General features: G+C 46.6%; 46 protein-coding genes, 1 tRNA gene and 1 pseudogene (1 of these 48 running past the window's edge). 20 read left to right on the top strand and 28 right to left on the bottom strand.

The window, feature by feature from the left end; genetic code table 11:
• A protein-coding gene (asnB, locus tag ABJ081_06845) for an asparagine synthase (glutamine-hydrolyzing) (GenBank protein MEP6356380.1) crosses the window boundary here: on the bottom strand, positions 1-1,843 show its 5' portion. Its footprint begins 98 nt before the window's first position; 1,843 of the gene's 1,941 nt are visible here — the first part of the coding sequence; its start codon is at positions 1,841-1,843; its stop codon lies off the left edge, out of view.
• Between the two features lie 367 nt (positions 1,844-2,210).
• On the opposite strand from asnB, the gene ABJ081_06840 reads away from it, so the two are divergent.
• The 4 genes from ABJ081_06840 (at position 2,211) to ABJ081_06825 (ending at position 5,653) form a co-directional block, all read left to right on the top strand.
• Positions 2,211-2,687 carry a helix-turn-helix domain-containing protein gene (locus ABJ081_06840; GenBank protein MEP6356379.1) on the top strand — a complete coding sequence of 159 codons (477 nt, stop codon included), beginning with the start codon at positions 2,211-2,213 and terminating at the stop codon, positions 2,685-2,687.
• A gap of 231 nt (positions 2,688-2,918) precedes the next feature.
• Complete coding sequence (groES, locus tag ABJ081_06835) at positions 2,919-3,206, top strand: co-chaperone GroES (GenBank protein MEP6356378.1); 288 nt, start codon at positions 2,919-2,921, stop codon at positions 3,204-3,206.
• A gap of 50 nt (positions 3,207-3,256) precedes the next feature.
• Positions 3,257-4,900 carry a chaperonin GroEL gene (gene groL / locus ABJ081_06830; GenBank protein ID MEP6356377.1) on the top strand — a complete coding sequence of 548 codons (1,644 nt, stop codon included), beginning with the start codon at positions 3,257-3,259 and terminating at the stop codon, positions 4,898-4,900.
• Between the two features lie 102 nt (positions 4,901-5,002).
• On the top strand, positions 5,003-5,653 hold the full coding sequence (locus ABJ081_06825) for a hypothetical protein (GenBank protein MEP6356376.1): 651 nt from the start codon (positions 5,003-5,005) through the stop codon (positions 5,651-5,653).
• A gap of 153 nt (positions 5,654-5,806) precedes the next feature.
• Here ABJ081_06825 and hisG read toward each other — a convergent pair.
• From hisG to ABJ081_06800, 5 genes and pseudogenes are all read right to left on the bottom strand, one after another.
• Positions 5,807-6,460, bottom strand: a pseudogene (gene hisG, locus ABJ081_06820) (ATP phosphoribosyltransferase).
• The gene (locus ABJ081_06815) at positions 6,457-7,539 is read right to left on the bottom strand and encodes an ATP phosphoribosyltransferase regulatory subunit (protein ID MEP6356375.1); all 1,083 of its coding nucleotides are present in this window, start codon (positions 7,537-7,539) and stop codon (positions 6,457-6,459) included. Before ABJ081_06815 ends, hisG begins: the two are co-directional and overlap by 4 nt.
• 2 nt (positions 7,540-7,541) lie before the next feature.
• The gene (gene hisS, locus ABJ081_06810; GenBank protein ID MEP6356374.1) at positions 7,542-9,095 is read right to left on the bottom strand and encodes a histidine--tRNA ligase; all 1,554 of its coding nucleotides are present in this window, start codon (positions 9,093-9,095) and stop codon (positions 7,542-7,544) included.
• Positions 9,096-9,171: 76 nt separating this feature from the next.
• A complete protein-coding gene (locus tag ABJ081_06805; protein MEP6356373.1) occupies positions 9,172-9,789 on the bottom strand; it encodes a DNA-3-methyladenine glycosylase I in 618 nt (205 codons plus the stop codon).
• A gap of 58 nt (positions 9,790-9,847) precedes the next feature.
• Complete coding sequence (locus ABJ081_06800; GenBank protein ID MEP6356372.1) at positions 9,848-10,585, bottom strand: protein phosphatase CheZ; 738 nt, start codon at positions 10,583-10,585, stop codon at positions 9,848-9,850.
• A 234-nt stretch (positions 10,586-10,819) separates the two neighbouring features.
• Between ABJ081_06800 and ABJ081_06795 the strand changes: the two genes are divergently transcribed.
• Positions 10,820-11,608, top strand: a complete 789-nt coding sequence (locus ABJ081_06795) for a DUF2927 domain-containing protein (protein ID MEP6356371.1) — start codon at positions 10,820-10,822, stop codon at positions 11,606-11,608.
• Between the two features lie 207 nt (positions 11,609-11,815).
• A complete protein-coding gene (locus ABJ081_06790) occupies positions 11,816-12,598 on the top strand; it encodes a L,D-transpeptidase (protein MEP6356370.1) in 783 nt (260 codons plus the stop codon).
• Positions 12,599-12,668: 70 nt separating this feature from the next.
• Here ABJ081_06790 and glcF read toward each other — a convergent pair whose 3' ends face one another.
• The 3 genes from glcF to ABJ081_06775 are packed head-to-tail and all read right to left on the bottom strand — an operon-like array spanning position 12,669 to position 16,687.
• A complete protein-coding gene (glcF, locus tag ABJ081_06785) occupies positions 12,669-14,033 on the bottom strand; it encodes a glycolate oxidase subunit GlcF (GenBank protein ID MEP6356369.1) in 1,365 nt (454 codons plus the stop codon).
• Between the two features lie 12 nt (positions 14,034-14,045).
• A complete protein-coding gene (locus tag ABJ081_06780; protein ID MEP6356368.1) occupies positions 14,046-15,233 on the bottom strand; it encodes an FAD-binding protein in 1,188 nt (395 codons plus the stop codon).
• Positions 15,230-16,687 carry an FAD-linked oxidase C-terminal domain-containing protein gene (locus ABJ081_06775; protein MEP6356367.1) on the bottom strand — a complete coding sequence of 486 codons (1,458 nt, stop codon included), beginning with the start codon at positions 16,685-16,687 and terminating at the stop codon, positions 15,230-15,232. The genes ABJ081_06780 and ABJ081_06775 overlap by 4 nt, the downstream gene beginning before the upstream one ends.
• Before the next feature lie 426 nt (positions 16,688-17,113).
• Between ABJ081_06775 and ABJ081_06770 the strand changes: the two genes are divergently transcribed.
• Positions 17,114-18,055 carry a LysR family transcriptional regulator gene (locus tag ABJ081_06770; protein MEP6356366.1) on the top strand — a complete coding sequence of 314 codons (942 nt, stop codon included), beginning with the start codon at positions 17,114-17,116 and terminating at the stop codon, positions 18,053-18,055.
• A 9-nt stretch (positions 18,056-18,064) separates the two neighbouring features.
• On the opposite strand, the gene ABJ081_06765 is transcribed toward ABJ081_06770, so the two are convergent.
• Positions 18,065-19,198 (bottom strand): alpha-hydroxy acid oxidase, encoded by a 1,134-nt coding sequence (locus tag ABJ081_06765; protein ID MEP6356365.1) that lies wholly within the window; start codon positions 19,196-19,198, stop codon positions 18,065-18,067.
• 221 nt (positions 19,199-19,419) lie between these two features.
• Between ABJ081_06765 and ABJ081_06760 the strand changes: the two genes are divergently transcribed.
• Entirely contained in the window at positions 19,420-20,043 is a 624-nt protein-coding gene (locus tag ABJ081_06760) for a hypothetical protein (GenBank protein ID MEP6356364.1), read from the top strand.
• 7 nt (positions 20,044-20,050) lie between these two features.
• Here ABJ081_06760 and ABJ081_06755 read toward each other — a convergent pair whose 3' ends face one another.
• Positions 20,051-20,332: a hypothetical protein gene (locus ABJ081_06755; GenBank protein ID MEP6356363.1), complete on the bottom strand. Its 282-nt coding sequence runs from the start codon at positions 20,330-20,332 to the stop codon at positions 20,051-20,053.
• A gap of 132 nt (positions 20,333-20,464) precedes the next feature.
• On the opposite strand from ABJ081_06755, the gene ABJ081_06750 reads away from it, so the two are divergent.
• From ABJ081_06750 to ABJ081_06740, 3 genes are all read left to right on the top strand, one after another.
• Positions 20,465-20,845, top strand: a complete 381-nt coding sequence (locus ABJ081_06750) for a SnoaL-like domain-containing protein (GenBank protein ID MEP6356362.1) — start codon at positions 20,465-20,467, stop codon at positions 20,843-20,845.
• Positions 20,846-20,923: 78 nt separating this feature from the next.
• Positions 20,924-21,856 (top strand): AEC family transporter, encoded by a 933-nt coding sequence (locus tag ABJ081_06745; protein ID MEP6356361.1) that lies wholly within the window; start codon positions 20,924-20,926, stop codon positions 21,854-21,856.
• Positions 21,857-21,949: 93 nt separating this feature from the next.
• Positions 21,950-22,282, top strand: coding sequence for a hypothetical protein (locus ABJ081_06740; protein MEP6356360.1), 333 nt, complete (start codon positions 21,950-21,952; stop codon positions 22,280-22,282).
• Positions 22,283-22,286: 4 nt separating this feature from the next.
• Here ABJ081_06740 and ABJ081_06735 read toward each other — a convergent pair whose 3' ends face one another.
• Positions 22,287-23,660, bottom strand: a complete 1,374-nt coding sequence (locus ABJ081_06735; GenBank protein MEP6356359.1) for a glutamate--cysteine ligase — start codon at positions 23,658-23,660, stop codon at positions 22,287-22,289.
• A gap of 118 nt (positions 23,661-23,778) precedes the next feature.
• On the bottom strand, positions 23,779-24,564 hold the full coding sequence (locus ABJ081_06730; protein MEP6356358.1) for a 16S rRNA (uracil(1498)-N(3))-methyltransferase: 786 nt from the start codon (positions 24,562-24,564) through the stop codon (positions 23,779-23,781).
• 39 nt (positions 24,565-24,603) lie between these two features.
• Here ABJ081_06730 and xseA point away from each other — a divergent pair, with 39 nt between their 5' ends.
• Positions 24,604-26,169, top strand: a complete 1,566-nt coding sequence (xseA, locus tag ABJ081_06725; protein MEP6356357.1) for an exodeoxyribonuclease VII large subunit — start codon at positions 24,604-24,606, stop codon at positions 26,167-26,169.
• 26 nt (positions 26,170-26,195) lie between these two features.
• On the opposite strand, the gene ABJ081_06720 is transcribed toward xseA, so the two are convergent.
• A tRNA-His gene (locus ABJ081_06720) sits at positions 26,196-26,272 on the bottom strand.
• 187 nt (positions 26,273-26,459) lie between these two features.
• The gene (locus ABJ081_06715) at positions 26,460-26,933 is read right to left on the bottom strand and encodes a phasin family protein (GenBank protein MEP6356356.1); all 474 of its coding nucleotides are present in this window, start codon (positions 26,931-26,933) and stop codon (positions 26,460-26,462) included.
• A 357-nt stretch (positions 26,934-27,290) separates the two neighbouring features.
• On the opposite strand from ABJ081_06715, the gene ABJ081_06710 reads away from it, so the two are divergent.
• Positions 27,291-30,845 (top strand): PAS domain-containing sensor histidine kinase, encoded by a 3,555-nt coding sequence (locus ABJ081_06710; protein MEP6356355.1) that lies wholly within the window; start codon positions 27,291-27,293, stop codon positions 30,843-30,845.
• Between the two features lie 74 nt (positions 30,846-30,919).
• On the opposite strand, the gene ABJ081_06705 is transcribed toward ABJ081_06710, so the two are convergent.
• Positions 30,920-31,150 carry a hypothetical protein gene (locus tag ABJ081_06705; GenBank protein ID MEP6356354.1) on the bottom strand — a complete coding sequence of 77 codons (231 nt, stop codon included), beginning with the start codon at positions 31,148-31,150 and terminating at the stop codon, positions 30,920-30,922.
• A 256-nt stretch (positions 31,151-31,406) separates the two neighbouring features.
• Here ABJ081_06705 and ABJ081_06700 point away from each other — a divergent pair, with 256 nt between their 5' ends.
• Entirely contained in the window at positions 31,407-32,825 is a 1,419-nt protein-coding gene (locus ABJ081_06700; protein ID MEP6356353.1) for a short-chain fatty acyl-CoA regulator family protein, read from the top strand.
• A gap of 23 nt (positions 32,826-32,848) precedes the next feature.
• On the opposite strand, the gene ABJ081_06695 is transcribed toward ABJ081_06700, so the two are convergent.
• Positions 32,849-34,675: an AsmA family protein gene (locus ABJ081_06695; GenBank protein ID MEP6356352.1), complete on the bottom strand. Its 1,827-nt coding sequence runs from the start codon at positions 34,673-34,675 to the stop codon at positions 32,849-32,851.
• A 292-nt stretch (positions 34,676-34,967) separates the two neighbouring features.
• Between ABJ081_06695 and ABJ081_06690 the strand changes: the two genes are divergently transcribed.
• Entirely contained in the window at positions 34,968-35,663 is a 696-nt protein-coding gene (locus ABJ081_06690; protein ID MEP6356351.1) for a CoA transferase subunit A, read from the top strand.
• A gap of 27 nt (positions 35,664-35,690) precedes the next feature.
• Complete coding sequence (locus ABJ081_06685) at positions 35,691-36,320, top strand: CoA transferase subunit B (protein MEP6356350.1); 630 nt, start codon at positions 35,691-35,693, stop codon at positions 36,318-36,320.
• Between the two features lie 4 nt (positions 36,321-36,324).
• On the opposite strand, the gene ABJ081_06680 is transcribed toward ABJ081_06685, so the two are convergent.
• From ABJ081_06680 to argE, 6 genes are all read right to left on the bottom strand, one after another.
• Positions 36,325-38,031 (bottom strand): iron ABC transporter permease, encoded by a 1,707-nt coding sequence (locus ABJ081_06680; GenBank protein MEP6356349.1) that lies wholly within the window; start codon positions 38,029-38,031, stop codon positions 36,325-36,327.
• Positions 38,032-38,244: 213 nt separating this feature from the next.
• Positions 38,245-38,799 (bottom strand): DUF934 domain-containing protein, encoded by a 555-nt coding sequence (locus tag ABJ081_06675; protein MEP6356348.1) that lies wholly within the window; start codon positions 38,797-38,799, stop codon positions 38,245-38,247.
• 40 nt (positions 38,800-38,839) lie between these two features.
• Positions 38,840-40,492, bottom strand: a complete 1,653-nt coding sequence (locus ABJ081_06670; GenBank protein ID MEP6356347.1) for a nitrite/sulfite reductase — start codon at positions 40,490-40,492, stop codon at positions 38,840-38,842.
• A gap of 44 nt (positions 40,493-40,536) precedes the next feature.
• Positions 40,537-40,839 (bottom strand): DUF2849 domain-containing protein, encoded by a 303-nt coding sequence (locus ABJ081_06665; protein MEP6356346.1) that lies wholly within the window; start codon positions 40,837-40,839, stop codon positions 40,537-40,539.
• A 674-nt stretch (positions 40,840-41,513) separates the two neighbouring features.
• Positions 41,514-42,005, bottom strand: coding sequence for a hypothetical protein (locus tag ABJ081_06660; protein ID MEP6356345.1), 492 nt, complete (start codon positions 42,003-42,005; stop codon positions 41,514-41,516).
• Positions 42,006-42,192: 187 nt separating this feature from the next.
• Complete coding sequence (gene argE / locus ABJ081_06655; protein ID MEP6356344.1) at positions 42,193-43,362, bottom strand: acetylornithine deacetylase; 1,170 nt, start codon at positions 43,360-43,362, stop codon at positions 42,193-42,195.
• Positions 43,363-43,544: 182 nt separating this feature from the next.
• Between argE and ABJ081_06650 the strand changes: the two genes are divergently transcribed.
• The gene (locus tag ABJ081_06650) at positions 43,545-44,984 is read left to right on the top strand and encodes a methylmalonyl-CoA mutase family protein (GenBank protein MEP6356343.1); all 1,440 of its coding nucleotides are present in this window, start codon (positions 43,545-43,547) and stop codon (positions 44,982-44,984) included.
• On the top strand, positions 44,981-47,134 hold the full coding sequence (scpA, locus tag ABJ081_06645; GenBank protein MEP6356342.1) for a methylmalonyl-CoA mutase: 2,154 nt from the start codon (positions 44,981-44,983) through the stop codon (positions 47,132-47,134). The genes ABJ081_06650 and scpA overlap by 4 nt, the downstream gene beginning before the upstream one ends.
• 48 nt (positions 47,135-47,182) lie before the next feature.
• On the opposite strand, the gene ABJ081_06640 is transcribed toward scpA, so the two are convergent.
• Both ABJ081_06640 and ABJ081_06635 read right to left on the bottom strand, forming a co-directional pair.
• Positions 47,183-48,088, bottom strand: coding sequence for a D-Ala-D-Ala carboxypeptidase family metallohydrolase (locus ABJ081_06640; protein ID MEP6356341.1), 906 nt, complete (start codon positions 48,086-48,088; stop codon positions 47,183-47,185).
• A 137-nt stretch (positions 48,089-48,225) separates the two neighbouring features.
• Positions 48,226-48,903 (bottom strand): D-Ala-D-Ala carboxypeptidase family metallohydrolase, encoded by a 678-nt coding sequence (locus tag ABJ081_06635; GenBank protein MEP6356340.1) that lies wholly within the window; start codon positions 48,901-48,903, stop codon positions 48,226-48,228.
• A 598-nt stretch (positions 48,904-49,501) separates the two neighbouring features.
• On the opposite strand from ABJ081_06635, the gene ABJ081_06630 reads away from it, so the two are divergent.
• Positions 49,502-50,515 (top strand): DUF2336 domain-containing protein, encoded by a 1,014-nt coding sequence (locus ABJ081_06630; protein MEP6356339.1) that lies wholly within the window; start codon positions 49,502-49,504, stop codon positions 50,513-50,515.
• A 107-nt stretch (positions 50,516-50,622) separates the two neighbouring features.
• Here the strand turns inward: ABJ081_06630 and ABJ081_06625 are convergent, their stop codons facing one another.
• The 3 genes from ABJ081_06625 to ABJ081_06615 all read right to left on the bottom strand — a co-directional run bounded on the left by ABJ081_06625 (position 50,623) and on the right by ABJ081_06615 (position 56,364).
• Positions 50,623-51,948: an HlyD family type I secretion periplasmic adaptor subunit gene (locus tag ABJ081_06625; GenBank protein ID MEP6356338.1), complete on the bottom strand. Its 1,326-nt coding sequence runs from the start codon at positions 51,946-51,948 to the stop codon at positions 50,623-50,625.
• A gap of 160 nt (positions 51,949-52,108) precedes the next feature.
• Complete coding sequence (locus tag ABJ081_06620; protein ID MEP6356337.1) at positions 52,109-54,415, bottom strand: ABC transporter transmembrane domain-containing protein; 2,307 nt, start codon at positions 54,413-54,415, stop codon at positions 52,109-52,111.
• Positions 54,415-56,364 carry an ABC transporter transmembrane domain-containing protein gene (locus ABJ081_06615; protein MEP6356336.1) on the bottom strand — a complete coding sequence of 650 codons (1,950 nt, stop codon included), beginning with the start codon at positions 56,362-56,364 and terminating at the stop codon, positions 54,415-54,417. Before ABJ081_06615 ends, ABJ081_06620 begins: the two co-directional genes overlap by 1 nt.
• A 311-nt stretch (positions 56,365-56,675) precedes the next feature.
• Between ABJ081_06615 and ABJ081_06610 the strand changes: the two genes are divergently transcribed.
• The coding region (locus ABJ081_06610) for a cadherin repeat domain-containing protein (protein ID MEP6356335.1) at positions 56,676-57,671 on the top strand (996 nt) is incomplete at its 3' end.

The raw sequence follows: 57,671 nt of genomic DNA, 5'->3' as shown, positions 1-57,671 counted from the left end.
TCATCGAGTCCAGTAAGTTACGAGCCTTGGCTGGATCAAAAAAAGGTTGATCAGCAAAGGCCACTGAACGGATGGTATCCTCACAATGCTGCATCAAAGGATCATTGACTTTATTTTTATCTGATTTGCGCATAGGCGGTGCGATAAAAGGATGCTTTTGGCGAGCATAAAGCTCAGGTGTGATCACATCACGGGTTGCTTCTCTTAATACATACTTCTCAGTTGTTTCCCGAATTTTGTAATCAATCGGCAGACCAGCAGCATATTGTGCAACATGATGGTCCAAGAACGGAACGCGACCCTCAATGGAATGAGCCATTTCCATGCGATCAGACAAGACGCTCAAAATGGCATTGATCAGCGCTGTTTTCTGCCACATATAAAGCGATATATTGACAGCATCACGACCAAGAATACGGCCCGGCAAATCAATCTCCGACAACATGGTCTGATAAGGAGCTTTGAGGTCCACACCTGCGAGAGCACCCGCTGTCATCAGGTCTGCTAGGGGGTCCAACTGCTTTGAGGCACTTTCAACCCAGGTCGGGCAAAACCCAATTGCTTGTCTTATCAGTTCACAACCATCAGCACTTGCACCATCCGGAAGCATGATGGATTTGGACAAGGGATTTTCTTTGACCAAGGCTTCAATGGCCGCTTGCCGCTCCTGCTCATTTTTATAGCCACTGCCATAAAGCATCATATCACGCCGGTCGAAAACATAACCGGCCAACATTTCATCTGACCCTTCCCCTGTGAACACCACTTTGATGCCCGCATCACGAACGGCGCGCGATAACAAAAATTTAGCAACTGAATTCGCATTAAAAATAGGCTTTTCACAATGCCATATTGTATCGCTCAAGGCATCGCCAAGATCTTGTGACGAAACCGGTATTGGTTCGTAATTAGATCCTGTGAAATTAGCCGTTCGCTCAGCAAGAGGCGATTCATCAAACTCGCCTTCAAACGCAATGGTAAAGGCGCGTATAGGCCGATCGAGTTTTGCCTGCGCTAATCCTAAAATTGCTGAAGAGTCCAATCCTCCACTGAGATAGCAAGCAACTTCAACATCAGCAATCAGGCGCTCACCAATGGAATCATCAAGGGCGCTGCGAAACCCTGAAATTATTTCAGCCTCACTGCGTGTATCTTGGGCTAACTCGCTTTCAGTCGGATAGACATTGTCCCAATATTGTTTGATCTCGACACGCCCGCCTTTCGTGATCAGCATGCATCCTGGTGGAACTTGGCGGATATTCTCAAACATGGTTGCATGGCCCTGTACGGTGGCAAACTCTGCCATCACGCCAGCAGGGTCCCATCGCGATGGAAGGCCAAGGGCTAGCAATGCTTTTACCTCTGAGGCAAAGAAAACTTCGCCATTCACCTCAGCATAGAAAAGCGGCTTAATTCCAAATCGGTCGCGCACCGCGATCAACTCGCCACTACGTCGGTCAGAAATCACTAAGGCATATTCACCGCGCAGATAATCGACAAAACCAAGACCATGTTCATCGTAAAGATGCAGCGCGATCTCACTGTCCGATTCTGTCTTGAAGCGATAACCCTGCTCACGCAGCTTCTCACGAATAGCCTGATAGCCATAAAATTCGCCATTCACCACAGCATTGAGATCGCCGCGATCATGGCTCAATGGTTGAGTGCCATTATTTAATCCGATGATGCTTAGGCGAACATGGCCCATAAGGGTCAATCTATCTTCAGAAAACCAACTCGAATTACCATCGGGACCACGGTGATAAATTGTTTTTAATGCGGTATCTAACTGTTCAGGTTGTACCCATGGCCGTGCAAGTTGAGCTGCTATAAAACCACACATACTTCCTCCAATAGTAAATTACCAACAGTAGCCGTTGGCCATGAAATTATAATACCTTATTTGCGACTGCATGCTAGTCACATGATTGTATCATGCGCTTTTTTTAAAAACCCAAATATAAACATCAAAAATATCAATGAATTTACAAGACAAAAACACTTTATTTACCATGTTGGTAGAGAATGGATCACATATTACTATTATCGACCGTTGCCATTAGTCACGCGTTCAACGACAAAACAAAAGAAAAGTGTTGCTCTTGTTGAATTCAAGCTCTCAAAACATATTGCCAGCCCAACTATATTTGATCGAAAACGATACAACCGCCGATCCTCAATTCAATGATAAATTAAGGGCCGTGACAAAGTTGAATCTTGTTAGATTTAATAATCTAAAAGACACGCTAAGTGCTGATGCACCTTATGTTATCCTTGCCGATTTCAAAACTATCGGTGATGCTGATGCCATCACTACACTCACAGCCCGGTTTACAGCCCCCGTGATTATTCTGTCTGACAGACCATCCATGGCCTCAGCCGTCACTGCCATGCGGGCGGGTGCATGTGACTTCTTTCCAAAACCCGCAAGCATCAGCGCTATTGCCGAACGCATAAGCGGACTTCTCAATCAACAAGCTATGGCGACAAATCAAATGAGCAACTCACAAAACCGCTCAAGTGTTATCATGCCATTTTGGGAACAAGAACGAGACATTATTGAGACCGCGCTTAATGTGTGTAACGGCAATATTTCACGTGCCGCAGCCGCTCTCCAAATCAGCCCCTCTACCATTCATCGTAAGAAACAAACTTGGGAAATGGCTGGGACAAAAGATACCCGCTAGTTAGCTATTAGACCAATGCCGACGCCAAGAATACGCTCTCTCCTGCATTAAGCATGGCGGCGTAAAGTGCTTGCGCGAGGATAAAACATCGCTAAATACTCCTTGACATCTATCTGCTTAATCAATACTTCAATGCAACGTTAGCACTCATGGTTCTTGAGTGCTAACTGATTAGTACCTGCCCACGAGTAAGTTCAAGTGGGCCATATTCAACAAAGAGGAAATGCGAACATGAAGTTTCGTCCCCTACACGATCGTGTCGTTGTTCGTCGCGTCGATTCTGAAGAGAAAACGGCTGGCGGCATTATCATTCCAGACACAGCCCAAGAAAAACCAATGGAAGGCGAAGTAATCGCCGCAGGCAATGGCGCACGTGACGATAGCGGCAATGTTGTTGCGCTAGACGTTAAAGCTGGCGACCGTATTTTGTTCGGCAAATGGTCCGGTACAGAAGTAAAAATCGACGGCGAAGACCTGCTGATCATGAAAGAAAGCGACATTATGGGCGTGGTCGGTTAATTCCGGACACCTTATTCAACGCTTTTCATAACTAATTTTGGAGTAGCCCAATGGCTAAAGAAGTAAAATTCAGTTCAGACGCACGCGACGCTATGCTGCGCGGCGTGGACGTTCTTGCAAATGCTGTAAAAGTAACACTCGGCCCTAAAGGTCGTAACGTAATTCTCGATAAATCTTTCGGCGCACCACGCATCACAAAAGATGGTGTTTCTGTTGCTAAAGAAATCGATCTTGAAGATAAATTTGAAAACATGGGCGCACAAATGGTGCGTGCAGTGGCTTCAAAAACAAACGACACAGCTGGCGATGGCACAACAACTGCTACCGTTCTTGCTCAAGCAATCGTTAAAGAAGGCGTAAAAGCCGTTGCCGCTGGCATGAACCCAATGGACCTCAAGCGCGGCGTTGATATGGCTGTGTCTGATGTTGTTGCGTCATTGGTTTCCACATCAAAAACCATCACAACATCTGAAGAAGTTGCACAAGTGGGCACAATTTCAGCAAACGGCGACACACAAATCGGCCAAGACATTGCTGAAGCAATGCAAAAAGTCGGCAACGAAGGTGTCATCACTGTTGAAGAAGCAAAATCACTTGAGTCAGAACTCGAAGTTGTTGAAGGCATGCAGTTCGACCGTGGTTACCTGTCTCCTTATTTTGTAACAAACTCTGAGAAAATGCTCACAGATTTGGAAGACCCATACATTCTCTTGCACGAGAAAAAACTTTCAAACCTACAAGCAATGCTTCCAATTCTTGAAGCAACTGTTCAATCTTCACGTCCACTTCTCATCATCGCTGAAGATGTTGAAGGTGAAGCTCTTGCAACACTCGTTGTGAACAAACTACGCGGCGGCCTTAAAGTTGCTGCTGTTAAAGCCCCTGGTTTTGGTGATCGTCGTAAAGCAATGCTTGAAGACATCGCAATTCTAACAGGCGGTACAGTGATCTCTGAAGAAGTTGGTGTGAAACTGGAATCAGTAACACTCGACATGCTTGGCACAGCCAAGAAAGTCTCCATCTCTAAAGAAAACACAATCATCGTTGATGGTGCTGGCGCTAAAGAAGAAATTCAAGGACGCGTTGCGCAGATCAAATCTCAGATTGAAGACACAACATCTGATTATGATCGTGAAAAACTTCAAGAGCGTCTTGCTAAACTCGCAGGCGGCGTAGCCGTTCTTCGTGTTGGCGGCTCATCTGAAGTTGAAGTGAAAGAGAAAAAAGACCGTGTTGATGATGCATTGAACGCAACTCGTGCGGCCGTTGAAGAAGGTATCGTACCTGGTGGTGGCGTTGCTCTTATGCGTGCTTCACTCGATATCAAAGCTGAAGGCTCAAATGCTGACCAAGTAGCTGGTATCAACATTGTACGCCGTGCGCTTCAAGCTCCGATCCGTCAAATTTCTGAAAATGCAGGCGACGAAGGCTCTATCGTTGTTGGAAAAATCACCGACAGCAAGTCTGCAACATTTGGTTATAACGCCCAATCAGGCGAATATGGCGATATGATCGAAATGGGCATCGTTGACCCAATGAAAGTTGTCCGTTCAGCTCTTCAAGATGCGGCTTCTGTTGCATCACTTCTCATCACAACCGAAGCCATGGTTGCTGATGCCCCAGAACAAGGCGGCGCTGGCGCACCTGCAATGCCTGACATGGGCGGTATGGGTGGCATGGGCGGCATGATGTAGCCCCAAGCACTATGATTGAATTTAAGGGGCGCTTTTGCGCCCCTTTTTTATTGCACCGTTTTTATTTATAACGAAGCAATTACTCCTTTTTGGGATTCCCACATGTTGGTACTTGCCGTCACGCTAAGTTTGATCTGGATGTTATTATTCTGGCGCGTAACGCGCTATCCATCTCAGTCTTTCGGTAAATTGCTGTTTGGGGTTGCGGCCTGCTTTATCGCCGTCATTCTCAGCAGCCCCGAACTATGGCAGAGCTTTTATAACGCCGATCGATACGATGGTTTTTATGACCTCAACACAATGGGCCGCGCCGGCGTCATTCTCATCAGCACAGCGTCAATCATTCTCTTTTTTGTTTTGCTCGCCTTTAAAACGCGGTGGATTTTACAGCACACACAATCCAATTTAACCGCCCGCATTTTCGCCCTGATAGCCGATTGCATCATCAGCTTAGCGCTCTTCGGTTTTCTCTTTTCTCTCACGCCACAGCTTTATTACACGCTCTATCAATTTGTATTTGATGGCCTACCAAATCAAGTTGTTATCAAGTCTGTTTTCAATTGGGAGAAACTTCTTACTATTGCCCAGCTCAAAGCAGATGATACCTTCTCTCACCAATTATCTGGCATCGCGCTTTTGGCAATCATTCCCTTCACAACATGGCTACATGGTATGCACCGAACATGGCAGAAGGAAAGTATAGCGCTCACGATTGTCGCGGTTTTAACGCTTCAATATGCAACTATTTTTTGAGCAAGCCATTACTCAAAACCAGTCTTAGAATTAAATGCTGGCCTTAAACCGCGCGGCGCTATCTCTCGCAGCATCCAAAGCAGCCTCATCAGATGTCGCTTTGCTCAGGCTCTCAGAAATCGCCTCAACCATGCTTGCTGCAAGGCCGATTTTATCATTGCTCCATGCGGCTGTGCGCGAGGAGAAAAGATTAGCTTGTGAACGCAAAATGACGCCATCATCGAGCATCTTTAGATTATTGGCCGTGAGCGTGGACCCTGTGGAGGTGATATCCACGATGACATCGGCAAGACCAGCCGCCGGTGCGCCTTCGGTCGCGCCCAGACTTTCGACAATGCGATAGGTGGCAATGCCGTGTCCTGCAAAAAAGCGTTGTGTCAGGTTCCAGTATTTTGTCGCAATGCGCAAACGCCGCCCATAGCGCGCGCGAAAGCCTGCTGCCACATCATCGAGATCTTCCATGGAGGTGACATCGATCCAGCTCTCTGGCAAGGCCACCACAACATCAGCATGGCCAAAGCCAAGCGGCTGAAGCTGGCAGGTGACCGCATCATATTGAGCGATATTTTCCTTCACCAAATCCTCGCCCGTCACCCCAAGGTGAACCTTGCCACGGGCAAGCTCGCGCGCGATCTCGGAGGCTGAAAGAAAAGCAACCTCGATATTCTCTTGACCTTCAACTATGCCGCGATAATTACGCGCACCAAAGGGCGATGCGACAGTGAAACCAGCAGCCCCCAATATCTCTTCGGTCTTTTCCTTCAGTCGCCCTTTTGAAGGAATGGCGATGATAAGCTTATCACTCATGATGCACCCCCTTCGCGGCAACGCTCAAGCCATAGCGAAAAGCCGACCGCTGGCATGGCTTTATCGCCCAGCATTTCGGTCAAGCCATCATAACGCCCACCGCCTGCAAGCGGTCCTTTGGCGCGATTGTTGGCGTCATAAATTTCAAAAACGAAGCCCGTATAATAATCAAGCCTGCGGCCAAAGCTCGCACTAAAGGTGATCTCAGCATCAAGGCCTTGCAGTCCTTTTGCACGCGCATCATAGCCCGCGATTGCACCGGCAAAATCAATGCCGTTTTCTTCGCCAAACCGCGTCATCGTGTCGCCCACCTTTTCGCTCGCGCATTCAAGGGCGAGAAAATGCCGACAAATCTCAGTGACCGTTGTCGAGACAGAAACCTGCTCGTTACGCTTTTTCAAAAACCGCTGCGCGATCTCATCAGCCGTGCGCCCACCAGCGCCCATCATGCCGTGGGCCTGCATCATGGCACTGACTTCTTCGGTTAGAGCGGCGCTATCGTCTGTTTTGAAATCATTGCTTGCGACCACGGGGGCGCTCACCATGCGCTTTAACATCGCCTCCACAAGATCCGCATCACCAAAGGCGCGGGTTAGGCGTTCGCGCCAAATTTCTGGCAAGCCAACAGGCGTGACCAGCGCATTGAAAAAAGCCGGATCACCCATTTGCACAACCGGTTTAATGTCGCCACCACCACTGGCACCAAGCGCGCGCACGGCGTCTAACGCAAGGCGCACCATATCAGCATCGGCTTTGGCAAAATCCGCCTCGCCTAAGGCTTCAACACCTGCCTGCTCAAATTCTTGTGGCTTATCATCGCGTCCTTCTGTCGCCTGACGAAACACGCTGCCTGAATAGTGATAACGCGCCGCCTCGCCTTTGTGCTCCAGACAAACCGGAATGGTGAATTCAGGGCGAAGGCACAGGGTCTCTCCCTTCGCGCCTTGCGTCACGAATAAGCTCTTGCGAAACGCTTCACCGGCCGCGTTTAAAAACGGGTCTGCCGGTTGCAGCACAGATGGCTCAATGCCTGTGCAGCCAGCGCTTTCAAATAAAGTGGTGAGAGCCTCGGTTTTCATGCCTAAGCCGCACCTTGCGCTTTAAGCAGCTCGCGGACTTTTGCGACAAGATCAGCTTCATCAATTGCAAACTGGCCGGGGCGGGTCTCGCGCCATTCTTCATTTGATTCAATCGCCTCAGCTTGCTTGCGACCCTCGATCAAATCTTTGATCTGTAGCTTGCCGTTCGCACGCTCTTCCGAGCCTTGAATGATAGCAATCGGACAACCGCGCTTATCGGCATATTTCAGCTGATTGCCAAGTTTATGATTAGCATTGCCTTGATACATCTCGGCACGAATGCCTTCGGCGCGTAATTGCTGCACCATTTTTTGATATTGGCCGAGGCTTTCCGTGTCGCCGTCCATAACGGTGACGAGCACAGGGGCGATGACATGTGAGGTATTGAGCTTCCCGAGATTTTTCAGCGCCGTCATCAAGCGTGACACACCGATGGAAAAACCAGTGGCCGGCACATCGCGGCCCGTGAAGCGTTTGATAAGACCATCATAACGCCCACCACCGCCGACAGAACCAAACTGAACCTTCTCGCCTTTTTCATTTGTCACATCGAAAAGAAGCTCAGCCTCATAGACCATGCCTGTGTAATATTCGAGACCACGGACGACGGAGGGATCGATTTTAATGCGGTCAGAAGCGTAGCCGCTATTTCGGCATAGTTTTTGTAGCGTGCTAAGTTCTTGGAAACCTGTTGAGTATAAATCAGATTCTCCTGTTTTCTGACCTTCAATTTTTTTAGCCATCAATCTGACACCAACGTCAGCACCATATGATGCTGCCAACCGGCCATCATCAGTTTCTTCAAAATCTACTGTGATAAGCTTTATCAACTCTAATATAGATTCTTCATCCAGCTTCGCGCCCTCAGTAAAGTCCCCACTATCATCCTTGCGGCCTTCTCCGAGAAGCTGCTTCACGCCTTCAACACCAAACTTATCTAGCTTATCAATCGCACGAAGAACCGTCAGGCGATCTTCTGCATTCACATCACCGCCAAGGCCGATGGCTTCCATCACGCCATCAAGCACTTTGCGGTTGTTGACACGAATGACATATTGCCCCTTCAAGCCCAGCGCTTCCATGGTGTCGGCCATCATCATGCACATTTCGGCATCTGCCTGCACACCCGGTGCGCCGACACTATCGGCGTCAAATTGCATGAACTGGCGAAAACGACCCGGCCCCGGTTTTTCATTGCGGAAGACATAGCCAGAACGATAGGAGCGGAAAGGAAGCTGAATCTCATTGATGTTTTCTGCCACATGACGCGCAAGCGGCGCGGTCATATCATAGCGCAGGCTCATCCATTGCTCATCATCATCTTGCACCGAGAACACACCCGCATTCGGGCGGTCTGTGTCTGGCAGAAATTTGCCCAAACAATCAGTATATTCAAACATCGGCGTTTCCACCGGATCAAAGCCATAACGCTCATAAACCTCGCGAATTTTCGCGAGCATCTCATCGCTCGCGCGGATATCATCCGATGAACGATCAACAAAGCCACGCGGCAAGCGGGCTTTTGGCTTTTTCGGTTTTTTCTTTTTATCGGACATGATCAATCACGGGTGCTTTCAAGCGGTCATAATTCTTGGCGCTTTCCTAGCCGATCAGAGGAGTGGCGGCAAGCTTTCAAGTTTTTATTGGCCGTTTTAATTGAGCACGCTTTTCCTCAATGATCGCGCGGCAAAAACAATCGTCCACATGATCGTTGACCAGACCCATCGCCTGCATGAAGGCATAAACCGTGGTCGGGCCAACAAAAGACCAGCCGCGTTTTTTCAAATCTTTCGAAATCTTTGTCGATGTTTCCGTGTAAGCGGGAATATTATCCTTGGTGATTTTCATTGGGCGGCCAATTTGCGCCTCTTCTTCAAAACCCCAAAAATAGACAGCGAGCGAGCCAAACTCTTGTTGCAGCTCCAACGCCCGATTTGCATTGTTGATTGTCGATTTAATCTTGCCACGGTGGCGGATAATACCCGCATCCAAAACCAGCCGCTCAACGTCTGCATCCGTAAAGGCCGCGACCGTGGCAATATCAAAGCCTTTGAATGCAGCGCGGAAATTTTCGCGCTTGCGCAATATGGTCAGCCATGAGAGGCCCGATTGAAATCCCTCTAAACACACCTTCTCAAAAAGCCGCGTGTCATCAACAACCGGATGGCCCCATTCCTCATCATGATAGCGGATATAGTCAGCATCATCATTTGGCCACCAGCAGCGAATGGGGTTTTTATTATTATCCATAAAAAATGCCTCCGTCTTATCAACGGAGGCACACTAACTTATTTCAAATGATTTTGCTCTAACTAAACATATCGTCGATGTCGCCCTGTGAGGCTGTGTTATCATCTTCTTCCATGGCTGGGCCATTAAGAAGTTTTGAGTCTCCATCGCGACCAATCGCCTCGTCCGCATCAACTTCATCGAAGGAATCGCTGCCACCCCAGATTTCAATCATCTTATCTGTGCGTTCTGAAACGAAGCGCAGGACATTAACAACCTTATTGATACGCTGACCCGTGATATCTTGGAAGTTACACGCTTCATAAACCGTCAAAATTTGTTCTTGAATGTTTGAAGCAAGAAGCCCCTCGTCACCAGCGAGTGAATCGGCGAGCACAGTTGCATCTCGTTCAATGTGTTCGATCGCTGTCAAAATTTGGTTTGTTGCAGCCTCTGTTCCTTTAACCACAGCATCCAGCTCATCAACTGGGCGGGCGTGCTCTGTATCAAAACCAACAGAAGAAATTGTTGCAATTTCTTTTTTCGTTTTTGAAATCGCTCCATAAATTTCGTCTAATTCCGCTTTAAGGCTCAACGCTTCAGTCAAATTACTATTCTGTTTAATCACGGGCGCTGATTCAGATGCACCACCGTTAGGCTCTTCACCACCTTGCATGTCAGGACAAATATGGGCACGCAGAAGAGAAATCTCCGACATGATTTTCTCGTACATTTCCACGGTTATACCGTCCGCTGCCGCTGGCGTTGCCTCAGCAGGTGCATTCATTGTTTCAAATTTGTAAAGCTTAGCTTTCATCGTCAAACACCCTTTCTAGATTAAGTTTAAATTGCCACTTAAGCGTTAAACCGAGATTAACTACCAAAGGCCAAAGACACTTATTTTTCATGATCTTCTCATCAAAATGAGGATGGATAACGTACGGCTCTTGATTTGATCACACCTGTGTGAGATACTTCTCTCAGGCATAACATCAGGGTTTTGGCTGTTTTCGTAAGAAAGTAGCGGGTTTGTTATGAGCGGGATGTTAAAGTGAGCGATCAAAAATCCGACAAAGAACTCTCATTTATCACTAGCCATTTTTCTTACCGTATTCGTCTTTTTCTCTATAGCTTGGCTCTGTTTATCGCGGCAGCCTTCATGAGCCAGCCCTCGTTCGCTGGGTCAAATGATGTCGACGTTAAAATAGCCCAGCGCGATTTTATGCGCATCATGCTATCTGCAGAATTTGGCGGTAATACCAAGTTTGCCAACTCTATCAAAAAATATGATACGAGCGTTCGCTTTGCGATCATCAATCATGCAAAATTGGACCGTCGCCCAGCTGTTCGAAGTTTTATTTGGGAATTACCACAAAAAATCAAAGGCTTAAAAGCTTCGGTTGTTTCAAATCCTGATAAGGCCAATTTCCGAATTCATGTTGTTGATAAGAACCAATATGCTGCAGTTATGCGCAAAGATATCCTTAAAAATAAGAACGCAAAAGTTCACGGCCAATGCTTTGTCCGCGTCTCACCCGGAAAACAAAAGGGCATCAGTGCAACTGATGTTGTGATCGTGTCTGACAGAGACGAGCGAACATTTAATCGCTGCCTTGTTGAAGAAGTTTTACAAGGCCTTGGTCCACTCGCTGACAAAGGGCATAAAGGATATAGCGTTTTCAATTCAGCATCCAAGCATCACAGTTTTACGCTGCATGACCGCGTCTTGCTCAATGCCCTTTATGATCCACGCATTAAGGCAGGTATGTCTAAGAAGCAGGTCAAAAAAATCATATCAAATGTCATACGTGATTGTATTGCCCGTCTCCAGCCGTCTTGAGCCATATCAATGATGGCGGGCTTTTGCGCTAAGAATTCATTAACCCAATACGCAAACATATCAGTAACCTTAATCTATAATTTGCCGCTCACATGAGCGTGAGATAGCCTTTTGTTTACCCATTAAAACAGTATTTACCCTAGCCTCTTCTTAGTTGACACGGGTTACTGTGTCTTATTGTTCGACGATTAGTAGAGAGTACGTCATATGTTTGGAAAATGGTTTAGCCGGTCAGCTTTGGCTGGTATTGGTATTATAATCGCAGGTTCACTTTTATCAGCACCTGCAGCACAAGCAGGCAGCCGCTACGCGGAAGCCCCTCCAGTTGTTTTAAGCCCTGATCTCACAGAGCCATGGCAGTTGCAACTCACCACGCCAAAGCGCGCGAAGGTGGTAACTCGCTCAACAAGATCTTACACCCCCACTAAGAAGAAGAGAAAAGCAGCTAAAAAACGCTCCATTAAACGCAAGCTTGCCCTCAGTTCAGGGGCACAAAGCCAAAGACGCGCAACACAGCAACGCCGCCAAAGCCTTGCCCCGCGCTTTCTCCCCCAGCAGGTTGAATATAATACCAAGCACAAACCAGGCACCATCATTATTGATACGAAAAGCCGCTACCTCTATCTTGTGCAGGCGAATGGTGAAGCACGTCGTTATGGCGTGGGTGTTGGCAAACAAGGCTTTGGCTGGACAGGCACAGAGCGTGTAACACGCAAAGCTAAATGGCCATCATGGACGCCACCAAAATCAATGATTGCTCGTGAAAGAGCTAAAGGCCGCATCCTACCAAACTTCATGCCCGGCGGACCGGAAAATCCAATGGGTGCACGCGGCATCTATCTCGGTTCAACGCTTTACCGCATCCACGGTACAAATGCGCCATGGACAATCGGTCAAGCTGTATCATCAGGTTGTTTCAGAATGCGCAATCAAGATGTTCAAGATCTATATGATCGCGTGAGAGTTGGCGTAAAGGTTGTTGTAATTTAAACAACACAACTCATTATAAAATTCAAAAGGCGCCATTCGATACAAAGAGTGGCGCTTTTTTATTTGGCTTTTATTCTGCCGCCTCAGACATAACCAATTTTTTCTGATCCAATCCGCGTTCGACAAGCACAGCGGGAGCAGCGCCTCCATAAATCCAGTTCAACAGCTCAATCGTATGAACAATAGGAATGTCGGCACCATCTTCCTTCATGCCTGCAGATATCTGGGTAATGCAACCAATGTTGCCGGTTGCGATCGCGTCGGGCTTGGTGCTCTTGATGTTATTGACTTTACGCTCACGCAAGCCGCCCGCAATCTCGGGCTGCATGATGTTGTAGGTACCTGCAGAGCCGCAGCACAAATGCCCCTCAGGCACATCGGCGACGCGGAAGCCCGCCCCGCGCAAAAGATTCTTCGGCTGCATGGTGATTTTTTGACCATGCTGCATCGAACAGGCTGAATGATAAGCAACCTTTATGCTGGGAATGAATGATGGTTTAGGCAGTCTGATCTCATTCAGATATTCCGTGATGTCTTTGGCAAGCGCCACAACCTTGGCCGCCTTGGCAGCATAGGCTTTATCATCACGCAGCATGTGGGCGTAATCTTTGATCGTTGTGCCGCAGCCAGACGCGGTGATGATGATGGCATCAAGCCCCTCGCCCTCAATCTCAGCTGTCCATGCATCAATATTTTTGCGCGCCGCATCAAGAGCTGGGTCTTCTTTGCCCATGTGATGAACCAATGCACCGCAACAGCCCTCACCTTTTGGCAACACAACTTCAATCGCAAGCCGGTTTAAAAGCGAGATCGTGGCCTCATTAATGCTTGGTTGAAGCACCGGCTGCGCGCAGCCTGTGAGAATTGCCACACGCGCTTGTCTTTCCACGATCGGCGAATAGGTTTTAGGCCCCATGACCTTAGTCTTCATTGGTAGCGATGCCGGTGCAAGATCAAGCATGGCACCAAACCGCTTCAAAGGAGCTATGGATTTCATGATACCAGCAAATGGCTTGCCGAGTTTAGCAAGACTGGTCGCTGCCCTAAATCTCTCTGGATAAGGCAGCACAGCTGCCAATATGCCACGGATTAATCGATCCATCACAGGGCGTTTATATGTCTTTTCAATATGCGAACGCGCATGGTCGACCAAGTGCATATAATGTACACCTGAAGGACATGTGGTCATGCAGGAAAGGCAGGAAAGGCACCGGTCAATATGTTTCACCGTTTTCTCATCAGCTGCACGATCGTTTTCGAGCATATCCTTGATTAAATAAATCCGCCCGCGCGGACTGTCCAACTCATCGCCAAGGGTTACATATGTCGGGCATGTGGCAGTGCAAAATCCGCAATGTACACATGTGCGCAAGATTTTTTCGGAATGAGCAACATGACTATCCTCAAGCTGTTCCGACGTGAAGTTTGTTTGCATTTATCTTAACTCCTAAACGCCCGCGACCATAAGACCAGGGTTTAATAAATGATCCGGATCAAAGCTTTGTTTGATGCCACTAGAAAGCGTTGCGAGAGGTGTCGGTTGCGGTTCAAACACATCAATCTTCGCGCGCAGTTCTGGTGAGCCACGCACCAATGTTGCATAGCCATCAGCTGCATTAACCGCATTGCGAATGGTCTCTTCACCCGCATCATCTTCTTCATCAACCGCAAGCCAAACAAGGCCGCCGGACCAGTCGAAATAATAGGCGCAATCAACAGTCTGTTTAATCACCTCGACCGTGTTTGGTGCTGATGTTGGGCGCACGGATAGCTTCCAGATCGCCTTGTCGCGTGGCTGTGCTAAAAACTCAACATCACGAATTTCCGTCCATATGACGTCATGCTCATAGCCTTCAATTTTTGTAGTATTGCCAAAATCCGCGAGAGCTTTTTTTAACTCTGCCAAGCGGTAGTCCACCTGTTTTGAAAAACCTTCAACCCGTATCAAGGTTCTAGCCACGTCTGCCCCAACGCCTGCTGGCAGATGCGCGAGGGCCGTGGGCTCAAACGGTGTTCCTGCAGCGTGACATAACGCACTTACACCAAGCTCATCACTCAGGCCTTCTATCATCAAAGTTGCTTCTCGTTCAGGCGTGGGCAATAGCTTGAACGTTACCTCGGTCAATAATCCCAATGTACCCCAAGCGCCCGCTTGTAGTTTTACCAAGTCAAGCCCGGTGACATTTTTCATGACGCGACCACCGTTCTTGATGATCTCACCCTTGCCGTTGACAAAACGCACGCCAATGAGGCTATCACGGGCAGCACCGGCGAATATGCGGCGAGGCCCAGAAATATTACCAGCCACCACCGCGCCAATCGTCGGCTCTCCCTCAAGCCCCAAAAGATTTCGGTGGTCCATGGGCTCAAATGTGAGCATCTGATTATTATCTGCGAGCTTCTTCTTCACTTCAGACAACGGCGTACCTGCCTTTGCAGAAATCACCATTTCACTTGGCTCGTAAAGAGTGATGCCTGACAGAGCCGAGGTTGAAAGTGATGCATCAGCATTCATTGTTCGGCCAATGGTCGAGCGTGTTCCTCCGCCAAGGATGCGCAACGATGTCTTCGTGGATTTTGCCGCAAAGACAACCTTGGCTGCTTCTTCTTCACTCTTCGGGGTAAAGGTCGTCATGCCGCAGCCTTATCTTTTTTCTTGGCCCGCGATTCAAGCGGGAAAACTTTTGCAGGATTCATGAGCCATGATGAGTCAAAAACCGCGCGCACGGCCATTTGCTGATCAAGGTCTACCTGATCGAACTGATGTAACATCAAATCGCGTTTTTCAATGCCGACCCCATGCTCACCCGTGAGACAGCCACCCACATCAACACAAAGTTTCAAAACATCATCGCCAGCAAGATGCGCCTTGCGGCTTTCCTCAGGGTCATTGCAATTGTGCAAAATCAATGGATGCATGTTGCCATCGCCAGCATGAAAAACATTGGCGCAGCGAAGGCCATAATGATCGATAATCTCGCCTGTTTTTTTCAAAACATAATCAAGCTGTGACAAAGGCACAGTACCATCCATGCAGATGTAGTCAGCCACGCGACCAGTTGCGCCAAAGGCGGATTTGCGCCCTTTCCAAATCGCGGCAGCTTCCATGGCAGATTGGCTTTCCTTGACCGTTGTCACACTATGCTTGCGGGCAATCGCGATGATCTTTTCAAGCATCGCATTCATTTCATCTTCTGATCCTTCAACCTCAACGATAAGCAGTGCTTCAGCATCAAGAGGATAACCAGCATTGGCAAATTCTTCACAGATGTGGATCGCTTCCTTGTCCATATATTCAATGGCCACCGGTACGATGCCACCGCCAATAATATCGGCCACACATGCACCAGCCACAGTCGAGTCATCAAAGCCAAACAAAACAGGCCGCGCGCCTTCGGCTTTGCGCAAAATGCGCACGGTTGCTTCTGTGACAATACCAAGCTGCCCTTCGGAGCCGCATATTAAGCCCAAAAGATCATAACCCGACGCATCAAGGGCTTCACCGCCAATGTCTACGATTGAACCGTCGAGTAACACCATTTTGACGCCCATCAGATTGTTTGTCGTTACTCCGTATTTCAGGCAATGCGCTCCACCGGAGTTCATGCCGATATTGCCCGCGATCGTACAAGCAAGCTGAGATGAAGGGTCAGGGGCATAAAAGAACCCTTCAGGCCCCACATGATCAGAGACGCGCAAATTAGTGACGCCAGATTGAACCCGCGCAACACGATTTTGATAATCGACCGACAGAACTTGATTCATTTTAGAGACACCGATAACGACCGCATCTTCCTGCGGGATCGCGCCACCAGCAAGCGATGTGCCAGCACCACGAGGAATAACCGGGACACCTTCGCTTGAACAATATTTCATAACCGCGGCGGTCTGTGCTGTTGTCTCAGGCAAAACGACAGCCAATGGCACCCGACGATATGCAGTAAATGCATCTGTTTCATAGGGCACGAGTTCGCGCTCATCATAAATAAGGCTGTCTTCAGGCACCATCTGTGAAAGTGCGGATATAATTTTACCGCGCTTGGCCAAAATCAATGGGTCTGGTTCAAGGAGTTTTATCGTTGCCATAATATTCTCTTCATGTCGGATAAAAATGGATTGTCTTCGAATAGTAAGGAGACCACAAGGAGAAGCAGTAAAAAATACTGCTCATGCACGCTTCTTGCTATGATTATAGCTCATATTTTTAAATTGGTAAATTTATTTATCCAGTTGAGCCTGATCGCATAAATCAACTTTACAATCAATTAGTTGCCGTGATTCAACCGAAAATAGTTTCTAGTTGTATAGATTAAAACAAACGCTAAAGTACTTGTAACGATTGACAATAACTTAGGTATCTCTTTTTTTATTGCTCAAAAATAAGTTAAATTTCTCATTTTGATGGCAGATAGACAAAAATAAAAAAATACAATTCATAGATCTCCCATCTCTGATATCAATGTCTCATTAAGTCTCAAGAATCATTTCTATAACTATTTCTGTAAAAAGTAAGGTCTGATGGCGTCCTTTCACGATTTCGATATTTTTGCCCGTGTCATAGCGACAGGCAGCATGACAGCTGCAGGCCGTGAGCTCGGTTTTTCTCCTGCCTTGATTTCTAAGCGAATGAAGCGGCTTGAAGAAAGGTTAGGTGTACGCCTTATGCAGCGCACAACGCGCCAAATCGCGCTCACCGAGGTTGGCCAAGGGTTTTATGAGCGGGTTTTGGTCATTCTAGCCAACGTTGAAGAAGCTGAAAATTATGTCACCCGCCGGACAGAAACCGTTCGAGGCGGCCTTAAAGTCGCAGCACCAACAACTTTTGGGCGGCTACATATCGCTCCTTATTTGAACAAGCTCATGGAACAAAATCCAGACATAACCATCACACTTGATTTGTCTGATGACTTCGTTGATCTCGTCGCCGACGGCATTGACGTTGCAATCCGGATTGCGGAACTAAAAGATTCAAGTTACGTCGCCAAAAAACTGGCCCCGAACACACGTGTTTTATGTGCCACGCCAAAATATCTAGAATTACACGGCACACCCTCAAGCATCTCTGATCTGGGCAATCACCAATGTATTGCTGCAGCAAGCCAGGAAATATGGCATCTCATCGGCCCTGATGGGCACGTCAATATCAAGCCTGACGCTACGATTAAAACGAACTCCAGTGAAGTGGTGCGCGAAGCTGTGATTGCTGGGCTTGGTATTGCCTTTCGCTCAACATGGGATGTGGGGCCAGAACTCGCCAATGGCACTTTAAAAGTGATTTTGCCTGAGTATCGAGGCACTCCGAACGTTGGCGTTTATGCGATTTATCCAAGCCGTCAATATCTACCAACAAAAGTGCGCGTTTTTCTGGATTTTCTAAACTCACTCTATGGCGGTTCCACGCCTTATTGGGAAGCAGGACTTGGCGATATTTTAATGCCAAAAGATAGCGTCAGTTAAAGTGCTTTATTACACCAGATTATGACGGCCTACCTTCTTGATATCTCGCTCGCCACAAAGGCCCATGGTGGTATCCAATTCCTTGTGAATAATCTCAAGCGCTTTTGTAACGCCCGGTTTGCCCATTGCACCCAACCCATAGATATAAGCGCGCCCCAAGAATGTGCCTTTGACGCCCATAGCAATTGCCTTGAAAACATCTTGCCCTGAGCGGATACCACTATCAAAATGCACTTCTACTTTATCTCCAACTGCATCCACAATATCGCGCAACACATCGAAAGAGGCGACCGCGCCATCAAGCTGCCGCCCGCCATGGTTAGAAACAACAATCGCATCCGCCCCCAGCTCAGATGCAATTTTTGCATCCTCCACATCGTTGATGCCTTTAAGTATAAGCTTGCGATCCCAGTGCTGCCTGATCCACTCCACTGACGACCAGTCCAGCGATTGATCAAATTGTTCAGCTGTCCACTCCGACAGCGAAAGCATGTTATCCACGCCTGGCGCATGGCCAACAATATTCCCGAAGGTATGGCGCTTGGTTTTCAGCATCTGCATGCACCAAAACGGCTTGATCATCATCTCAGCGACAAAACGCGGTGTAATTTTCGGAGGCGTGGAAAGGCCGTTTTTCAAGTCGCGGTGACGCTGTCCAATCAACTGTAAATCAAGGGTCAAAACGAGGGCCGAACAATTGGCCGCTTTTGCGCGCGCAATCAGCGATTCTGTGAAGCCTCGATCCCGCATCACATATAGCTGAAACCAAAACGGCTTTTTTGTGTGCGCAGCTACATCTTCAATCGAACAGATCGCCATGGTGGTGAGCGTATAAGGCACGCCAAATTCTTCCGCCGCTTGTGCTGAAAGTATTTCACCATCAGCATGCTGCATGCCGGTCAACCCAATTGGGGCCAAGGCCACAGGCATCGATACGCTTTCGCCTATCATCTTGGTTGCGAGTGAGCGGTTTTCAATATTCACAGCCACTCGCTGGCGCAATTTTTGTCGCTGAAAGGCTGCCTCATTGTCCAAGTAGGTACCTTGCGACCATGAGCCTGTATCAACATACTCATAAAACATTTTAGGAACACGGCGTTTCGCAAGCGCCTTTAAATCTGCAATATCCGTGATCATTGTCATGATATTACAACTTTCTTTTTGTCGTTCATCGATTGCCAACTACCAACACTGAACCCTGTGCGCCGTCAATAATAGCTGATGGTATTAAGCGTTAAACTTTTGAATACATTGCCCACAAGAGCCTCTGCCTTGCCTACTTCTTCACTCGCTTTTAGAGTACTTTCTTATTTTGCCTGACCGTTCTACGATTTTTTCCAATCAAACAAAAGGCCGTAAGTAACATGCCCCTACAAAATAGAGTTGACCCTACTGGTGACATTTGTGCCGTTTCTTCGCGTGGGCTTTTCATGGGCAATCGGGGGCGACTTCATGACCCTCAAACAAAGTTGCTTTTAAAGCGGCGGTGGGCGCTCAAGGCATGGATTATTTGCCTCACCCAATTCAAAGGGCGCGAACGCAAATTAATGGGAGAATCCTATACTGAATTGTTTTTTCTGGATGAGGTGACTGCCCTCGCCGCAGGCCACAGACCGTGCTTTGAATGCCGGCGCAAAGCGGCCAAAGCCTATCAAGCTGCATGGCAAAAAGCGGCTCAACTCTGTGAGCTACCCAAGGTCGCGACAATGGATGCCCAGCTTCACAAAGAACGCCTTGATGGTCGCGAGAAGCAGAAGCATCAATTGGCTAAGAATACGCTGCCTGACGGTGCGATTATTGAGCATGATGGAACACACTATGCTTTAAAGAGCTCAGCCTTACTTCCGTGGAATTTTGAAGGCTACAAAGCTGCCAATATTGCTTTTGATGACCTACCCGAAAAGCTCACCTGCCTGACGCCGCCAGCAACACTTGACGTTCTAAGGGGTGGTTACATTCCTGACTGGCATCCAAGTGCTTGTTTGTGAGGGAATGTTAAAGCTTGCGCATGCCATCAAGATAATTGTCAAAGATGCTATCGACATTCTTCTTATAGTCATCTTGCACTTTGCGACCTGCTTCGAACATATCGCCGAAAATATCTTCGCCGCGCTCCGGAGCTTTTGGGTTTTCAGGTGCCGCCCTTACCGCCCCGCCCATCGCGCTTCCAAGAAAATTTTCCATCATTTTACCAAAGGGATTATCTGCCATTGGATTTTGCGATCCATCCCCTTGTGGCGTCATATCGGGCATGTCGCTGCCTGCCATATTTTTCATGATGTTGCCTTGCAGAGCTATGAGGTCAACAGCCAGTCGTCTATTTTTGTAAAGATCGATTTTATCTCATTCTTTACATAATTATATGCTTATGATTTGTTCCATAGACTGAATTCAGTTGAAAGAAATATCATGTCTGTCGAACAACTATCAGAAATTGCTCACAAGCTTGTCGCTTATTGCCGCGATCATAAAGAAGAAGAATGTCTCAACACCCTTTATAGCGAGAATGCGGTTTCTGTAGAGGCGGCTATCATGCCGGGTAAGGATAGCCCCGAGACCGTGGGTCTTGGTGGTATCAGGGGCAAGCATGAATGGTGGAATAATACGATGGAAGTGCATTCCCATTCAGCTGATGGGCCATTTCTTCATGGCACAGACCGCTTCGGCGTTATTTTTGAGTTTGACGCAACCAATAAGGAAAATCAGGAGCGCATGGCGATGAAGGAGCTTGCAATCTATACAGTTGAAAAGGGAAAAATCGTCCGTGAAGAATTTTTCTACACGATGTAAACATGCCGCTTTTTTAATATAAGCTCTTTCAGCTATTGCTGAAATTTCCATGAAAGCTTAGTTTTCTTTGGGGGCCTCATGGAAATTATTCTCGATCTCACACTGCCATTTTTCGCCGTCATTGGTCTGGGCATATTTGCTGTGCGCACCAATATGATTGATGCTTCTGCTGCAAAAATTATCAATGTTTTTGTTTTCAACTTCACAATGCCTGCCCTTGTCATCAGCGGCCTTGCACGTCAAGATTTTGATGCTCTGATCGATGGGCGCTTTCTTTTCGGTTGGGCGGTCGCGGGGCTGTTACTTTTTGCCATTGGCGGCATCATCAGTCGCCTTTTCTTTTCAGGCAAAATCGGCGAGTTCGCTGTTACCGGCCAAGCTTCATCAATCGGCAACAATGGCTTTCTTGGCTTTCCTCTATTGGCCGCAGCCTTTAGCGACGAGGGATTACGTATTGCCTCAACGGCGCTCTTAATTGATTTGATGCTCATTATCCCAATTTCAATCGCCATATTGGAAGCATCAGGCGGAGGCAACGCAAGAGATACCTTTAAACGCGTTGTTAAAGGCGCTCTTCTCAATCCGTTTATTTTTGCAATTTTTATCGGTTTTTTTCTATCCGCAACAGGTATCGGCTTACCCGGACCTAGCGAGCGGTTTGTCGAATTTTTAGCCGGTGCTGCTGGGCCTGCGGCTCTCTTCGCGCTTGGCATTTCACTTGCTAAACTAAGGTTTGAGGGCGATATCACATCGATTTTTGTAATTTCTTTTTTAAAACTTATTCTTCATCCACTGGCCGTATTTTTTGCCCTCACCTTCTTGGAAGTCGATGGTAAATCCATTGCTATTGGTGTTGTTTTGGCGTCCCTGCCTGTTGCCGGCAATGTCTTTGTTATTGCTCAACAATATGACGTGATGGTGCGGCGTGCATCTTCTGCCATACTCATATCCACGATCGCCGCCATCGCCACCACAGCTTATGCGCTCTCATGGGCGAATGTGGCCGGTTGAAAAGGTTAAAACTGGGGCCATTACATATACGTGATTAACTTTTTATTAGGATTTTTTAAAAAAATACCCACCTCTTTTTCTTAGGAGGTCGTTATGCAGACAGTTAATGTGATTATGTTGATTCTTGGTTGCGCCCACAATGCCCAACAGTGCGAACCTACAGAGCTTGACCAACCTTATTATACAACAATAGAACAATGCGAGAGTGATGTTCCCGCTCAAGAACATTTTGCCGAAGGCTTCCCTGTGACTATTGTTAAATGTCTGGAAGTTGAAAAACTGGCGGCAAACGAAGCTGTCAAAATTCAATGGCACTTCACAAATAATGGTGTTTTGATCGCCCATGCAGGACCGGCAAAAGGCGACAGTCCACTACTTACACCAGACATTCAGCTTGCTTCTTCCAACACAGTCCAACAACAGTAATGCTTTAGAACGCATAATCTTTAAAGATATGCGATAAATCCCCTGCCCAGCTGCCTTTGTACTTACTGAGCATTTTCTCCGCTGGTGTCATGCCGCTTGCCAATGTTTCCTGAATTGGCTCGAGATAATGGGTTTCATCTAAACCGGTATCACTCAAGCGTTGTCGACGGAATAATCCTTCACGCGACAAGGCCACCACATCTTTAGCCAATTCCAACATTGTTTGCTTGCGGAATTGTGAGCCTAGACCATGAATCGGCACTTCGTCCCTGAGCGTCTGCATTTCCTCGGTTGTCCAGCTGGATATCAAATCATAGGCCGCATCAAGCGATGTTTGATCGTATAAGAGCCCAACCCAAAATGCAGGTAGTGCGCAGATACCTCGCCACGGGCCACCATCTGCACCGCGCATTTCAAGGAACCGTTTCAAGCGCACTTCGGGGAAAATTGTCCCAAGATGGTTCACCCAATCGCCCATCATTGGATATCCGTTCGGAACGCTGTCTTTCAGCGCACCACCCATGAAATCGCGGAAAGTTGTGCCTGTTACATCGTGATAGATATCACCGCGTTTCAAGAAATACATTGGCACATCAAGAGCATAGTCAACGTAAGACTCGAAGCCAAAACCCTCATCAAAGGCAAAAGGCAACATGCCTGCGCGGTTATTATCCGTATCTTTCCAAATCTCCGAACGCTCGGACAAGCGACCGGTCAGGCCATTGTCCATAAAGGGCGAATTGGCAAAAAGGGCTGTTGCAACCGGCTGTAATGCCAGTGACACGCGCATCTTTTTCACCATGTCTGCTTCAGTTGAAAAATCGAGATTGACCTGAATGGTGCAGGTACGGTGCATCATATCAAGGCCACGTGTACCGACCTTTGGCATATAACCGCGCATGATATCATAACGCGACTTTGGCATTTTAGGCGTTTCATCAAACGACCAGACGGGTGACGATCCCGTTCCTAAAAAGCCAATACCCAATGGTTCAGCACAGCGCCGCGTTTTGGTGAGATGCACATTTGCCTCACGGCAAGTATCGTGAATGCTTTTGAGCGGTGCACCAGAAAGCTCAAATTGACCACCCGGCTCAATAGAGATCGCCCCACCGCCTTGTTTAGCAGCCAGCCCGATAATGCGTCCATCATCGGTAATGGCTTCCCAGTCTAGCAATGTTTCCATCGAACGCAACAAAGCCTCAATGCCATCTGGCCCGCCGTAAGGAATCGGTTCATTGGTTCCAAGTCGAAACCCGAATTTTTCATGCTCAGTGCCAATGCGGAAGTCCTTTTCAGGCTTGCAGCCTTCTGCAATCCAGCCGATCAGGACATCCAGATCTTCGATAGGTGTTTCATCTACAACGTCGCGCGCCATGGCGAGAACTCCAATAGTGATATCTCAAGCGCGGCGCACTTTAAGAAGACTTGTTTCGTGAAGCATATATGACTCTATTTGAAAAGCGTAAAAATACTGATTGAGCGTTCAATTATTTTTATTCATCATCCAACATCCAGTCACCACATGCTGCCTGCACCACGGCAAGCGCTGCTACGGCTGCTGTATCTGCACGTAAAATACGAGGACCAAGCGGAATAGACGTCACAAAATCATTCGCCTTCAGCAAATGCCGCTCCTCTTCGCTAAAACCACCCTCTGGCCCGATTATTACCGCTTGTTTTTTGGCCTTTCGCGATCGCAGTAGTCTAATTGGATCATCGCCCTCATCGCCTTCATCACAGAAAATCAGGGTGCGTTCAACGTCTTTTTCCAGCCATGAATCGATAAGAGCACCAAGTTTCACCGGCTCCAACACTTCAGGAATAGATAAAATGCCGCATTGTTCTGCTGCCTCAACAACATTAGCCCGCATGCGTTCAAGATTGAGACGTGTCACCTGCGTATGGGCCGTGATAACCGGTCGAAGCCGCCCTGCCCCCATTTCCACCGCCTTTTGAACCATATAATCGAGGCGCGCTTGCTTGAGGGGGGCAAAACAATAATCAAGCGTTGATGATCGAGGCTGAACGCGTAGTTGCTCATCAATCATAAGGACCACGGCTTTTTTGGAAGCATTCGTAAGCTTTGCACGCCACTCACCATCGCGACCGTTGAAAACCAAAACCGCATCACCAGCCTTCATTCGCAAAACATTGATCAGATAATTCGACTGATTTTTATCAAGCAACAGCTCCTTGCCGCTTTCCAGTGGATTATCCCCGTCACCATTTAGTGGATTGGCAATGAACAACCGTTGCATTTTAAAAGTATAGCGCGCCATACTGAATGTCATAGCGTGGACGAATAACAAGGACAATGCATGGCTGACGGTGACATCACAAATGCCACAGAATATTCTGTTTCAGAAGTCTCTCATGCGGTAAAGCGCACGGTGGAAGATGCTTTCGGCTATGTGCGGGTGCGCGGTGAAATATCGGGCTTTCGCGGCCAGCATGGTTCAGGACACGCTTATTTTTCAATGAAAGACGAAAAGGCACGACTGGAAGCCGTGATTTGGAAAGGTGTTTATAACCGCCTCAAAGTGAAACCAGAAGAAGGTCTTGAGGTGATCGCCACAGGCAAAATCACCACCTACCCCGGCTCTTCAAAATATCAAATTGTGATTGAATCGCTCGAACCTGCGGGCGTTGGTGCCTTGATGGCGCTTTTGGAAGAGCGCAAAAAGAAACTGGCAGCTGAGGGCCTGTTTGACCCAGCACGCAAGCAACTTTTGCCCTATTTGCCGCGCGTTATTGGCGTTATCACCTCGCCAACAGGCGCGGTTATCCGCGATATCATGCACCGGCTTGAGGATCGATTCCCGACCCATGTTTTACTATGGCCTGCACGGGTTCAGGGTGAGACATGTGGGCAAGAAGTGGCCAATGCGATACGCGGGTTCAATGCTTTTGACGGCACCAATGGGCTGGTTAAACCCGATGTGTTGATCGTCGCTCGTGGTGGCGGCTCGCTGGAGGATTTATGGGGCTTCAATGATGAGGAAGTGGTGCGGGCAGCTGCTGACAGCCACATTCCGCTGATTTCTGCCGTTGGCCATGAAACAGACTGGACATTGATTGATTACGCTGCCGATGTGCGCGCGCCCACGCCCACGGGCGCGGCTGAAATGGCGGTTCGTGTCCGTACCGATCTTCTCGCCACGCTTGATGATCTCAACCAACGCAACAAAGGTGCGATTGGGCGCCATTTAGAAAACCGTAAGAACCATTTGCGAGGCCTTGCTCGGGCACTACCGAAACCTGAAAATCTTCTCGCGCTCAACCGCCAACGCCTTGATGATGCCAGTGACCGATTGCCGCGCGCAGCGAACAACCGCCTGCGTGAGGCACAAGGGCGATTGGAGCGGATTGCGGCTAAACATTCAATTGATGCCTTTGCCCTTAAAATCAGCCAGCACCGACAAGGACTTAATAATCAAAGCCAGCAATTAGGCAATGCGTTGGAGCGTCGCGCTGCACGTGAGCAAAACAAATTATCCACCCTCACCGCACGCCTTTCGCCTTCCAGCCTGTCACGGCAGCTTAGCCAATATAAAACAGATGTCGCAAATCTAGATGAACGTGGAAAACGAGCAAGTACAATTCTCTTAAATAACAAACGCGCAGACTGGCAACGTCTCAGCCGGACGCTTTCTCTTGTTTCATACCAAAGCGTCCTCACCCGTGGCTTTGCCCTTGTGCGAGACGAGGCAGGCAAGCCAGTTCGCTCAGCGACAGCGATCAAAGCCGGCGCCTCTTATGCGGTGCAATTGGCCGACGGCCATGCTGATGTCATTGGCAAAGGGGGGACAACACCTCCTATGGGCGCAAAGCCAAAACAGACGACGGACAAAAAACCCAGCACGACGCAAGGCAGTCTGTTTTAAGGCTAGATAAATTTCAGGATGTAAAATGGTACAGTCGGGTGGGTTCGAACCACCGGCCTTCGGCGCCACAAGCCGACGCTCTAACCAGCTGAGCTACGACTGCACATCATTTGCGTATGGACTAAGCGCAATTGATGCGCATTTCAAGTCATTTTACAAATGAAATGGGGTTCACCCTTTAATTTCTTTCAAACAAAAACCCGGAACGCAATGTCCGGGTTTTAAATTCTGATTTAATTGAGGGACAAAATGTCCAACAGTCGGACCTCATAACGAGGCAATAGCGTTGGTTACGCTACTTTAAAAGATTGAGCTGTTTTTTCAAAAGCTTCTTTGTAAGGAGCTGTTGTATCTTCAGTCAATTTAGCTGTCATGTCTTGAAAAACTTTTGCTTGATCTTGAATAGCATCGATCTGTGTTTTCATGAATGCTGTTTGAAGCTCAAATACTTCTGCCAATGATGTTACAGCCATAACGTTTTTGGCATGAGAGAATGTGGCGTCTGTGTTTGTTTTTGCAACATCAATGGCTTTTTCATTGAATTGTGACAAACCATCGCGGGTTTTATCAGCTGTTTCGTTCAACAATGTTGTTGCTTCTTCAGCAGATGTTTTGATTTTTTCGAAAGCTTCTTTGCTTTGTGCAACTGTGTTTTCAGCGATATCACGGATTGCTGGTGGCACTTCCATAGCTGGTATTCCTGGAATTGCGAAGGCGTCTTGTGCTGCTGTTTTTGCTGTCTTTGTTTTTGCTGTCGTAGCCATTATATAGTCCCCAACTGGTAAAATCATGGAATGTGAATTTTGAGCGCATCACTTATCGCCCGATGTCTATGAAGCTTATATAATGATTTTATGCTGCAGCGCAACATTTATTTTGCATCGCAGCATTGCGCGCACCGCATAGCAAAATATCTCCACTGTTTACCAAAATCAGAAACCTTACTGGTTAACCAAATATTACTGTCATCGCCGTTTATGCCCTTAACTAACTAGACCTAGAGCCTTCATAAGGGCTATTCAAGAATACAACAGACTTCAAAAGGCGTTCAAAAGCCTTAATATAAAACAGTCTTGATAGAATGGAATTCATAAGCCGGCGGTTATTGGTAGGATATAAAAATGAGTAGTCCAAACGCAATCTATAGTCAGGCATTATCAAACCCTTTGGTGGCAGAAGCGCTTTTTATCGCTCAACCGGCTTGGGTATGGTCAACATCTGGTGAGAATATATTGTGGTCTAATGAGGCTGGATGCCGTTTCTTTGACACCAAGTCATTGCCGGACCTTCTCTCACGCACGTTTCGTCGGGTATCTCCTGCCACAGTACAAATCGCGCGTATGGCAACAAATACAGAAATAGGCACTCCCCTTAAAAGTACCTTGAAATTTTTTCAAGCCATGAAGCCCATCACGATTGACGCTACACTTGAGCGCATTCAGTTGACGAATGGACAAGATGCGATTTTTGTTCGCGCAGAACACACTATAGGCAAGGCAAAATCTTACTCTCCGCCTAAAGATCACCGGCGCTTGATGAAACTTTTTTCACGCGGCGACGCAGCCGCGGCCCTGCTTTCAATTAAAGGCAAAGTTAAAGAGGCCTCAAACGCCTTTCACGATGCAGATATTGATAAAGCTTTTCTTAGAAAGGCTGCACGCTCACTCAAAAACCACTATAGCACATCACTCACCCTGCCAGATGAAGATCACACCCTTCATCTCTCAGTTCTTCGTGACGCCGATGGAGCAGCGTCATATATCTTTGCAGCCTTAAGCGATGTAAAAAATGAGACGCCATTAGAAAAAGCCCCTCACGCAGTGGATATTTCGGATGAGGCCCCTGTGAAAACACAGGACACAATCTCCGACACAGCAATCAATGAGGCAGAAGAAGTCGTCTTTATTGATGATGAAATAGACAGTAAAACTGATCGTGAAACTGGCAGCGATGAAACACGAGAAGACGCACTTGTGGCTAACCTTGGCGCAGACGATAATGACGGTTCTCAAGAGGATAAATTTACATTCATCTCAAAAGAAACGCCGACACGCTTTCTCTTTACATTAAACGCACACCAAGACGTAACCACACTTTCACCTGAGATTGTGGAAACACTAGGGTCTGAAACCGGAGATATATTAGGTCAGAACTGGGCCGATGTCTCTAAACGGTTTAATATGGACCCCACGGGTACAATCGCACGCAAAATCAAACGGGAATCAATTTGGACTGAGACCATTTATTGGCCCATCAGCGGAACGGCATCATCTGATGGAGATGAGAAAATAGGCCCGCTGCGCGCTCCCGTCACCATGACCGCCATGCCGATCTTCAATTCAGGGCGTAAATTTGAAGGTTTCAGAGGTTTTGGATCAATTGAAACAACAAATGTTACAGTCCACGCTGATCTGGATATGGAGGTGGAAGTCGAAGCTGATGAGGCTGGCGAGACTGGCACTTCGAGTGAGGAATGGGAAAAGTTTATAGCAACAACACCATTGCCTGACGATGAAACAACCAATGAAGCCCAAAACGTGGATGACGAAGACCAACCCGAAGAAGATGAGCTGCGGTGGAGCGAAGATTACGAGACTGAAGAAAAAAATACCTTAGCAGAATTATTTGAGCGCAATCAAAGTAGTGACGATGAAAACAACAAAGTTGTTCCACTTCATCGCCGTCCCATCGGTGTTCCAACACAGCCAACAGAAGATGAAACAGCCTCGCTTAGCAAGCCAGAACGAACCGCATTCAAACAAATCGCAGATGCGTTGAGCGCACGGCTTGATGGCGACAAAGAAGAAAACCAAGATGAAAATATTGATTTGGATGCTGCCAGTATCATAGAGGGGCATACCAAGCCAGCAACAACTGAAAAGCCTAAAAAGCAAACCATCGACGAACGGGCAGCCGAAATATTGGATGACACCTTTATTGCCAAAAGCCCTGACCCACAAAGCACTCCATCCAAAAGCAATGTTGCCAAAGGTTTAGGCGCCGGTGCCGCAGCTATTCTAGGCTCTAATGCAGGCTCGGGCTCTAGCGAGCACCCAGATGACCCAGACGATAATGATAACGACTCGGATCTCGATGAAGATAAAATCAGTGCAAAGGCTGAAACAATCACCCCTGAAATGCGGCTTGAAAGAGATAGCATTTTAAACAGATTACCGCTTGGCCTGATAGTTTCGCGTCATCGTGATGTTCTTTTTGCCAATCAGTCCGTCCTCGACTTTCTCGGCTATGATGATGTTCAATCATTTGAGGATGCAGGGGGTATCAACACCCTGTTTCAAGCAGACACACAAACGGATCCAGGTTCTTTTGTTGGACGCGATATTTTGAAACATCTTGTCATTAAAGCAGATCATCAGGAAGGCCATATCCCGCAAGCTGTTCGAGCCAAAATGGCCGATGGAACAACAGCCGCCGTTGATTTGCGCCTCCAGTCCGGAGAATGGCAGGGCAGTGATGCCTTATTGATGGCGCTGACAGCAAAAACTGATACCACCTACACAGGCGCCAGTGATGGCGAACGCATGAGCGATCTTTTAGGTCAATCGACTGATGTGATGGACATCGCCTCAGATGGCATTTTAATTATCGATGAAACTGGCAAACTCATTCATGCGAACTCAAGCGCGGAAGCTCTTTTTGACCGTGATCGCTCAAAGATGCGCGGCTTGAAAATCACAACCTTGTTTGCCGAAGAAAGCCAAAAATCGATCCAAGATTATCTGGATGGCTTAACAAGCAACGGTGTTGCCAGCGTGTTGAATGATGGACGTGAGTTAATAGCCCAAGAGTCGAACGGTGGCCTTATACCGCTTTTCATTACGATTGGACGGCTTGAGAAGAATGAGCGATTTGCCGACGGGGTCTTTTGCGTTGTTCTGCGTGATATCACGCAGTGGAAACGAGCCGAAGAAGAACTGCTCGAAAGTCGACGTATTGCAGAAAATGCCAATGCTCAAAAATCAGATTTTCTTGCCGCCATCAGCCACGAAATACGCACGCCACTGAATGCTATTATCGGCTTTTCAGAAGTGATGATGGAACAGCACTATGGCCCGATGGAAAATCCGCGTTATCTGGAATATGCACGCGATATCAACGCATCGGGCAATCACCTGATGAGCTTGGTGAATGATCTGCTGGATCTTTCCAAGATTGAAGCAGGTAAGCTTGATCTAACTTTTTCATCCGTCATACTCAATACTGTTATTCAAGAGTGTGTGGCCTTGATGCAGCCTGATGCAAATAAGGACCGGATTATCATTCGCACCAGTTTAATGGAATCCCTTCCCCCTGTTGTTGCAGATATGCGCTCAATTCGGCAAATCGCGCTCAATCTTTTGTCCAATGCGGTGAAATTCACCAAAGCAGGTGGCCAAGTGATTATTTCCACCACTTTGGATGAAAATGGTGAAGTAGCCATTCGAGTGCGCGATACTGGCATTGGTATGAGTGAAGATGATCTTCAATACGCGTTGCAACCCTTCAGACAGGTTGAGGTCGACCAAAAGAACCGCAAACCAGGCACTGGCCTCGGCTTGCCCTTAACAAAAGCACTAGTGGAGGCGAACCGCGCGCGCTTTATAATCGACTCACGTGTTAATTACGGAACACTTATTCAAGTGGTTTTCCCAAATGAACGGGTTTTGGCGCGCTAAGCAACGCGGACGATCAAAAAGGGACGCCTCTTTGACGCGCCCCTAGTTAACTTTTGAATGGCACAACCATAAAATTAGCTCTGTTTGATAACCGGCACCACAAGGTCGCCCCAGTTGCCATTGCCAGAATGGTGACGAGCGGTGCGGACTAATTCAACGGAAACGCCAGCTTCAACAGCGCGCACAACTGTTTGATTAAGCCTGTGAATTTCATTGGCCAGCATGCGAATTGCAGTGGACTGCTCATCGTCGAGTAGTTCCACCTGCTCTTCAGCCCGCTCTTTAACACGTGCTTTGGCTTTCATATCTTGCTCAGGTTTCCTCTCAGCGCTCATTTCCGTTTCCTTTCAGCTTTAAGCATCTATCATTGATAGATACTTTCAATGTTCATCTAGAGTATCCTTGTCAATATTTACAATTATTCCAATAAAGTCTATTACCTATTGATATTAAAAGAGTTTTTTTGTAAAGTAATTTTCAGTTCACTGATAAATTTTTGTAAATCTTGTAATTATGAGAATTAACACAACCGCTCTAGACCCATGAAAGCGACAGCAAACGATGGCAGATCATAAGATTTTTGCAGGCCCCCGCATCCGCCGCGTGCGAACACAATTGGGCTTAACTCAAGCAAATATGGCCGAACAACTTGGCATCTCCCCAAGTTATCTCAATTTAATCGAACGCAATCAGCGACCGCTAACGGTTCAATTGCTTTTAAAATTATCGACCAAATATGAAATTGACTTGAAAGAGCTGCAAGGAGATGAAAGTGGCCAGACAAATGAGGCGCTGAAAGAAATATTTTCTGACCCCCTTCTGGCTGGTGAAGTGGCCTCGGATTCTGAACTCATTGAAGCCGCAGATAGTGTTCCCAATTTGGTCTCAGGCCTTATTCATCTTTATCGCGCCTATAAAGAAAGCAACGACAAACTTTCTACCCTTTCGCATCTCATGTCAGATGATGCAAAAGCACATATTGTCACCCAAAGCCGTTTACCGCTGGATGAAGTGCGCGACCACCTGCAAAGCCACCCTTATTATTTCCCTGAACTCGACGAAGCCGCGACCACGCTCAATGCGGCGCTTGCCCCAAATGATGATATGTTCACAAGCCTCAAAACCTATATTTTAAATGATCGCCAGATCAATGTGAAAGTTTTGCCCATCCATACAATGGCTGATCATTCTATACGGTATGACAGGCATTCTCAGCGCATCTTCCTCTCAGAACGCCTCACACCGGAAGAACGCTTGATGGCGCTTGCATCCCAGTTCGCTCTTTTAGCGTTTGGTGAGTTGATTGACGAAACCATTAAACAAGCTGGTTTCAACAATCATGAGACTGACAGGCTACTGCGTCTTGAATGTGCTCATTATTTTGCCCTATCCCTGCTCATGCCCTATGAGACATTTTACACAGCCGCCGCCCGCTCTCGTTATGATATTGGTCTACTTTCCAGACGTTTTCAGGTGCGGTGGCGCGATGTCGTACGACGCATCACCAGCCTGCATAAACCGGGGCGTACTGGCGTGCCGTTTTTTATGATCGAGCTTGACCCGGTCGGCAATGTTTGCACCTTTAACCCTGGCGCTAATTTCTCATTGGCGCGTGCGGGAAACCCCTGCCTCAAGCTTATTCCGCCAGGCGTCAACACCAACCATGGCCGTGTGGCTGTCGAGAGCGTTGCCCTAAGTGACGGGCCTGAATGGTTGGTTATTGCCCACGCAGAAAAAACCCGCGCCTTTGGCCATGGCGACAGACCACGCCGACGAACACTTATCATTGGATGCGATCTCATCCACGCCCGTGACATTGCCTATGGAGATGGTTTTTCTGGTGTCACCCCTAAACAAATTGGGGTTACCTGTCGTCTGTGCGAAGTCGCAAATTGCCGCGATCGCGCTTTTCCTCCCGTTATGAGACCGGGCACGCAAGATTTAAATATGCGATCTTTTTCGGATTACGATTTTAGCTAGAGATAAATTTGCGGCGCCTGCTGTTATTGAGGTCCTTGTGGCGTGGAAACTGGCACACCGTTTATGCTTGAGACACGCGGGGTAAAAATTGTTCCGCCTAGTGTAAATTGTGTATTTAAATTTTCAGGCGCTTGAGCTAAATTTATAGGCGATATACTGCCCAATATGGAAAGAAGATTGCCAGCAATGTCAACGCGACCGCTTGCACTCGCATTCATATTTTCTGCCTGAAGATTCATCTCTGAAATAGAAAAAATACCAGCAGAATTTATCGTTCCCCTGATTTGACCGCGCTTGAAAGGTGTTTTGAAGTTTTCATTATTTATTGCTGTACCATCAGGTGCTCGATCCGCGTTCAACACCTCAACAAGGTTGAAATTATTCAGCACCCCATCTTGTATATCGGCCACGACTTTTAACTCAAAAGCATCTTCCAGCTCTTGCGCATTTTCGCCACTAGCTGAAGCCTGCAAGGATATCGACGCATTGCCATCTAATGGGAGCGCGGTTCCCACAGTTTCTTCTAATGCGTCAATCGTCATATTATTGAGCGTTAAATTGGCACTCGCTATTTTCTGTTCATGAACAAATTTTATAGCAATTTCACCACGCAACTGGCTGAGTGGCACATCAGTATCACCAAGACCCATCATGCCAGCGGAACCGATATTTACGAGAAGAGATGGCTTATTGAGAATAATACCAACAGCCATATTTTGAATATCCTGCCCTGCAATGCGTGCCGTATCCGCAGATAAGCGCAGATCCAGTTTGGCACCCGATTGCCCTGTTTCAAGCAAGGCATCCAAGAATGATGGAGCATTGGTCTTTTCGGATACTTTGTCGCTAAAAACAAATTGATCAAAAGCTAAAGTTCCAGATAAGCCAAGGCCCGAACCAGTTAAATCAAGTTGCAGCCTACCGTCTGCCTTACTATCTTGGAAACGAATTCCGATCGGACGAAAATCAAAGGCCTCAGGCGTAAAAATACCATCCCCGATAAGTCGTATTGGCCCCTCGGGCAATATATTTCCGCTAGAAAGACCCAGCAATTTGGAAGCCTCTAAGGCAGAATGAATATTCGCCTCTAAAGTGCCATCACCACGTAATTGCTTCGCCCATTTGAGATCACCTTTAAATATGGCATCGACCGCATCCGAAGAAATTGATACTTTTGCTGAGCTTGTATCACCAACCATGAAAGCACCCGGCTTTTCGATGCTTACGGCACCTTTAACCAGCTCATTATGCCACATGAATGACCCTTTAACAGCGAAGTCAGCACTACGCGGCGGGCCTGTGATAGTCGCATTAAACTCAGTCAGTATATGAGATTCAACGAGGTCCGGATCTGCAATTACAAGCGTACTGTTCACGAATGATATGCGTTTCAATATTTTTGAAAATTTCAACTCGGGCACATCGGGCGCATCCAGCCCATCATTTTTATCTTTTGAGAAAAACCGCGATGCAGACCAATTTGATTCACCAGTCGCATCACGTATCAAAAAAATTTTGGCGTTCTCTAAATCAATGAAACGAAGCGCTGGCTTTCTTTCCCAAAGTGATGTTGTCGACAACCGACCACTGGCACGTTCAATATTCATCAAGGTCTTATTATCATCGCCGCTGACGGCAACTTTTACAGGACCAAAACTCACCTTTAAAAAAGGAACTAAACTAACAGTTGGTCGTCCGGCAAGGGTTACATTAGAGCCAAAAGCATCTGTTAGCTGGCGCGCAATAACAGCGTTCAAGCGATCGGTTGGCACAAGGTAGAAACTACCAACAAGCACGGCAGTCATAACCAATAAAATAATTGGCACAATATAGAGAAGTCTTTTCAACAAAAGCTTTTATCGCCTTTCATCAGCATGGCTGTGAGCCACCATATAATTTCAAATATCGGATTGAATAATCATATCCCAGAACAACTACACACGATATAACCATATTCATTCATGTTGTATGGAAAAACATTTAGCATAGCAGTAGCAATGCACATCATATCAAAAATGATGAAAATCACTATCTATAGTCAGCACCGTATCGACTGTTAAATTTATAGTATATATTGCACGACAGCAAATTATATGCACTGCACGTAAACGAGCAATAACAACACAAAATGGAAAGATGAGAATGGGAAAAGTCTATAATTCCGCAGAAGAAGCACTCGATGGCCTCCTGTTTGACAAGATGATGATTGCGGCAGGAGGCTTTGGCCTTTGTGGCATTCCTGAAAATCTTATATCCGCCATTAAAAAAGCTGGCACCAAAGGTCTCACCATCGCATCCAATAATGCGGGCGTGGATGATTTTGGTCTTGGGCTTTTGCTGCAAGACCGCCAAGTAGCAAAGATGATTTCATCATACGTGGGCGAAAATGATTTATTCATGCAGCAATATCTGGCCGGTGAACTTGAGATTGAATTCAATCCACAAGGCACGCTGGCAGAGCGGATGCGTGCAGGCGGCGCGGGCATTCCCGGTTTTTACACCAAAACAGGTGTTGGTACAGAAGTTGCCAAAGGCAAAGAGCACAAAGATTTTGATGGCCAGACCTTTATTATGGAGCGCGGCATTGTCTCGGATTTGTCGATTGTAAAAGCGTGGAAAGGTGATCGCTATGGCAATCTTGTCTATCGCAAAACGGCACAAAACTTTAATCCCATGGCCGCCATGTGCGGCAAGGTGACCGTCGCAGAAGTTGAAGAGATCGTGGAACCGCATGAACTTGATCCTGACCGTATCGATACACCGGGTGTTTTCGTGCAGCGCATTTTTAAAGGCACACACGAAAAACGCATCGAACAACGCACAATTCGCGCCGCTTAGGGCCACACAAATAAAGGAGGCACCCATATGGCTTGGGACCGCAATCAAATGGCCGCACGCGCCGCGCAGGAACTGCATGATGGCTTTTATGTCAATCTTGGTATTGGCATTCCAACTCTCGTTGCTAATTTCATACCTGAAGGCATCGATGTTACCCTGCAATCTGAAAATGGCATGCTCGGCATGGGACCTTTTCCCACCGAAGACGAAATTGACGCCGATCTTATTAATGCCGGCAAACAGACCATCACGGAACTTGATCGTTCCAGTTACTTTTCATCAGCCGACAGTTTTGCGATGATCCGTGGCGGGCATATTAATTTGTCCATACTGGGCGCTATGGAGGTTGCAGAAAATGGCGATTTAGCCAATTGGATGATACCTGGCAAGCTTGTCAAAGGTATGGGCGGGGCTATGGATCTAGTTGCTGGCGTCCAGCGCGTGGTGGTGACCATGGACCACGCCAACAAACGTGGTGAAAGCAAATTGTTGAAGTCATGCACCTTGCCACTCACAGGCACTGGCGTGGTTGATCGCATCATCACGAATTATGGTGTTTTTGATGTTGTCGAAGGTGGCTTAAAAATCATAGAGCTTGCACCCGATGTGACGCTTGACGAAGTCAAAGCCGTGACCGAGGCAACTCTTGTAGACTAAGTTGCTACTTATTCTGCCGGTCTTGCAGTGACAAAAGTAGGACCGGCAAAAGCCCCACGGCAATAATCGCCAAACTCGGTAAAGCGCCTTCTTCAAATAGCTCCAAAGACGCTGCCTCATAAATGCGTGTGGACAGGGTTTCATAATTGAAAGGCCGCAATAAAAGAGTGGCGGGCAATTCCTTCATACAATCCACAAAAACCAAGATGGCACCCGTGATAATCGCTGGGCGCAGCAGCGGAAAATACACCTCATACAAAACAGCTATTTGCGAACGACCCAACGTGCGACCGGCAAAACCGAAGTTTGGGGTAAGGCGCTGAAATCCATTATCGCAAGCACCATAAGCCATTGGCAAAAATCGGATGCAATAGGCATATATCAAGGCGAATGTTGTTCCTGATAAAACAAGACCGGTTTTGATATCAAATGTACCGCGCATGAAGCTATCAAAGGCATTATCGAAGGTCGCAAGAGGGATCAATATTCCGACCGCCAAAATCACACCAGGCACTGCATAACCAAGAGTTGTCAGGCGCACGAGTAAATCGCACATGGGCGTAGGCAAGCTGTTGGTCAAATATGCAAAAAAACAGCCTATTATGATAAGCACTACAGTTGCCACAATGGCGAGAAACAAAGAGTTTGCCATTGGGGTCAAAAGAGCGGTAAAGCCATCAATCGCCACATAAGCAATCGCGCTTTCTGCCAGCACCATTACAGGCACAACGAACCCTATTAAAACCGGTAAAGCGCAAATAATAATAGCCACAAAAGCACGAAGCCCCCGCAGTTGAAATGGTTTGAAGCTGGTTGTCTTACCGCAACTTTGAAAAAGCCTTTGAGCTTGGCGCGCATGGCGCTCTAACCAAAGAAGCAGAATGATTAAACTTAAGAATAAACAGGCAATCTGCGAGGCCGTGGCAAGGCTTGAGCGATTTAACCAAACATCATAAATCGTAGTGGTGAGTGTGCGCACACCGAAAAATTCCACCGCACCAATATCATTAGCGGTTTCCATGAGCGCCAGCGCAACACCGACGATTATAGCAGGCCGCGCCATGGGGAGCGCCACGCGGAAAAACAATTGAAACGGCCCTACCCCCAGTGTGCGACCAGCATCAAAGGCAGATTCCGTTTGCATAGCAAAAGACGCGCGGGTTGTGAGATAAACATAAGGATAGAGCACAGCACTCATCACAAAAATCGCGCCCGTTGATGTTCGATAATCAGGGAACCAATATTCACGTATGCTGGTATAGCCAAAAAGCGCACGGATGCCCGTTTGTATTGGTCCAGTAAAGCCAAGCGCTTCAATATAAGCAAAAGCCGACACATAGGTCGGCAATGCTAAAGGCAGCAAAAGAACAAAAGACAAAATACCTCGACCGGGGAAACGGCACACCGTCACAAGCCAAGCGGTTGAAACCCCTATTAATGTCACCACCACACCAACGCCCAGCATCAAATATAGCGTTGATCGAACTGCGGGCCACAAAATCGTATTGTTCAAATGCGACCATAAATCACTATCAAAGCCACCTAGAGACAAAACACCAAGCGCCACAAAGGGCATCGCAACGATTGCGAAAAGAACGCTTACGATGATGATAAAATTGCGATCCAGCTTTCTCAATCCCGCAAAGCGAATGCTATTTTGATGTGGAAGATTTGAGGTATCTTTTTTTAGAGGAAAATCGTCGCTCGCCAACACGCTACTCTCAGATTTATATATTACTTGAGCTGAATAGTCATGTTTCGTACTAGCCGGATGGGCGTCTGTCAATTGAAAGCCACCTAGAGTATGTACACGCTACATCCCTCTCCCTCTGTTTTTACCAGTGGCAGACTTCAAATGTTGGTGCGATTGGTGGGGCTTTGTTAGAGATGGGTGGCTGATATTCAGCCACCACATTATCAAAATTTATGCAGCGCTGCGTTCAGAGGCATCTTCTGCAACAATATTCACAGACAACCAAGGACGCTTGGTGTCTACAGGGCGCACACGCGCGCTATTTCCTTCACCATCAAGGGCAAACTGATAGTAACGCGGCACATCAGGCCAAGCGCCACGCTCAAGACCGGTTTTCAATGCTTCTGACGTGATTTCGAATGTTGACACACCACAGCGTTGCAACAACGGCATTTGGTCCAAAATATAGGCGCCCGTTGCACGTATCTCACCGGAAAATTCATATTTATCACGGATCAGGCGTGCGATTGAAAACGCGCGACCATCAGCGAAAGACGGGAAGTTCACAACGACCAGATCAAAAGCATCAAGCTTTGCAGCAATCGCTTCAATATCATCGCCTGCGTGAATGGAAAGACCAAGCCGTCCTTCATGAGACGACCAGTCATGCGCTTCAAAAGCAGCAAAATCAATAATCAAGTCACCAGCACGCGCTCCACCTTCTTCGAAGGCATTGAAGCTGTCTTTATAGAATGAACCACGTTCCCAAATTGTAGCATTTGTCATCGGTTTTATCCTTTATCTCGTTTACTTCCGGTCTCTTTGATTAGCCGTAGAGTGCTTCTTTAAACGGTGCGTCACCGACGCGCCGGTAGGTATCGATAAAGGCTTCATCAGCCTTTTCACGAACATCCATATAAGTGTCGACCACTGTCTCCACCGCATCCACGATCTCGTCTGATGTGAAACCGCGTCCGGCGATTTTGCCGATTGATGTATTCTCGTCGCCCGATCCGCCGAGCGTAATTTGATAAAGCTCTTCGCCTTTGCGATCCACACCCAAAATGCCAATGTGACCAACATGGTGATGACCGCAGGCGTTGATGCAACCTGAAATTTTTAACTTCAATTCGCCGATGTCTTTTTGGCGCTCAATGTCTTCAAACCGCTCGCTCAAACGCTGAGCGACAGGAATGGAGCGGGCATTTGCCAGAGCACAATAATCAAGGCCAGGGCAGACGATCATATCAGTGATAAGACCGGCATTAGCAGAATGAAGTTTTGCTTCAACCAATGCATCATAAACGGCAGGCAGATCATCCAGCTTCACATGCGGCAAAATCACATTTTGCTCGTGGCTGATGCGCAATTCATCAAAGCTGTATTTCTCACCAATATCAGCAATCGCCTCTAGCTGATCATCGGTCGCATCGCCTGGAGGCGAACCGGCAGGCTTCACAGATACGACCACTGATGTGTAGCCCATCTTTTTGTGCGGGTGCAGATTGCGCTCGGCGAAGATGGCAAAAGCACGATCACTTGCAAGTCGGTCTTCAAAGGCTTTGCTGGTCGATGGCAATTTTTCAAAATCTGGATCAGCAAAATACTCTTCAATCGCACGAATGCTTTCATCAGGCAGACGCAACACGCCGTCCTTGATGCGCTCAAACTCGGCCTCAATATCTTTGCGCAGCACATCAATGCCAGTTTCATGAACCAGTATTTTGATGCGGGCTTTATATTTGTTGTCGCGGCGACCATACATATTGTAGACGCGCAGAATAGCTTCGCAATAAGCGATGATATCATTTTCTGCGACGAAATCATTGACCCGCTTCGCAATCATCGGTGTGCGGCCTTGGCCACCACCAACAAAAACAGCAAAGCCGAGATCACCTGCCTCATTGCGCTTCACTTGGAGGCCAATGTCATGAGTCTTCATGGCTGCGCGATCTTTTTCTGCACCAATGACACAGATTTTAAACTTGCGCGGTAGGAAGGTAAATTCAGGGTGGATGGTCGACCACTGACGAATAATTTCAGCATAAACGCGTGGATCGGCTACTTCATCAGCGGCGGCGCCCGCAAAATGGTCGGCGCTTGTATTACGGATACAATTGCCCGACGTTTGGATGGCATGCATTTCAACACTTGCCAAATCATCGAGTATCGCTGGAATATCTTCCAACGCAGGCCAATTGAACTGAATATTCTGGCGCGTAGTAAAGTGGCCATAACCACGATCATATTTGCGTGCAATATGACCCAACATGCGCATTTGCTTGCTGCTCAATGTGCCGTAAGGAACAGCCACGCGCAGCATATAAGCATGAAGCTGTAGATAAAGGCCGTTCATCAAGCGCAAAGGCTTGAACTCGTCTTCTGTCAATTCGCCAGAAAGACGACGTGAAATTTGATCGCGGAACTGGTCAACGCGCTCTTTCACAAATTTTGCATCAAACTCATCGTAGCGATACATATATTCAAAACCTTCGTTGGTAACTGAAATAAAGCGACGGCCGTCTAAGCGGCGTAGAAGCCTTCGAGTTTCATTTCTGCGCCATAAGGAATGGTTGGTCCTTCAGCACGAATGCGCTCACGCAGCTTTTTCGGAACAGGAGCGTCGTCCTCAAATATGATGTCAATTTCATAAACTGCGACAATGTGACCCGCTTCTTCATCCTTCGAAGCAAGTGCTAAGGCGCTCGCAAGACTATCTGCATCGCTGTAAAGCGCTGCATCAGAAATATCTTTGCTCCAACCACCGCCGGTTGCAAAGAAAAGAACATGGCCACCTGTCAGATGATTAGCTGTGATCGCTTGCATGTTTTCTAGTCCTTATAACGTTCATGCCGCACGCGCGGCTATTGCACTAAATGTAAGCTTTCGGGGGGGTCTAAACGAAGATCAGCGTTTTAAAGTGTTGTACTTGATAGGAAAAAATATCTCACAAAGAGCGTTTTCTTGGAAAAAGTGCCGAAATCTCTTGGTATTACTGATGAATTTTATGAAGCTAAATACTTAACCAACCAGTATATTTAAAAGGGATATATACCCAATCGACCCAAAAAGATTTGAAATTTACTAAATAGTTAAATTTATAGCCCCCCAAAAACATGCGACAAAGTGGGATTTGTCTTGTATTCGGGAATTACCTGCCGTGGCTTTTCTTCGCTTTTGGAGTCTTGTGCGCCCTCCTTCCAATTAGTCAAACATTAGAAAAACAAGCGCTTATCTGGTTTTTACTGGTGTTTTATTGCTTACTGGAAGCGCCGCCCTTAAAAAATAACGCTTACAATGCGGCGCCATTAATCATCCACAAAAACAAAAGAACCGCATGGCGATCACCATGCCGAACTTTTTATTGCGTGTTTACCCTGTATCTAATCAAAAATTTACATACCGCGCCTTACTAAATCCTCGTGAATTTCAATGTCACGATACCGCGTTGCACCTGATTTGATCTTATATAATGCGCAACTATGCGCCATGTTTAATGCTTAACTGCTTGGCTTTTTCTTAGTGGTTTTTTTCTTTGTTGTGGTCTTTTTCTTGCTTGAAGGCTTCTTCTTAGATGTGGTCTTTTTTGAAGACGTACTATTTTTTTTGCTTGTCGTCTTTTTAGTTGTTTTCTTCGTATCTTTTTTACTTGAGCTGCTCGATTTTTTGCTGGTTTTATTGTCTGAGTTGCTCGATTTTTTGCTTGTTGTTTTTTTAGAGCTATCTTTTTTGGCCGTCGATTTCTTCGTGGTTGACTTCTTTTTTGCAGTTGAAGAACCATTGCCATTAGTTTTACGACAGAAGGCAGAAACCTTTGAACCGTTCGAACGAGTATGTGCTTTCACATGCGCACAGCCGCCTTTAGCCTCACAGGCTGATTTTGAAAGCCCTTTACAGGCAGATTGTGCGCGCGCTTCATAGGGTGCAAAAACAAGAGCGGAAAGCATCAAGCCGAGAGCGGCAAAAAATGCAGGGATATAGGAGAATTTCATGAAAATTACCTTTGGTTTGCGATTCGTAGATACATAGTAGTAATTATTATCAAAAACAATTCAAGGTTGCATGAAAATTGTAAATCCCTGTAGGGCATTTTCATATAAAAGCATGACATATGATAGACAGTCTCTCCAAATATACTCGCTAAATAGCGGGAAAAACTAAGCCTTTGACAGAATAATTTTAGCGCAGAACCTCAGCCACCCGCTGCATGAATGCCCAACCTTCAGCTACCTGTTCAAGCGTGATAAACTCATCAGGCTGATGGGCTTGGTCGATGGAACCTGGACCGCAGATAACCGTGGAATATCCAGCAGTTTGGAATTGCCCTGCCTCTGTTGCGTAAGAGACAGCATGAACACCATTATCGCCTGTGATTTGGCGTGCCAGTTGTTCGGCGGCACCGTTTACTTCTGGTTTCAAGCCCGGCACCATTTTACCCGGTGCTAAAACAATGCCCGCATCAGGAGCAATGGCTTTTATTTTCGGCTCGATCTCATCGCGTATATGCGTTTCAAAGCGGTCATAAAATTCCATTGGGCTTTCACCAGCGACCGTGCGAATGTCGGTCACAATCCGGCAATCTTTAGCGACGATATTATGCGCCGTTCCTCCTTCAATCACACCGCAATGGATTGTTGAATATGGCGGGTCGAAAGGAGATGTAGGGTCGCTAAGGCGTTTGTTTTCCAGCATCATATCTTCAAGATAAGTAACAAGACGTGCCGCTGTCATCACCGCGCTCACGCCTCGGTCTACTTGACACGAATGCACAGAGTGTCCTGTCACATGGGTGCGCACGCCAAGGATGCTTTTGTGACCTGTAACAACTTGCATATCTGTTGGCTCACCCACAATCACGGCCATCGGCTTTGGCACATCGCCAACCATCTTCTCAATCATGGAAGGCGCGCCAATGCAGCCGACTTCCTCGTCATAAGAAAAAGCAAGATGGATCGGCCTTGATGGATTGCTTTTCAAAAAGTCTGGCAGCACCGCCATCGCCAAAGCACAATAAGTCTTCATGTCAGCTACACCACGTCCGAAAAACTTGCCTTCGCGCTCTACCAGTGAAAACGGATCCGTTGACCAATCTTGCCCGTCGACTGGCACAACATCCGTATGGCCTGAAAGCACGACGCCGCCTGGAACATTGGGTCCGATTGTCGCGTATAGATTGGCTTTAGAGCCGTCTTCATTAGGCACCAATTTACTTTCAACGCCCAGTTGCCCCAGATAGTCGCGCACAAAATCAAGCAGCACCATATTGGAGTTGCGTGATACCGTGTCGAAACTAATGAGTTTTGCAATCAGCTCACGCGGGAGATCATTGGGAATTTTGGTGTCGGCCATCATGATTCCTTTATCATTTCATCACACTTAGCGCGATTTTAAGACAAGACAAAGACTTGTATGGCTAGATCATGATCAAGCCTTGCAAAATTGCGAAGCTGTCTTGCGTTCACCGTTCGTCTATTGGGTTTCCCCCTTATCATCTGATATAAGCAGGTTAGCCGTAGGAGGCTCATTAGATTATGGCCATTGAGACTGACATCAAATTTCCAGAACCGACCATGGATACATGGCGCGTGGCCGCAGAAAAAGCGCTCAAAGGCGCAGATTTTGACTCGGCTTTGCGCAGCAAGACAGCAGATACCCTGCCCATTGAACCACTTTATGAACGCCGTCCACAAAGCGCCTCCCTCGCCCGCCCCAATGGTGCAGCGCCTTGGACATTGGTTCAAAAAATGGATCATATCGACCCTCTTGCCGCCAATACTCAGGCCCGTGAGGATTTGATGAATGGGGCGACGGGCCTTGCCATGGTATTTGCTGACAGCCACACAGCCCGTGGATTTGGACTGAGTGCCGAGGCACAGACATTCGATGTTGCACTTGAGGACATTGACCTCAATGCGATCCACCTTCGACTTGAGCCCGGCCCGCGAGGCAAAAAAACCCAAACGCTTTTTGCGGATTACGTAAAGCGGGCAGGTTATGAGCCTTCAAGGTTGAATGTGCGCTTTGGACTTGATGCGATTGGGGCCGTGGCGGCATGCGGCACCATGCGCTGGCCGTTTGATGTGATCCAACAGCATATGCGCGATGAATGGCAACACCGGCTGGATGATGGTTTCAAAGGCCCATTCTTTGAGGCTGATGGGCGTCCATTTCATGACGCGGGCGCAACCGAAGCCCAAGAGCTTGCTATTGTGCTTGCCAATGGGCTTGCTTTTTTACGCACACTGGAAGCCGTAGGCGGCAATGCACGCGCCGCCGCCGATGCGATTGGTTTTACCCTTTCGGTCGATTGCGATCAGTTTATCAATATTGCCAAGTTTCGCGCGATGCGCCTTTTGTGGAACCGAGTACAAGAAGCAAGTGGTTTAACACCAACACCCACGGCCCTTCACGCAGAAACAAGCTGGCGCATGATGACGGCGGGTGATCCGAATACCAATATGTTGCGGATTACGACCTCCACCTTTGCCGCTGGCATTGGCGGTGCAGACAGTGTAACCGTCTCGCCGTTTACTGGACCGCTGGGTCTACCGAATGCTTTTGCACGCCGCATGGCGCGTAATGTGCAATCGATTTTAATGGAAGAATCCAATCTTTACCGCGTGATCGATCCAGCTGCGGGCAGTGGTGCTTTTGAAAACTTAAGCGACACTCTCGCCTTTGACGCTTGGGCTAAATTTCAAGAAATTGAGAAAATGGGCGGCATTGATAAAGCCCTTATGGGCGGCTTAATCCATGGGTGGATTAACGCCGCAAACGCTGCGCGCAAGGCAGCTCTTCAATCAGGTGAGATGCCTATTCTTGGCATTAGTCTTCATGGTCATGATGGGCGCAATGATATTAGTGTTTTAGATGTCCCTCGGCGCGATGATCTAATTATCACCAAAGGTGCTCACACAATCGATAAATTGCCTCCGATACGAGATGAAGAACTTTTGGGGGCGACATCATGATCCCTGATTTTACTGAAATCGATTTTGCAAAATCTGATTCATCCCCGCAAAAAGGCGAGAGCTGGCAAACGCCAGAAGGTATCCCAGTAAAACCTACCTATGGCGAGACAGATCTGAATGGTCTCAATTTTCTTGAGACCAAGCCAGGAATCGCGCCCTATTTGCGCGGCCCCTACCCAACTATGTATGTGCAAAAACCTTGGACGATCCGTCAATATGCTGGTTTTTCAACAGCGGCAGATTCAAACGCGTTTTATCGGCGCAATCTGGCTGCCGGTCAAAAAGGTTTATCCGTTGCTTTCGACCTCGCCACCCATCGCGGATATGACAGCGACCACCCGCGCGTTTCCGGTGATGTTGGCATGGCCGGTGTCGCGATTGATTCCATTCTTGATATACGTCAACTCTTTGATGGTATTCCGCTTGATAAAATGTCGGTTTCCATGACCATGAACGGTGCCGTGCTGCCTGTCCTTGCGCTCTTCGTCGTGGCAGGTGAAGAACAAGGCATTGATCAGGGTCAGCTCTCCGGCACCATTCAAAATGACATCTTAAAAGAGTTCATGGTGCGCAACACCTATATCTATCCGCCCGCCCCTTCGATGCGCATTGTGTCGGATATTTTTGCCTATACCTCTGAAAATATGCCTAAATTCAATTCGATTTCGATCTCCGGCTATCACATGCAAGAAGCAGGTGCGACCGCAGACCTTGAGCTTGCTTATACGCTGGCTGACGGACTGGATTACATCAAAACCGGCATTGAAGCTGGGCTAGATATTGATAAATTTGCGCCACGGCTCTCATTCTTTTGGGCGAATGGCATGAACTTCTTTATGGAAGTTGCGAAGATGCGGGCAGCACGGCTTTTATGGGCGAAGCTTGTGTCTGAACGCTTTCAACCCAAATATCCTCGATCGATCTCACTTCGCACACACTGCCAGACATCAGGCTGGTCACTGACCGCACAAGATGTGTTTAATAATGTTACCCGTACAGCGATTGAAGCAATGGCGGCAACACAAGGCGGCACGCAAAGTCTGCATACAAACTCATTGGATGAAGCGCTGGCGCTTCCAACTGATTTCTCAGCCCGCATTGCGCGCAACACGCAAATTTTTCTCAATCAAGAAAGTGGTACAACCCGCGTGATCGATCCGTGGGGTGGTTCTTATTATGTCGAAAAACTAACCCACGACCTTGCCGAAAAGGCCCTAGCCCATATAGAGGAAATTGATGCTCTCGGCGGGATGGCAAAAGCGATTGAAGCCGGCATTCCCAAACAACGCATAGAAGCAGCAGCCGCACGCACACAAGCGCGTATCGATACGGGCGCACAAACTATTGTCGGCGTGAATAAATATCTCACCCAAGATGACAAACCGATTGATGTACTTAAAGTGGACAACGCTGAAGTGCGCGCAGAGCAAATTGCCAAATTATCACAATTGCGCAGCGAACGAGATCAAACAGCATGTGATGCCGCCCTTGAAGCCCTCTCCAAGGGCGCCGCATCGAACGATAATTTACTTGCCCTTTGTATTGCAGCTGCACGAGCCAAAGCCACCGTTGGCGAAATGTCAAACGCCATGGAGAAAGTCTTCACGCGCCATACTGCCGTTTCAAAGGCCGCCGCAGGCGTTTATCGCAAAGCAGCCCTTTCAGCTGAACAGCTCGACGCCGTTGCAACCATGGTCAACACTTTCAAGGATAACAATGACCGGAAGCCGCGTATATTGGTAGCGAAAATGGGGCAAGATGGGCACGATCGCGGACAAAAGGTCATCGCGTCCGCCTTTATGGACATTGGCTTTGAGGTGGAACTGGGCGACCTTTTTGCCACGCCAGAAGAAGTGGCCAAACAGGCAGCGAAAAGCGACGTTGATATTGTTGGCATTTCATCGCTGGCAGCGGGCCACCTCACCCACGTGCCTGCCTTAAAGAAAGCACTCATGGACCAAGGACTAACCGACGTCATGGTTGTCGTTGGCGGGGTTATACCGCCACAAGATATGCCTGAATTATATAAAAATGGAGCCGATGCCATTTTCCCCCCAGGCACCGTTATATCAGCGGCGGCGGAAAAGCTTGTGACAGACTTAAATGAGCGCAAAGGTTATACGCAAAAACCACTGGAAGCTTATTTATAAGAAAACTAGGCGCGCACAGCTCTATTTGGACTGCGCTAAGACAACAGCTTAGGCACGCCTACGTTTGCGACATGGACGGTGCCAATTGCGGCGTGGTCCAACATCAACATGCACGATGCCTCTACAACCATAGACCCCTACACCACCTATATCGGGTATTGTGCGAAGGTATTTTGCCAAAACATATTTACTGACACCAGCTACTTTGATGTCCGCTGCTTGGCATTTTGTATGATAAGAACCTCTTGCGCCGCCGATCCGTCTATTATACGCAACTGATCTAAAGCCCGAACTGATCTCAGGTTTGGTTCCATATCTTTTATGTACAAGACTCAATATTCTTCTAAGCTCAGGTGGGAAGCAAGAGGTATCGACACTACTTCTTGATTTGAGGAACGAATTATAAGATTTAAGATCAAAGCCACTTTTTGCTTTTGCTAAAATATCATCGATTGTTGGAAATGTCGCAGCTTGCGCCGTGACCACAGAGCCGTCGTTAACTGGTGAGTGCGATGAAGCTGACTTAGGTAGACGTGACTTTCGCTTTCTTTCACGCAAAGCAAATTTTTCGCCTTCCTCAAGTAATTTCAATTCTTTTTCGGTAAGAAATAACTCTTCATCGGTCAATGGCGCTGTGTTTGAAGGTGCGGCAACTGATGCAACAGAGGTCGTATCTGCAACAGAAGTCTTATCAGTTTTTTCTACAGGAGCCGCAGCAGCGAGTTGACTTGATGCAAGTGGCGTAAGTCTTGGAAATGGCAATCCCAGCTCTGACGCTTTGCGAGAACTTTCAGAAAAATCCTCAATCGTAGCCTTATTAGGTGAAACGATATTTTGAGTAGCCTGAGGTGTGCTAGCCACCGCTGCAGTTTCAAATTCATCATTCAAGCCATTGCAGCCAGATATCAAAACAGCTGCACAGCACATTGCAACTAAATCTAATTTATCAGGCACATGTCGCAATAGTAAACCTCACCAATTCCAAGCTAATAACATATTAAAGTAGCTTGATAATTCGCAAACCTTTTAACCCACTCTGCCCCTCGTTGGCAAATCGAAAATTGAAAAATATATATTGCAACGACCGCTCCTTATGCGCGGCGCCCAGACCTGCCGCGACAACGCCAGTGCCAACTGCGTTTGGGCCCAATATCTACATGGATAAAACTTTTGCATGCATAGGTACCAACACCGCCAACACCAGACACATTTTTTAGGTACCGAGCGAGTGCGTATTTACTGACACCTGGAACTTTAATATCCGCTGCTAGACACTTCACATGATAGGATTTTCTAGCACCGCCAACCCTACGGTTTTTTGAAGCGCTTCTATAACCTGAATTGACAATAGGCTTAACCCCATAACGGCGTTGTACTTTTTGAAGTACAGCACGCAATCGCGGCGGAAAACAGCGCGTACTTACATGATTGCCTGATGTTCTGTAGGCAACATATGACTTAATTGTGCCTTTAGAACTCTTCTTGGTAGATTTAACTACCCTACGCGATTTTGGTTTAGCCTTTTTTGATGTCGCAACCTTCTTCGTCTTGGGCGACTGGGACTTTTTAGTCTTCGCTTGCTCGCTCTTTTCTGACTTTGCGGCTTTATCAGTCTTGTTTTGCTGACTATTCTTTGTTTTGCTTATCGACTTGGTATCAGCTCCATGCAGTGGTTGATTGCCGAAAATACCTTCAGAGTGGCTAAGCGTCGGTGATATGAAAATAGATAGCGCAATAAGTAACTTCATCGCGGAAATGGTATGTGGCATTTAGAGTTCCAATAGCTAATATTATACTTTGCTTTACATCCAGCCCCCCGCAATTCTGTCCATATGAAGCAATCATGGCAGGATTATGGTGCGTCGCACAAAAGTAGATTGCTAGCTACAAATAACGAGCAAATACAAAGATTTCACTGCTGGAGAAGATAAAATGAACCGTATATTATTCGAGTAAATTTTAAAAAATGAGGCCGGGATTCCGGCTGCAGGACTGCGTTTGGGTATTTGCCGATCCTTTAATAAAAGAAACACCCGGCCTCTACCGTCAGACTTCAGAAGGGTGGCACCCCTGCAAATACTGACAGAAAGTAATTTAATTCAACTCTTAATTAGAACAAAAAATATTCAATGCGACTCAACGAATACAACTTATACATGTTTCATAATAAATAAACGTTATAATTGCATTAATTTATAATGCAACCTATGATTGAATTTATTTTCATATGGCAAATTCACATGACACATATAGTTCAAATCAAAATGGTGCTCACGAATGCATTATTAATTATTAGGCTATTTGGTGTTTGTTTATAATTTGAACCTATATTGAATTTGTTGATAAATTTCGACGGCTTGAAAGATAATGAACACAAATCAATTGGAAGCACTGCAAAAGACATTAAATAATAGTTCGCTAGAAAAACGTTCTATGCTTTTAAAATATGTTTCCAGTCTTTTGCAGCAAAATAACTCTAATATTACTGCCCAGCATATCCAGATACTTGGCAACATTTCCGAGAGCTTGATTGATAACGTTGATCTAGATACACAGATTCAGACAGCAGAAATCTTTGCGCACTTAAAATTAGCACCACATGGTCTGATCCATAAATTGGCGCATCTAAGGATAGAAGTTGCAGCTCCAGTTTTAGAAAATTCGCTTATTCTTAGCGATGACGACCTGATTGAAATTATTCTCAAGAACAATGCTGAATATCTAAAGTGCATCGTAAACCGCAAAATTCTCAGTAGTCGCACAACCGATAGCCTGATGGATGTGCCCGACAATGAAATATTGTCCGTGCTCATACAAAATACAGGCGCCTCTTTTTCTCATAACAGCTTTAAGAAGCTGACCGAAATCGGCATAAATAACGATTCAATTGCCAAGAGCCTTATCGATCGATCAGACATGCCCTATAAAATAGCCGCCGATTTCATGGAAAATCTTGGCCTGATGGGACATGGCAAACTGATGGAGAAGGGTGAGAAGCTTCGCATCAAATTTGGCGAACAAGCCTTGCAAGCGCATAAGTTGAGAAACCAAAGAGAACTTTTTCTACCGCTGACTAAAACGATTATTGATCAGATTGGTCGTGGTGAGAAATCACTCAATGATAGTCTCATGACACTTTGTGAATTAGGCAATCATCATGTTTTATGTCAGGTTATCGCCGCTTATACTCAACAAGAAGAAGAGATAATTACAACGGCCTTGGGCAAGGTGAATGGCACTCATCTTTTAAAATTTTGTAATCAGCTAGAGCTCTCGCGGGAAACTTTCCATGCAATCATAAAATTGCGCACAAAACATCGAGATTTACCTGATTCCCAAATAATTCATTTGATGCGGCAGTTTGATTCACACACCATTTAAAGCGGTCGATATCGATTTTTGAGATTATATATCTAACGGCAATATCTTTATCCCACAAATTATCATTCTTACAGGATAAAGATGTGCGCGCTTTTGTTCAGTCAGTATCATCTTTCAGAGAATGCACGTCCATAAGACCTTACAACGGGCTTCATAATATATTGCATCACCGACTTCGATCCAGTTATAACGCTTGCGGTTACCACCATGCCGGCAGTTATTGGGAAATCGCGCCCATTCTTTTTCAACGAACTGCGATCTAAAGTCACCAGGCCTTTGAAATACTTCTCGCCACGTTCTGTTTCAAACGTCGTCGGCGACACTTTACGCACAGAACCATTCACTTTTCCAAATACCTCTGGATCAAATGTCGACAAGCTTATTTCTGCCGGGTGGCCAACTTTCACGTAGCCGATGTCTTTAGGCAATATTCGCACTTCAGCCTCGATGCTGGAATGCACAGGAACTATTTCCGCCACGACATCTCCAGGGCGAATAACCTGACCAGGTAATGTCGCCGTTAAACTTTGTATAATACCAGACTTTGATGCGTGGATAGTTAGGCGCTGCACTCTGTCTTTTGCTGTGGTCAAACGCTCATCAAGCTCTGACAATTCGCTAATCGTTGATACCAGCAAATCAGACCATTCTTGGCGTTTTGCATCTTTCGCCTGTTCTATTTCACTTTGTATTTCAACAATGCTGCCCTTAGCCGCTTCAATTGATCCTTTTAGCTGTGTCAATGTAACACGGATCTCTTCAACACGGGCTTTAGCTGCCAGTAGTCTATTTCTAGATGAAAACCCTTTTTCAATCAGTTTTCTTTGAGCCTCGAGTTGCTCTGCATAAATTTCACGTTGGGCCATTACGACATCAAGTTCTTTTTCGCGTGCTAAAACATCACCACGGCGCTGCTCAAGCCGGGACTGTAAAATCCGGCCAGCTGAGGCAAGAGTTTTCTTTTCTGTTTCAAATAATAGTCGCTGTTCATTTACATCACGAGGATATTCTTTTGCGAACGCGCTAAAATCAGGCTCCTTATTGCCCAGATGGGCAGCAAGCCGCAAGCGACGCATTGAGATGAGATCGCGACGCACACGTATCTGATTGAAATCACCAGAACCACTTTCAGGACGAAGCTTTATTAGCAAATCACCTTTTTTTACAAGGCCACCGGTGCCGACGTAAACTGTATCGACTATGCCACCTTCAAGGTGCTCGACTGAAACCACAGATCCAACTGGTATAATCTCACCTTCTGCCAAAGCCACTTCACGCACGGGTGCATAAACCGAAATAACCACAATAGCCACAACGAAAAGACTTAAAGCCCATAGAAAACGGCGGAAAGTACCATCCCAATGGCCACCATCGATTTCCAATGGTAAAGCCAAATTATTATCGTCTTTTACTGTATCTTTGAAAAATCTCAACGCAAACACCCACATTAATACCGTGAGCAAAATACCATTCTTGACTTGATAAGGACTTAACCAAAACACTAAAAGTGCGTATTCTGAGTACTAAATTTATTTATACTAAACAAAAAATTAATGCATATTTTCTTGTTACGTAAGCATGCGGAGCACCGCATCAACTTGCTTTTGATTTTGCTTTTGCTCGAAAGAACGCTTCTGGTGTGTCATCAAATGCAACGACACCATTCCTTAAATAGAGCACGCGATCACACTTATCTATGAGTGAATCGTCATTCGTAGAAATGACGACTGTCGCATTCCCTCTAATAGCCTCTAATTGATCAAAAAGTGCCTGCTTTTCAAAGGGATTCAACAAGGTCATGGGGCTGTCTAACAAATAAATTGGTACATTTTTGACAAAGGCTCTGGCGAGAGACAAACTTTGTTTAAGCGCCATTGGCATTGAGGATAGTCTTTCCGAGGTAAGGCGCGTATTAATGCCTTCTTCCAACTGTGGATGCGGCAAGCAAATACCAACTCGAGACATAGCTTCTTCTACATCACTATCTGTTGCATCAGGATGGGCCAGCCGGATGTTTTGAGCGACTGTGCCATAGAAAAAATCAGGCTTTGGTCCAACATAACCAATGGATGTACGCACTTCATCAACATCCAATTGCTTAAGGTTGAGGCCATCGAGATACATAGTCCCGCCCAAAGGTTGATAAAGACCCATAATCAATTTTAAAAAGGTTCCTTTACCAGAAGCTGTATCGCCCGTTATGGCAACAACTTGCTTGGCTGGAATATCCGCTGTCAAACCGCGAAAAACCGGATCGCCCGTTGAGCCATAGCGAAAACTGACATTATTAAAGGTAATACGACCGTCATAATGGCGGCGCAGCGTTGGTGTCCCACCTACTTGACGTTCGGGCGCCAAAGACATTAACAGATCGGCTTGTTTTGCCGTTTCCGAAAATTGTCCAATTCGATTCAAACTCAAAAAAGCGGTTTGAATAGGAGACAAAATACGCCAGACAAACATCATTACAGCAATGAGTGCACCAACAGATAACTCTTCTTTCATAACAAGAAGAGCACCAACCCATAGAGTTGCAATACCAGCGATCATCACTAGGCTTTGTGCCAATGTATGCATGATTGTATCAAAGAACTGCGCATTAAACCGGCGCGCACTATATTGCTGCCCAATATCATGCCAACGTTTGATCCATACATCCTCAGCTCTCAACTGACGCACAGTTTCGCGCTTATTGACCGTCTCAATGAGTAAATTTTGATGCTCTTGACGCGATTTCCCCGTGAACAAAACATTCCGCTTTGTCATGGGCATAGAGAACAAAGCAATGATAGCAAAAATTATCGCAAGACATACTGGAATGAATGCCAATGTGGGATGGATAATAGAAATGGCTAAAATGAAAACGACCGTGAAAGGCAAATCAAGGCCAGCACTGACCAAGGGACCCGTGAAAAAAGCTTGCACGTTCTCAAATTGGCGCAACCGCACGATCTGCTGACTAACGGAGGCAGACTCCGTCATTTTGATTGGTAAATTCAAGATGCGCTCAAAACCACGCGTCAAAAGCTGCGTGTTAAACCGCGCTCCTATATAGGCAACCATGCGCCCTCTGACTCGACGAATATATACCTCAAAGAACAAGGTCGCTATAATAGCTAAAGCTAAATAACCTAGTGTATCTAATGACTTAGATCCAATGACTCGATTATATACATTCATCGTATATATTGGTGTCGCCAAGGCTAGAAGATTAGCTACAAACGTTAGAGCAAAAATAACTAAAATTTTGGATTTGAACTTACGCAAGCCATCATAAAACCAACTGATTTTACGATTACGATGAAGGCTATCTGTTTTGTTCTCCGTCTCAACAGCACAGATAAGCGACTTACCCTTTGGCATATCAATTTCTGACAAATCACCCTTGGGGCCATCATAGATAAGCAGGCGACCATTAGTCAGTATTCTCAGGGCAATAAAGGGTGTTTCCTCATCAGTAACGACCAAGCAAGGTAATCTGGATGCAAGACTTCTGCTGGATACAGCAGTGACAGAGCTTTGGAAGCCTAAGTGACTCAAAACGCCTTGAAACTGAATAAGACTATCCATGTCTTGGAAATGTGGCATCGCTTGAACAATATGACGTTCTTCCCCTGGCCATTTCAATTCAACCAATAAGGAGCGCAAACAACGATCATAAGCATTCGAGGTCGACTTATCTTGATTTTGAACCAACGGCGAGAAAGCCTGTTTAATATCAGCGACACTGCTCATTATAGGGTGCGGTTGCTCTGTGCCTTCATCACCTTTATTCTCAGTAATGGGCAAGCCTATATTTTTGAAGTCACTCATAGTTAAGTCGGCAAGCGGACTATCACCATTTGAAGCATCTTGAGATGCTTGATGAGCTTTCTCATCTTTTGTTTGTTTGTTGGTCATTATCTTGAACCACCTGCTGCCGCGCTTTTAGAAACAACCGAATTTGAATCCACATCAACATTAACAAAATTATTGTTGATCAGATCCGCTTTCATTTCGTCGTATGAATTATAGATGGTCAGCCTGCCGTTATTTACATAGAAAATACGGTCTACGTTACGTGCTAAACTTTCACTATTAGATGTGAAAATAACAGTGACCCAACCGCGCAGGCTATCAATTGCCTTGATAAAAGTTTCTTGCCCGCGCGCATCTAGTTCTGCCTGTGGCTCATCGAGTGCCCATAGAACCGGTTTTTGTGCTAAAACTCTTGCCATCAACAAGCGACTGATAAAGGGAGCAGGCAAGGTTTCGGAGATACCCCTACCCAGCGGCGTGTCATACCCTTCTGGCAGCTTGTCAATTTCTCGTTCAATATCAATAATATCCGTCGCCCAGCGCACATCTTCAACATTAGCGCCCTGACCAAACAAACTCAGATTATCAAAAATTGAGCCTGCAAACACTTCGGTATTCGCATCCGATGTCCCAACAGCTGCACGATATGAACGACGAAATTCATATGCTGGCATATCACCCAATGTGATCGTGCCTGATGTCGGGCGGTTGAGACCTGCAATTATGTTCAAAACCGAGGTTTTACCTGAGCCATCAGGTCCCATAATCATTATAGACTCGCCTGATTCAATTTTAAAATTCAGATCACTCAAACTTATAGAAGTCGGCCCCATATCTATAGATACAGATTGTGCGGTCACTTCTGGTGTCGGCGGATCATTATCAATTGCAGCCTTTACCGGAATATCTTCGAGGGCAAATAGTTTTGAAACTTCATTAACTGATAAGCGAGCACGCTGGAAATCATTCCATGTACTTGCAACACGCAAAATCGGCTGGACCGCACGGCCAGAAAGTAAGGAACAACACGCTAGAACTCCAACGCTCATGTTACCATGCACCGCCATCCACGCACCCGTTGTTACCATGGCAATCATCGTGCCATTTCCTAACAAGCTTGCAATAGATTGACTGGCCATGGCCGCCACAATAATTGAATAATGCAGCTGTGCATTTTTTGCCTGCAACCGCTCAAAGCGTCTGACCAAAAAAGGTTCCGCAGATTGGCATTTCATTGTCACTATGCCTTTGAGACTCTCAGCCACAAAATCATAAGTCCGCGCTTCATGCTCTTCTTTTTCTTCCAGTATTTTCTTGTACTGCAGACTTGATGTGATGGTCACGACACCAAAAAGACACAAAATCATAAAAGGAACCACCACAAGCCATCCACCAATCAGGCCCATAAGGGCCAAGAAAAGCAAAGCAAATGGCAAATCAATAAACATTAATCGCGATTGGCCACCATAAAACTCTGCTACCCTATTGATATTAGATAGTTTTTCTATCGTTTTAGCCTGGGAGATTCCAACAAACGAGCCCTTCGAAGCATATAGAAACCGGCTTATGAGATCTTGAGTAATCGCCTTTGTAAACCGCGTCGCGGACCATGAAACGACATAAGAGCGCGCCACACGTAGCAATCCCTCAATAATCACCACTGACGCAAGCCCGAACATCATCAAAGCAAAAGTATCAATAGCCTGATTAGGGATGACCCGATCATAGACTTGCAAAATAACCAACGGCAAAGCCAAGCCTGCACAATTTATAATAATTGATGCAACCAACACTGATTTCGGCATTTTCAACGTGTCTGAAAACGGGATGCCGCGTTTCGCTAAACCTTTAGGTGAAAGTTCGCGTATTAATGAGCCAATACCGATAATTGGTCCAAACAATTTTTGCACAAAATTTTTATGCGGCTCCTTATCATAAGCAGCATTATACTTAGGCCGAACAGTAGAAATAGGCTTCTTATCTACTTTAGTAACTGGCTCGCTATTTTTTTGGCCTAACGCAGAAGCGCGTAACCCATTGTTTTCACTCATCCAGATCATATCCGATTAATAATTTTTCACATTTTGAATGAAAAGTGTTTTGAATTACTTAACCACGATGCAACCAACCACATATTCAATCTAAAGTTGCGAAATAGCAGTGTATCAAACCGCGCCGTTAAGGCAGTGCATCTTTACTTATCGTTAAGCATGAATATCAAAAAATCCCAATGAACACCTAAAAGTGCTCGTCGTTAACGGATTTCAGATTGTCTCCAAGCATCTTTATCAGGAGTAAAAAGCCCAATTTCTTTCTGGGCTGCGGTGCAATAGACTTTATCATAAGGTTGGATTGAAATCAGATGGCTGACAAAATTAGCAATAGCAATGGTTCATCAGCAGGAACTAAAACCGAAGATCAATTATCAAGTGCAAATGATTTTGTATTAACCGACCCCGCGATTACCCGAAATGACTCTGACGGCATTGGCGTGCTTTTTGGGACTGAAGGCGTTCAGATAAAGAAAAATGGCGCGATAAGCGAAGAGTCAACATCTGAGACAACATCAGGTGTAGAGGATACAGAGAACACAACTTCACCCGTCGCTAATAATTCTACATCGAGCGGGCAAACTCCGTTGGATAATATTGATTTTTCAACAATCAGTGCCGATGCTAATGAGCTCAATGGAACACAAGGACTGCCTCAAGAACCAATCGATAGCAATGCATCAAATCAAGGTATTCAAACAGATGGTGTAGATGTTGTCGACTCCACAGCCGCATTCCGCTCTACAGTTCCACAAAACGATACACCATCAAACGCAGCCAGAGCCAATGGACAAGGTTTGGAAAGTTCAGAAACCGTTGCCTCCGATATAGATCCAACTACTGAGCCTACTTCAGATACACCTACTGTTGATGATGGGCCGCAAGCTCCAATCAATAATCAACCTACTGATCTTGAAGTTTCTGACAATACTTTCGCAGAAAATTCTGTAGCAGGCACGGTTGTGGCAACGCTTACTGCTTCCGATGTAGATGGCGACAGTTTTTCTTTTAGCATTGTTGGCGATAGCGATGAGTTTGAGATTATCGGAAATCAAATCGTTGTCAGCGAAGGCGCGGACTTTGATTTTGAAACGACATCACCTTTCACTCTCACTATATTAGTGAATGATGGCAATGGCGGTGTTTTGGTTGAAGATATCACGTTCGATGTAACAAACGTCAATGAAGCACCAACTGATCTTGTTATCGATGGATCAAGTGTTGATGAGAACGTCGCAGCCGGCACTGTGGTGGCAAGTCTCTCCGTATCAGACGTCGATGCAGGTGATAGCCATACATTCGAACTC

It is taken from the genome of Hyphomicrobiales bacterium (assembly GCA_039989895.1).
Taxonomy (GTDB): Bacteria; Pseudomonadota; Alphaproteobacteria; order Rhizobiales; family JACESI01; genus JACESI01.
The sequence above is the reverse complement of the archived record's forward strand: the minus strand, read 5'-3'. Positions and strand labels throughout refer to the sequence as shown.

Coding starts and splice junctions, on each gene's coding strand:
- groES (MEP6356378.1), top strand. CDS start 2,919: ATGAAGTTTCGTCCCCTACACGATCGTGTCGTTGTTCGTCGCGTCGAT.
- groL (MEP6356377.1), top strand. CDS start 3,257: ATGGCTAAAGAAGTAAAATTCAGTTCAGACGCACGCGACGCTATGCTG.
- ABJ081_06825 (MEP6356376.1), top strand. CDS start 5,003: ATGTTGGTACTTGCCGTCACGCTAAGTTTGATCTGGATGTTATTATTC.
- ABJ081_06815 (MEP6356375.1), bottom strand. CDS start 7,539: ATGAAAACCGAGGCTCTCACCACTTTATTTGAAAGCGCTGGCTGCACA.
- hisS (MEP6356374.1), bottom strand. CDS start 9,095: ATGTCCGATAAAAAGAAAAAACCGAAAAAGCCAAAAGCCCGCTTGCCG.
- ABJ081_06805 (MEP6356373.1), bottom strand. CDS start 9,789: ATGGATAATAATAAAAACCCCATTCGCTGCTGGTGGCCAAATGATGAT.
- ABJ081_06800 (MEP6356372.1), bottom strand. CDS start 10,585: ATGAAAGCTAAGCTTTACAAATTTGAAACAATGAATGCACCTGCTGAG.
- ABJ081_06790 (MEP6356370.1), top strand. CDS start 11,816: ATGTTTGGAAAATGGTTTAGCCGGTCAGCTTTGGCTGGTATTGGTATT.
- glcF (MEP6356369.1), bottom strand. CDS start 14,033: ATGCAAACAAACTTCACGTCGGAACAGCTTGAGGATAGTCATGTTGCT.
- ABJ081_06780 (MEP6356368.1), bottom strand. CDS start 15,233: ATGACGACCTTTACCCCGAAGAGTGAAGAAGAAGCAGCCAAGGTTGTC.
- ABJ081_06765 (MEP6356365.1), bottom strand. CDS start 19,198: ATGACAATGATCACGGATATTGCAGATTTAAAGGCGCTTGCGAAACGC.
- ABJ081_06760 (MEP6356364.1), top strand. CDS start 19,420: ATGCCCCTACAAAATAGAGTTGACCCTACTGGTGACATTTGTGCCGTT.
- ABJ081_06755 (MEP6356363.1), bottom strand. CDS start 20,332: ATGAAAAATATGGCAGGCAGCGACATGCCCGATATGACGCCACAAGGG.
- ABJ081_06750 (MEP6356362.1), top strand. CDS start 20,465: ATGTCTGTCGAACAACTATCAGAAATTGCTCACAAGCTTGTCGCTTAT.
- ABJ081_06745 (MEP6356361.1), top strand. CDS start 20,924: ATGGAAATTATTCTCGATCTCACACTGCCATTTTTCGCCGTCATTGGT.
- ABJ081_06740 (MEP6356360.1), top strand. CDS start 21,950: ATGCAGACAGTTAATGTGATTATGTTGATTCTTGGTTGCGCCCACAAT.
- ABJ081_06735 (MEP6356359.1), bottom strand. CDS start 23,660: ATGGCGCGCGACGTTGTAGATGAAACACCTATCGAAGATCTGGATGTC.
- ABJ081_06730 (MEP6356358.1), bottom strand. CDS start 24,564: ATGGCGCGCTATACTTTTAAAATGCAACGGTTGTTCATTGCCAATCCA.
- xseA (MEP6356357.1), top strand. CDS start 24,604: ATGGCTGACGGTGACATCACAAATGCCACAGAATATTCTGTTTCAGAA.
- ABJ081_06715 (MEP6356356.1), bottom strand. CDS start 26,933: ATGGCTACGACAGCAAAAACAAAGACAGCAAAAACAGCAGCACAAGAC.
- ABJ081_06710 (MEP6356355.1), top strand. CDS start 27,291: ATGAGTAGTCCAAACGCAATCTATAGTCAGGCATTATCAAACCCTTTG.
- ABJ081_06705 (MEP6356354.1), bottom strand. CDS start 31,150: ATGAAAGCCAAAGCACGTGTTAAAGAGCGGGCTGAAGAGCAGGTGGAA.
- ABJ081_06700 (MEP6356353.1), top strand. CDS start 31,407: ATGGCAGATCATAAGATTTTTGCAGGCCCCCGCATCCGCCGCGTGCGA.
- ABJ081_06690 (MEP6356351.1), top strand. CDS start 34,968: ATGGGAAAAGTCTATAATTCCGCAGAAGAAGCACTCGATGGCCTCCTG.
- ABJ081_06685 (MEP6356350.1), top strand. CDS start 35,691: ATGGCTTGGGACCGCAATCAAATGGCCGCACGCGCCGCGCAGGAACTG.
- ABJ081_06675 (MEP6356348.1), bottom strand. CDS start 38,799: ATGACAAATGCTACAATTTGGGAACGTGGTTCATTCTATAAAGACAGC.
- ABJ081_06670 (MEP6356347.1), bottom strand. CDS start 40,492: ATGTATCGCTACGATGAGTTTGATGCAAAATTTGTGAAAGAGCGCGTT.
- ABJ081_06665 (MEP6356346.1), bottom strand. CDS start 40,839: ATGCAAGCGATCACAGCTAATCATCTGACAGGTGGCCATGTTCTTTTC.
- ABJ081_06660 (MEP6356345.1), bottom strand. CDS start 42,005: ATGAAATTCTCCTATATCCCTGCATTTTTTGCCGCTCTCGGCTTGATG.
- argE (MEP6356344.1), bottom strand. CDS start 43,362: ATGGCCGACACCAAAATTCCCAATGATCTCCCGCGTGAGCTGATTGCA.
- ABJ081_06650 (MEP6356343.1), top strand. CDS start 43,545: ATGGCCATTGAGACTGACATCAAATTTCCAGAACCGACCATGGATACA.
- scpA (MEP6356342.1), top strand. CDS start 44,981: ATGATCCCTGATTTTACTGAAATCGATTTTGCAAAATCTGATTCATCC.
- ABJ081_06635 (MEP6356340.1), bottom strand. CDS start 48,903: ATGCCACATACCATTTCCGCGATGAAGTTACTTATTGCGCTATCTATT.
- ABJ081_06630 (MEP6356339.1), top strand. CDS start 49,502: ATGAACACAAATCAATTGGAAGCACTGCAAAAGACATTAAATAATAGT.
- ABJ081_06620 (MEP6356337.1), bottom strand. CDS start 54,415: ATGACCAACAAACAAACAAAAGATGAGAAAGCTCATCAAGCATCTCAA.
- ABJ081_06615 (MEP6356336.1), bottom strand. CDS start 56,364: ATGAGTGAAAACAATGGGTTACGCGCTTCTGCGTTAGGCCAAAAAAAT.